Here is a 55,668-nt window from a genome sequence, read left to right as displayed (position 1 = left end):
TATCGGCATCTTCGATGCCCGACTGCACCTTGGTGTTGTTAACGACCTGAGAATCGGTCGCGGCCCCGATATTGGCGATCGTTTGCAGGTTACCGCCTAGCACGGCACGGGCGTTTACGGCGCTCTGCAAGACCCGATCGGCATCGCCGATCTGCCGTGTAAGATTATTGGTTAAATCGGCCTGCGAGTTCAACTTAAACGCGGCCACGAAATTCGCCGAGTTCACCGCGCCCGGACTCGGAACGTCCTTGATCTGAAACGCCCCGCCGGCCGAGGTGAGTGAAATGCGCTCGGCCTTGGGGTCGAAGGCGGCCGTTACTCCGGTTCCCGAACCATTGATTGCGGCGATCACCACCGCGATCGTTTGCCCGGGGGCGAACGTCAGCGTGACGCCGTTGGGAGCCGTCGTCGAAGCGATGTCGATCGAGATCTGACCGGTCGAATCCGCGCCGACGGCGGTCTGGAAATTCGCTGAGTTGAGCGATGCCGCCGGAAGAATCGCCGTGCCCGCTCGATTGATCGAGGACGTGCTCGCATCGACGATGGCGCCCTTGGCCAGCGTGTCGCGCAGCGTTATCAACGATTGAAAGACGTCCGGCGATCCGTCGGGGGCGGCGTAGTTAAAGGCTTGCTGGAGCGTGAGCGAGGTCGCGATCGTCTGTCCGTCGGGCAGCACCTGCGATTGCGCGCTCAGATTTCCGCTCGAAACGACAGCCGTGACCGGCTGCCCCGAGGCGACGACGGGCTGCTGCTGCGGATTTGCGGTTCCCGCAAAGACGTACTTGCCCGCGTACTGCGTGTTCGCCAAACCGATGGCCTCTTGCAGCAATCCATCGACTTGGCTCGCAATCGCCTGCTGCTGCGACGTACTGAGCGTACCGCTCGCACCTTCGACCGCGAGCGAACGCGCCTTCTGCATGACGTTCGAAAGGGAGGAAAGCGCCGAATCGACCGTCGTGAGTTCCGCCGATATACTTTGGACGTTCGTCGAGGTTTGGTTCTCCTGGGCAATAGCGCTGCGCACGCTCAAGTCTTGCGCGATGGCCGTCGGGTTGTCCGACGGTACGTTGACCTGCTTGCCGCTTGAAAGCGTCGCACCGTACTGCTGCTGCTGTGCGACGAGATTGTCAATCGAGGCCGTTTGGTCGTTGTAAATGGTCGAACTTGCAATGCGCATGGTGAGCCTCCTTGCCTACCTAGAACCCTTTTCCAAGGGTATTGATGACCGTGTTGAGCAGCGAATCGAGTACGTTGACGGTGCGCGCCGCAGCCTGGTACGCATTCTGATATTTGATCAGATTCTGCGTCTCTTCGTCGATGTTGATTCCGTCGATTCCCTGACGTACTTGATCGATATTCTTTGTAAGATTGGTCTGAGACGCCGTCCCGGTGATCGCCGTCTGCGCGTCGAGGCCGACTTGCGTCACCGTTTGTCCGTAGTATTGGCCGAGCGTTTGCGTCTGCGCCGACGCGATCGAAAAACCCGCGGCGTGCGGATTGGCAAAGGTCGCGGTGATCTGTTCGATCCCGGTTACGGGGTTGATGGCGATCGCCGAGACGACGACGTTTTCTTGACCCGGCGCGCCGGCGTCGACGGTCAGCACTTGGCCGGTTTGGATGTTCGCGATACCGGCCGGCAGGGTGACGACTTGGGAGCCGGCAGCCACCGCGGCGGCGCTGGTCGTCTGCAATGCGGGCACGCCGACGTTTGCATTGAAGATTTTAAGAATGGCGTTCGCGCCGCCGTTATCCTTAGCACCGAACGCGTTCGCCGAGTTTTGCGCCACGCCGTTAATCGCCGTCGCACTCAGGGCGGAGAGAATCCCGGCACCGGCGCCCGGCACATCGGTAATCGTAAACGCCGGCGTCGCGGGGTTCGCACCCTGCGCGGCTCGGTGGGCCAGATCGGCGTTTGCCGGGTCCCGCGCGAATACGATGCGCTGGGACGCGACGTCGAACGACGCCGTAACGCCGAGGTGACCGTTGTTAAAGTGCGCGATGAAGCCGTTGATCGTGGCGTCGGCCGGCGCCGAGGTATCGTACGCAAAATTCTGCGTGGCGCCGTCAACCGTCACGGAGAGCGTGCCGTTGGTTCCGGCTGCAGGCGGCGGGTTTGCGAGCGATTGGTTCGCGTTGATCGCCGCCGAAGTGTCGACGGTATTATTAGCCGAGTTTAGCGGAAGCACGAGCGATCCGGCGGCCGTCGACGCGAGGCCGGCCGGCAACTGCGAAGGATCGGAGATGCCGACCTGGATGTTCCCCGCCGTAATCGGCAGCGCCGTCACGATCGGCTGGAAGAGCGCCTGACCGGCGATGCCGTTTTGATCGTAACCGGCCTGCGTGACGCGATTGACCTCGTTCGCGAGCGACGATGCGAAATTATCGAGTTGCGTCCCATAGGTGGCGAGTTTGTTGTTATAGAGATCCGCAAACCCGGCGAGCTGCCCGCTGCCGAGCGGAATACCGGGTGCGTTGGCAGCCGGCGGCGGGTTACGCTGAAAGTCGATCTTAAAGGTCGGCGTTCCGTTGGCCGCCGTGCCGATCACCGGCTGCGCGAGGTGATAGACGGCCGCGTCGTTGACCAATGCCTGACCGTTGACGGTTACGAGCGTCGAACCGTCGGGTTGAATCGACGTCTGCGTCGAAACGTACTGCGAAAGCTGATCGATTAATTGGTCGCGCTGATCCTGGAACGTATTGGGATTGTCCCCGACCGCCGTCGACGCCCGGATCTGCTGGTTCAGCGCGCCGATCTGATCGAGGATTCCGTTGACCTTCGTCACGATGGCGCCGGCCTGTTGGACCACCTGCGTTTTTTGGGCCGTAATGGTGTTCGACGCATTGTTCAGCGCGCTCGCAAGCGCTTGCGCCGCCTGCAGGACGGACTTGCGCGCGCTCACGCTATTGCCGCTGCCCGCCTGCGCGACCAATTGATTGATCGCGGTCTGGAACGACGTGTACTGCGTGCTGATCCCGCCGTTGGGCTCGCCAAGCGACGCCTGCAGCGCGTTGAGTTGGTTCTGCTGAACGCTGAAATAATTCTGCGACGAAGACGCGCCGCGGAAAAGCGCGTCGTACGAGTCGGCGTGAATGCGCTGCACCTGCGAGACGACGACGCCGTCGCCGACCGTTCCACCGCCGTGGGCCGCGTAGAACGGCGAGCCGACGATGGGCGGAGCTTGCGTCAGGTCTACGATCTGCCGCGACGCGCCCGGCGTGTTCGCATTGGCGATATTGTCCGACGTAACGTTGGCGGCGTACTGGAAGGCCTCGAGGGTCTTGCCCATCAGGCCCATACCGTAGAAACTCATATCAGCACTTACTACTCACGAGCACGCTGCCGTCGGGCGGCGGGACGAAACCGCGCCGTTTGTAAACGCCGGGCCGATCGCTCGCAGACTCTTGCAGTTTGGAGGTAACGCTCATCAACCGCGCGAGCCCCGACATAATGAGCGCCTTGTTGTTGCTTATCGTAATTCCGAGTTGAATGGCACCGCAGGTAATCTCGCTCAGGCGCTGATTGAACTGTCCCGCCAGATTTGACGGCGCGTACTGACAGACTTGCTGCAGCGTCATCGTGCCGAAGCCGCGGGCCTGCATGCCGCGACGTTTGCCGGTCGCGCCGGAATGTTCCTGACGCGCCGCGTTGAGTTCGCGGTCGGCGCGCATGATCTCGCCCGGCTCGCCTTGGACGAGCACTTGAGTGAGGGCGAGCGCCGCGACGTTGAGCCGCGCGATACTCGCCGATTCGTCCTGCAGCGCGGCCGCAAAGGCTTCCCAGTTATCGCTCACGGTTCGATCGCTCCCGGCATTTGGATTTTGGCTTCATGACTCGCATCGGAAAGAACGCTCGCGCGCAACTGCGCTTCGAGCACGCGCGCGACGCCGAACGAACCGGACTGCGCCATCTGGTCGGCACGCTGGCTGTCGAGCATTTCCTGGAACGTGCTCTCGCCGGCGGACTGTTTGCCGAACACGGTCTCCTGCGGCACCGTATCGCGCATCGCCTTGAAGAGCATGTTAAGAAAAACGCCTTCGAGCTGCGTGGCGGCCTGATGTAGACGTTTGAGCGCCGACGTCTGATCGGGCGTTAGCTGCTGGGCATCGACCTTTTGCACGTCCACTACTGGATCTCCAGATCCGCTTGCAGCGCGCCGGCCTCGCGAAGTGCTTGAACGATCGCGATGAGATCGCGCGGCGAGACGCCCATCGTATTGAGCGCCCGCACCACCGACGAGAGCGTGGCCGCACCCGCGATGAACGTGAGTTGATGCGCCTTCTCCTGCACGTTGACTCGCGTGTTGGTCTGCAGGCCGCCGGGCGAGGTCGCCGCCGAGAACGGGCTGCCCGGAACGAATTTGTTGCTCTGCGAAATCGTGATCGAAAGGTTACCGTGGGCGATCGCACAAGGCGCGAGCTTGATGTTGCCGCCGAAGACGATCGTCCCCGTGCGCTCGTTCATGACGACTTTCGCGAGTTCATCTTGGGTGAACTCGAGATCGCTTGCGTCGGCCAGGAACTGCACCGGGTTGTTGCGGTAGCTCGGCGGCAGCGTGACGTGAATCGTCTCGGCATCGCGTGCGCCGGCCGTGCCGCCGCCGAAATGGTGGTTGAGGGTCGTCGCGAGATTCGCAGCCGTTTTGAAATCGGGGGTCGTCAGCACGTAATTGAACCCGTCGCCGCTCTGGATATTCGTAACCATGTCGCGCGCGATGACGGCGCCGTTGGGTATGCGGCCGGCGGTAGGATGATTCTTCGTGACGCTGTTCCCGGCGTCGAAACCGGCGGTAAAACCGCCGATCGAGAGCGGGCCCTGGGCGGTCGCGTAGACGAGATCGTTGGCACCCTTGAGCTCCGTGAGCACGAGCGTGCCGCCTTGGAGGCTCGTCGAATCGCCCATCGCCGAGACGGTCACGTCGGCGTTATCGCCCGAGTGAGCGAACGGCGGAAGCGTTGCGGTCACGATCACGGCCGCCACGTCGCGCGTTCGCACCTCGTTGCTGGTCGTCGATAGACCGAACGATTGCAGAACGTTCTGAAGCGTTTGACTCGTAAAAATGACCGAACTCGAATCGCCGGTGCCGTTGAGGCCGCTCACGAGGCCGTATCCGACGAGTTGATTGCCCGTCACTCCCTGTACGTGCGCGATGTCTTTAACTTTGACGTCCTGCGCGCCGGCCGGAACCGCGACGAACGTCGAGGCGAGGAACGCGGCGCCGAGCAGGCTCGCTGCAAATCGTTGTAATTTCATTAAAACAGCACGTCCAAAATGCGGCGAATGAGGCCCTTCTTATCGTCGAAATTTCCATTGAACGTCGCTTGGACGTTCGCGATGCGCGTGGAAAGCACCGAATCGGCTGTGTCGATGTCTTCGGGACGCACGAATCCGGTGACGTGCAGCACCTGATCCTGGCCGTTGATGAGCAGATGCTGATTGCCCTCGATCTGCAGCGCGCCGCTGGGCAGCACGCCCACGACCTGCGCCATCATCGCCGAGGCAAAGAGACTGCTGCCGTTCTTACTGTGATTGGTCTGCAGACCGGTCTGTCCGCCGATCGACGTCGGAAAGCGCAAAAAGCCGAGCGCCGCGTTTCCGGCTCCGGGCGCGAGTCCGACGTTGTACCCCTTCGTGTTATTGACGACATCCGTATTCTGGCTCGTAACCGCAAAATTGAACTGGACGGCGATGAGATCGCCGACCTGCGATGCGCGATGATCCGGCCCCAATCGCAGCGGATGTCCGAGCGCTACGCTCGGCGGCGGTGCCACGTACAGCGTATCGGCTGCGGCGGGCGCCGAAACGAACGCTAGCGCGAGAATGAGTGCAGCGATGCGTTTCACTGGGTGTCGCCTCCAGAGATGTCGAGTTCCACGGTACCCGGCGCCGTCACGGTGCCGGTAAGACCCTTGTTCGTCTGCGGGTTGTAGACCGAGACCGTGTCGCCGAGCCCGCCGCCGGTCCGCGCGATACAATCGGCGGTGACGGCAGCCCCATCGTCGCGTACGATCATCATGACGGTCGAGCCGGGTTTGACGATTTGGTTCTCTACCGTCACTTCGACCGGAATGGGCTCGCCCTTGAGGACGGTACCGTTAATCTTGCGGCCGACGAGCACGTCGACCCCATTGGCAGGCCGCCCCGCGTACGGAACGCGAGCCAGCACCAAATCGTCGAGGCCGAGCACGCTGCCCGGCGGCAGGTCGCGGGCGGCTACGGCGGTTTCAACGTACGATTGAACGCGGAAGCCGGCAAAGACCGTGCGGTCGACCTTTCCGTCGATCGAAATCGCCACCGGAACGTTGACGAAACTTGCCGTCACGATCGGCGTGCCTACTTGAAGTCCGACGCGCCCCGGCGCGACGACCTGGTCGGGCATATCCGAGGCGGCGACGTACGATCGCATCGCGTCGCTCGGTAAGGCATGCAGCGCGCGCAACGCAACCGCGGCGATCCGCGAGCCGGCCACGCGCTGCTCGCCGAATTGCCGCGCGAGCGCGGTAACCGGGGCGAGGGCAACGAGGCCGGCGAGGATCGCGACGGCGAGCGAGCGCGCGGCGTTCACTACGGACTCTTCGTCTGAACTGCGGTCTGCAGCATCTGGTCCGCGGTGCTGATCGCTTTGGAGTTGGCTTCGTACGCGCGCTGCGCGACGATCATGTTCACGATCTCTTGAACGACTTGGACGTTGGAGTTCTCCAAGTAGCCGCCCTGAATGTTGCCCGTGCCGTTAAGGCCCGCGTTCGAGACGATCGGCGCGCCCGAGGCCGCCGTTTGCGTGTACAGATTGTGACCGCCGATGGGCGAGAGTCCCGCGGCGTTAACGAAGCGTGCGAGCTGAATCTGTCCGAGCTGTTGCGGCAGGTTCGAGCCGGGCACCGTGGCCGTTACCGTGCCGTCTTGGCCGACTTGCAGCGCCTGCGCGTTCTGCGGAATCGTGATTTGCGGCTGCACGAAGTAGCCGTCGGCGGTAACGAGCGATCCGTTGGCATCGCGCTTGAACGAGCCGTCACGGGTGTACGACGTCGTGCCGTCCGGCATCGTGACTTGGAAGAACCCGTCGCCCTGCACGGCGAGATCGAGCGGATTGTCGGTCTGCTGCAGCGTGCCTTGCGTAAAGATCTTCTCCGACGAGCCGATCTTCACGCCCAAGCCGACGTCTTGGCCGACCGGCACGACGCTCGCGCCGACGGGCGAACCCGGGCCGCGCAGCTCCTGATAGACCAAGTCTTGAAAACGCGCTTCGTTGCGGCGAAAGCCCGTGGTGTTCACGTTCGCCAAGTTATTGGAGATCGTGTCCATTTGGTATTGTTGGGCTTCCATGCCGGTCGCCGAGGAGTAGAGTGCTCGCATCATGATCGGTGTGCTTCCTTATTGGCCCGTGCTGCGGCCGACGTTGGCAATGACCAGGCCGGTTGCTTGATCTTCGGTTTGGATGACTTTTTCGTTGGCTTCGAACCAGCGCTGCGCGGTGATCAGATCGACCATTGAGCGCACCACGTTCGCGTTGCTCTTCTCCAGGAAGCCCTGGTTAACGGTCGAGGTGGTCGCCAGCGCCGGGCGCGCGGCGCCCGTGTCGGCGAAATGATTGTCGCCTTCGGGGCGAAGTGCCGAAAGATTCGCGAACTGCACGACGCGCAGTTGGTCGACCTGCCGCGCCCCCGCAGCGATCGAACCGTCGGACCCAATGTGAATCTCACCCGGCGGCAAAACGATCGGGCCGTTGCGGCCGAGCACGCGGTTACCGTCCATCGTGACGAGATCGCCTTGGGGGCCGCGCGCGAACTGACCGTCGCGCGTGTAGCGAACGCCGGCGGGCGTCTGCACCGCGAAGAATGCGTCGCCTTGAATCGCGAGGTCGAGATCGTTGCCCGTCTGCTCGAGCGCGCCCTGACCGAACTGCGCCGGCGTATCGTAGACCTGCGAGCCCGTGCCGAGCGCGCCGACGTATTGCTGCGTCGGAATTCCGGGCGTGCGTTTGCCGGAGTCCTGGCCGGGCTCGGTTTGAAAGCGGTAGACGCCCATCTCCGGCGCCGAGGCAACTTGCAAGAGCGTCTGCTTGAAGCCGCTCGTGTTCACGTTCGCGAGATTATTCGCGATCACGTCCGCTTGCGACTGCGCCACGAGTGCCCCGGCCGCTGCCGTGTAGAGCCCACGTACCAAAATAAAAACCTCCGCACGGTGTGGTTGTACTTTGACGTACGTGTGGAACCGTCAATCGGTCAGGTTCCACCGCGGCCCCCACCCCGTGCGAAGGGCAGTCCGGCCGCGTTCTCTTCTACTATCGGCAGACTCTGCCGGGAGTTTTAGGGGATGCCTATTACATCTGCATCCGGGAAATTTCCGTGTACGCATCGAGCAGCTTGTTGCGGATCGCGAGCGTGAACTGCATCGACAGATTCGCCTCTTCTACCGAGGTCACGACCTTATTGACGTCGTTGGTCTTGCCGGTCGCCAGATCCGCGCTGAGCTGATCCGAGGTGGCCATCTTGTCGTTGACGTCGGCGAGCATCGATTTCACGGTGTCTTTGAACGAGACTCCCGTCGCCCCGGCCACGCCGCCGTCGAGCGGCTGCGTCAACGGAGCGTTCGAACCCGCGATATCGGGCGCGAAGGTGCCGGGCACGATGCTGCTCATCGCGGCGCGATAGTCGGTATCGATATTCACGATCGTTTAACTCCGCAGCAATCCGAGGGTGGCCGAGTCGGCGGTACGCGCTTCTTGAATCGCGGTGACGTTTGCTTGATAGGCGCGCGAGGCCGCCATCATGTCGACCATCTCTTTGACGACCGAGATGTTGGGATAGTGCACGTAGCCGCGACCGTCCGCATCGGGGTTGCTCGGATCGAAAACCAATCGATCGGGGCTTTGGTCCTGCACGATACCGACCGCTTCAACTCCGGATTGACCGGCCGATCCGTCGCCGCTCGGCGCGCCCGGATCCGCTCCGGCGCCCGTTCCCGGCGTCGCGCCCGGCTTCTCGGCGAAAACCACGAGCTGGCGTTTGAAGGCGCCGCCCTGCGGCGTGTGCGTCGTGTTCGCGTTCGCGATGTTGTTCGCGATCACGTCCATGGCGAGCCGTTCGGCGGAGAGACCCGACGAGCTGATCTCGATCGAATCGTAAAAACCCATTATTTCGGTTGCTCCGTAATCGCCTCGCGCAGGCGCATGAATTGCACCTGCAGCAGCTGCGCCATCGTTTGGGAATACCCGGAATTTTGCGAGAGTTCGGCCATCTCTTGATCGATATCGACGTTGTTGCCGTCGGTGCGCATCGCGCGGGTCGTATCGGTTTGCGTTTGCGGATCGAAGGCTTGGCTGGACTGCGCGCCGCCGATATCGAATTGGCGAGCGTCGTCGGTCGCTAGCGTCAGCGTGCCCGAATCGGCCGAGGGCGCCTGCGTCGCCGCGAGCGCTTCGCGAAACGAAACGTTCTGCCGCTTATAATTCGGCGTGTCGACGTTTGCGATGTTCTGGGCGATCGCGTCGTGCTCCATGCCGGCGCCGTTCATGGCGTTGGAAAGCAGATCGATCGACGAGCCGAAACTCAAAGCACTGATGTCGCTCATCACTTAACCGTATCGGCCGGGCTCGGGCGATTATTGAGCCCCCGCAAATTGGCGCGCGTGGAGGGCGGCGTAGGCCCCGCCGGCCGCGAGCAGTGCGTCGTGCGTGCCCATTTCGAGGACGCGCCCTTGCTCGATATAGAGGATCTTGTGGGCCCGCCGGATCGTGGATAGCCGGTGGGCGATGATCAGCGTCGTTCGGCCGGGCAGCAGCCGATCGAGGGCCTGCTCGATGAGCGCCTCGGAGTGGCTGTCCAGGGCGCTCGTCGCTTCGTCTAGGATCAGGATGCGCGGATCCCGCAGGATCGCCCGCGCGATCGAGATGCGCTGGCGTTGTCCGCCGGAGAGGCGGGCTCCCCGCTCGCCGACCTCGGTCGCATACCCCTCGGGAAATTCGAGGACGAATTCCTCGGCGTTGGCCTCGCGGGCGGCTCGCCGAACTTCCTCGTCGGTGGCCTCCAGGCGGCCGTACCGGATGTTCTCCGCGATCGAGCCGCGGAAGAGCTGCGCTTCCTGCGGAACGATGCCGATCGCCGCGCGCAGATCGTTCAGACGGATATCCGAGAGATCGACGTCGTCGAGCAATATCCGTCCCGATTGCGGCTCGTAAAACCGCGGAACCATATTCACGATCGTCGTCTTGCCGGCGCCCGACGGCCCGACCAGGGCGACGACCTCGCCGGCCTCGATCACGGCGCTGACGTCTTCGAGCGCCGAGCGTTCGCCGAGGCCGTACGAGAAATGCACGCGATCGAACGCGATACGTCCGCGAGCCGCACCGAGCGATCGCGCACCCGGTTTGTCCGCGCGCTCGACTGGAAGATCGAGCACCTCGTAGATGCGTCCCGCTCCAACGAGCGCTTTCGCGATGTCGCCGACGAACGCGGCGAAGCGGTTCATCGGATTGATGAGATTGACCAGCAACGCCCAATACTCGAAGATCTGGCCCACGTTTAAGCGGTGCGAGACGATCACTTCGTGCACCGAGAGATAGATGATGAAGACGATCGCCGAGATCATCAAGACCGAGAGCACCAGCGGCTGCGTTTGGATGAACTGCGTGAGTTTCATGTACGTGCCGAAATAATCGTCGTTGCGCCGCGAGAAGCGCTGCGTTTCGTACGTTTCCCGGTTGAAAGACTTAATGATGCGTTCGCCGCCGAGCGCTTCGGCGAGGTTTGCGTTCAGGTCGGCGATCCGCATCTGCGCGCCGGTCGTGCTGCTCGAGATGAGTTTTTGAAAGCGCGAGACGGCGAACGACACGAGCGGAGCGATAACGATGAGTGAGAGCGTCAGCAGCCAGTCGATGTAGATCATGAAGATGAAAGACGAGAGAAACGTCACCGTATTGACGACCAATTGCGGAACGCTGATGCTCACCGCATCGGTCATTAATTGCAGGTCCGTCGAAAATCTCGAGATCAGTTCGCCCGGCCGCCACTTGTCGAACTCGGCGAGCGGCAGATGCATGACGCGATCGAAGAGCGCGACGCGCATTCGCGCGATCAGATGCTGGCCGCTCCAAGCCGTTATATACGTTTGCCCGTACGTGGCGATCGCCCCGAGCATCATGGCGCCAAAGATCGCCGCGAGTACGATATAGAGTTCGCGAACGTTGGCGGGCTTCGACGCTCCGGCGCCGACCAGCACCTCGTTGATGAGGACTTTGAAGCCCCAGGGTGCGACCAGACTCGAGAGGCCGGCGAGGGTTCCCAACAGCATGGCAACGGCCAAGCGCGGATAGTACGGTCGTGCTTCGCCCGCCAGGCGCCGGAGGGTTTCGTTACGGGTCATCGAGACGAACGCTTGCCGCCGGGACGGCGTGAAACCTCTTGATGGGCCGCCGGTACGTGAGAGGTAAAGGGGGCCAGCAAAACATCGTGGATTGCTACTTTCATTCAAACGTCCCGTCCGTCGCGCCGTGCACGGATTGCCGCAAGCCGATTTGTGCGACGTGCCGCGACAGCCAAGGGGCCTGCCCGAGTTGTCGACTCGCCGCCAAGATCGATGCGGCCGCCGCAACGCGCCGGGGCATCGCAGGCGAAGTTCCGCCGCGCGAACGCCAGCCTTGGAACCAGCAGTGGCAGCAACAGGCCACACAAGCGCCGGCACCGCCGCGGGTAACCGTCACCGAGGCGGCCGACCCGGTCGAATCGCGCGCGCTGGTAGCGCTTGGTTTTCCGCTCGCGCCTCTCGCGTTGATCTCGCTCTTCGATCGCAAGCACAGTAAATGGCTGCGCAAGCAAGCGTATCAGGCCGTCGGATTCAACCTCGGAATGGCCGGGTTGTATGCGATTCTTTTGTTCCTGATCAACATTCCGCTCATCAACATCAGCGCGACGATCCTGCTCGCTTTCATGCTGCCCGTCTACCTGGTGCTCTCGGTCTACTTCGGTATCAAGGTCTGGCACGGCGACGACGTCAACGTACCGATCGTCGGCGATTGGCTCGAAGAGAAATTGCCCGCTTGATCTAACGCGCTCGCACGTGCGTTCGGTAGCGCGTTAGAAATTCGCGCGCGGCATGTTCGTGATCGACGACCGGCTGCGGGTAGGCGTCGGCGGCGAAAAATGCGAGACTCAGTTGCGACGAGGGCGTGCGGGTACCGCCCGGCAACGCTCCCGCAGGCGCGTGCGCGAGTTCGCTCACCCACGTGCGCGCGTACGTTCCGCGCGGATCGAACCGGCGGGCCTGCTTGCGCGGGTTATAAATGCGCGGATACTGCGCCATGTCCGCGCCCACGCCCGCGATCCACTGCCAGTTGCCGGTCGCAATCGCCGGATCGTCCTCGACGAGCAGTTCGTCCCAAGCGGCGCGTCCGACGCGCCAGTCGACGCCGAGATCGAAGCAGAGAAACGACGCGGCGATCGCCCGTACCCGCGGATGCATCCACCCCGTCGCGCGGAGTTGTCGCACTCCCGCGTCAACGAGCGGGTAGCCCGTCTCGCCGTTGCGCCACGCTTCGAGCGCCGGATGCGACGATGCGAATGCGAAATCGTGCATCTTCTCCTGCAGCGGCAGATCGTCCGTACGCGGATGGTACCAGCCGAGCTGCAGGAAGAAATCGCGCAACGCGAGCGAGCGCAGAAATAACCGCAGCGAGCTGCGTTCCTCGGCAAGCAAGAACGGATCGTCCGCGCGCCGCAGCGTTTCGCGCACCACCGTTCGTGCCGCTATCGTGCCGAACGACAGAGGAGCCGCCAAGTGCGACGTGCGATCTTCGGCCGGAACGTTTGCCGCGACCGCATACTGCAAGCCCGGACCGTCGAGGAACGTTTGCAGCGCCGCGGCGGGCGCAGCGGTCTCCGGTTCGAGCGTCACCGCCGAACCGAATTCGCCCGGCGTCGGAAGCGGCTCGCTTTGCAGATCGCGTCGGGCGAAATGCAGGAGCAGAGGCGCCTCGTATGACGCGACGTTGCGATCGCGCCAAACGTCGAAGTAGGGCACGAACGCGCGGTAACCGTCGCCTTCCGACGGCCGCGCGGCGGCCGTTTCTTCCGGCGGAACGGCCGGCGCGTCGTGGACCGCGAGCCCAAGCAACCCCGCCTCTTCGAGTTCGGACTGCAGCCGCTCGTCCGCGCGCATGCCGGTCCGGTCGTAACTCGCGCTCCAAACGGCCCCGACCGCGCCGGTCGCCCGCGCTATCGCGCGCAGTGCCGCCCCCGGCTTGCCGCGACGTACGATCAAACCCACACCTCGTTCGCGCAGCAGCGCATCGAGCGCGGCGACCGCCCGGCAGAAAAACGCCGCCCGCCGCGGCGAACGCGCGAGGCGTTCTTCGAGCGCTCGATCGATCACCAGAACCGGCAGAATCTCGCCCTGGGCGGCTGCCGCCGCCAATCCCGCATGATCGTCTAAGCGCAAATCGCGAACGAAGCGATAGACGATCGCCGGCATCACAGCGATTCCACGTAGGCGGAGACGTCGACGACGTCGGCCTGCGTCATTTGTCCCGGAAAGAGTCTCGGCATCGGCGGATCGGGATTCCTCACGATGGCGATAACCTCGTCGAGCGAATGCTTCTTGCGCTCGGCGTGCAGCGCCGGCCCGATCGCGGCGCCCACCCCGGCGACGCCGTGACACGCCTGACATCTTGCCGCGAAGACGAGTTTTCCGTGGGAGCGATCGAACGAGCCGCTCGGAGCGGCGCTCGACGGGCTCGTCGGACCGCGGTGGCGAGCGCATCCCGCTGCACTAAGGAGTACGACGACGAGCAGAACGAGGAAGCGCAACGGCATGGGGGCGCGAGTTTGCCAAAAGGTGGGCTTCTCCCCACTTGCGTAGTTTAAAGACCGTGGTCGCCCGAAAGATTTTTATTCGTTTCGCGCAGTCGCGCGATATCACGCGACTGCTCGCCGAAGGCGTGATCACCGGCCCGAACCCTCCGCGAGAGACGTGGTCGCAACGCATCGTCAAGTGGCTCTCCGAACAGCAAGCCGGCCGGCGCGCGATCTTTATTGCCGAGGACGCCAGCGGTTTGCTCGGCATGGTTCAGCTCGTCTTCGCGTTTCCGCTCGGCTATTCGGATCCGGAGGCCGCGAACGGCTCGGACATCGCCATGATGGACGGCCTACGCCTGAGCGCCGCCGCGCCGCCCGAAGTCGGAACGCAACTCGTCGAAGAGGTGCAGAAACTCGCGCAGAAACGCCAGGTTCACACGCTGACGTTCCTCCTGCCGATGAACCAAAACAAAGCGCTGCGTCAAGCCAAGAGCTGGGGCTTCGAGGAGTTCCGCATCATGGCCGAGCCGAACAAAATGCTCGCCTTCTTCCGCAAATCAATCGACTAAACCCAAACGTTTTGTCATCCTGAGCTTGTCGAAGGACATGGTTCGACAAGCTCACCATGACAACGCCGCCCGCTCCCTGTCATCCTGAGCCTGTCGAAGGACGCGAGTCGCCGCGCACATCGCTCTCGAAAGTCCCATGCTTCGACAAGCTCAGCATGACAACGCGAATGGCAACGCCTCTTTTTATCATGGGGTGGCCCCGCTCTTTGTCATAGGTGTCCCGCTCTTTGCCATAGGGTGACCCCGCTCTTTGTCATCCTGAGCCTGTCGAAGGGCGCGAGTTGTCGCGCACGTTCGCTTCGAAAGGCTCATGCTTCGACAAGCTCAGCATGACAACGCGAAGGGTAACGGCGCTTTTTATCATAGGGTTGCCCCGCTCTTTGTCATCCTGAGCTTGTCGAAGGACGCGAGTCGGCGCGCACATCGCCTCGAAAGGCTCGTGCTTCGATGAGTCCAGAGAACTAGTTGGAGAGGCCTTCGGTGCCGTTGTCGTTGCGGAACGTGAAGGCGTCGGTGTACACGCCTGGGACGGCTTTGCCGTTCACGGTTTTGGGCGTGTAATGCGCTTTCATCGCCGCGCTGCAGACGGTCGTATCGAGTACCGGGTAGTTCGACGATTTCGTGATCGTGCATTTTGTCGGAACGCCGCGTTCGTCAATGGAGACCGCAAAGACCGCGGTCCCTTGCGCGCCCTCGTCGGTAGCGATCATCGGCGGCTGCGGGTTGATTGCCGTATCGCCGCCGATGGGCGCGGCGTCTCGCGTGGTGTAGGTAGCCGCGATTTGAATCGACTCCAGGCGTCCGTTCATGACCTGAGGGGCGCTCTCCGTAAACGCGGTCGTCGTGGTCTTCGCGATCGTATGCCAGGTATCGGCGCCGGCGCCGCGGCGCCAGATCGGCACGTTGCTCTGCGCGCCCGTGGGATCGGCCGTTTGCGGATCGGGATGCACGATGGCCGCGGCGATCTGCCGCGGCGCGGAGGTCGGCTCGGCTTTGCTTCCGCGATCGGTCGCTGGCGCCACATTCGCAACCGGCGCGCGCGAGAGTTGCACGACGTTATGCACGACGACCATTCGGCGTTGCGCGACCGGCGGCGGCGATTTCGGCACCGGTCCCCGGCGTTCGAGCGCGATACGCATGCCGCCGTAATTCAAGACCAGCGGATCGGCGAGCGTCGGCGTCAAATGTGCGAGGCCGCTCGCAATCGCGACGTGCAAGACGAATGAAACCGCAAGACAGATTCCGAGAACGCTCAATCCAAAGCGCCAGACGCGTTTACGCGCCTGCATCTTCGATGCGACGGCGTCGCTCAGATCGGGCTGCCACACTTCGCACTCGCGTGCGGCTCCCACGATCGCCGCGGTACGTTCGAGTTCGTGCTCGCCTCCCAGCGCCTGCAAACAAGTCGAGCAGCCGGCAAGATGTTGCCGATACTCGCGTCGTTCGCCGTCGGTCGCCTCGCCCAGAGCGATTGCGCCCGCGAGCATCTCCGCTCGATCGTGAAGTCTATCGGTCATTCACGCTCCGACATCACGGTTCGCAGCGTCTTCATCGCGCGACAGACGCGTTGACGAACGGCATCGGCGGAGGTACCTAAGATCGCCGCGGCTTCTTGCGACGAGTAGCCGGCGTAGCTCGTGAGCATGATGGCCGACGCCTGATCGCCCGGCAAGCGGGACATCGCCATCTGCAAATCGATCGACGCCGCGCTGCGCTCGTCGATGCGCAAACCGCGCACTTCCTGATCGCGTTCCAGCGGCGTGAATCGTAGAATCTTCTTTCTCCTCAAATACGAGATGGCCGAGTTGGTAGCGGTCCGATACAGCCAGCCGGCCGTGAGCAGCCGATCGGGATCGGCCTGCAGCGTGCGGTAGGCCGCAAAAAATACGTCTTGGGCGATATCGAGCGCCACGTCGGGGTCGCCGACCATCCGGCGCAGATAGCGCGCGAGTTTCATTTGATGCTCGCGAACGAGCGCATCGACTCGGGCGTGAGCGACCGGAGCCTCGGTGGCGGTGAGGTAGACCTGTTCCATCATGGGCCCCCTTTATCTCGTAACGCTACCATTCGGCCCCCTGTGACCTTCGTCTTTCAGCCGCCGATTTCGCTGAACGCCCGCATTCGCGATGAGGGCTCCCCCAAGCGTAGGTGGTGGCGTTCGGGCTTGATGAGCATGGCGGAGCGTAAAATGGCGGCGATCTCGTCCCGGCTCGCACCGGCGCGCAGGGGCGTTCGCAGGTCTACTTCGTAGTCCCCGAAGAGGCAGAGCCGCAGCTTTCCGTCGGCCGTGAGGCGGACGCGATTGCAGGTTTCGCAATAGTCGTGCGAGAGCGGACTGATCACGCCGACCGCCCCCGGGGCGTCCGCGAAGGCGAAGTACCGCGCCGGGCCGTTCCCGCCGGGGCCGGCGCTCGGCGCGATCTTGCCCAGCCCCCGCACGCGCTCCAGAATCTCGTCGGCGCTTACATAGGTGTCGCGCTGTAAGCCGGCGTTTTCTTCAACGGGCATCACTTCGATGAAGCGCACGAAGATCGGGCGCGTGCGCGTGAGTTCGGCGAAATCGGCGATCTCGTCGTCGTTCTGACCGCGCATAACGACGCAGTTAAGTTTGAGCGGCGCGAGCCCGTGGGCGATAGCCGCGTCGATTCCGGCGAGCGTTCGGTCGAGGCCGGGGCGTCGCGCGATTGCTTCGAAGCGGTCCGCACGCAGGGTGTCGAGTGAAATGTTGACGCGCGTCAGTCCGGCCTCAACCAGCGATTCGACCTGCTCCTCGAGCAGCAGCGCGTTGGTGGAGAGCGCGATATCCTCGACTCCATCGATGGCGGCTAGCTCGCGAACGAGATGGTGCAGATCGCGGCGGACCAGTGGCTCGCCGCCGGTTAGTCGAACGCTGCGCACCCCGACCGAAGCGGCGGCGCCTACGAGCGCCACGATCTCCTCGTACGTCAGAATCCCAGCTTTCGGCAGCCAGGGCAGGCCCGCTTCGGGCATGCAGTAGACGCAACGTAAGTTGCACTTATCGGTGACCGAAACGCGCAGGTACGTGATCGGCCGGCTGAACTGATCGGCCAGGAGTTCGCGCGTGAGATCGATCGTACGCAGCGCCATCGCGCCTGCTTCTAGCTATCTTCCTTGAATACCGCGTCCGAAATCGGAATGTTGAGTTTAAAGTTGCTGAAGGTCGATTTCACGTCCGCCGTATAGTGGGGGGTATCGACGTGGCCGGTCTGGCGCGATACCAGATAGTTGCCGCCGACCCGGCTATAGGTCTGGTCTAGCAGTGCGTACCCGCCATCGGTGTAGGTCCAACGCATTTCGTCGATGGTGGCGCGCTTGTCGTCGATTTTCACGTCGATATGGTCGACGCGGCTCTGCTTGCGCGGCACGAGCTTCAAGGTCGTCGTCGTGCCGTTGTCGCCTTCGGGCGTGATCGCATACACGGTGCCCCATTCCGACGGGTTGTCGATATGGGGATAGACCTTGCTGAATTGTTTGGCGATCGTGGGCAGGCCGCTCGTAAAGACGAGCTTGTCTTTGTCCGGCTCCTTGTGATAGTACGTTCCGTCGAGCGTCGGACTCAGCGAGAGAAACGCGTGGAGATCGACATCGGCGTGAATCGAGGCCGTGTACGTTTTTAGGTGCGGATTGAGCTGGCCCATTCGCTGGAGCAGCGCGTTTGAATCGACCGCCGCTCTACTCGGTGAAAACGTTGAGAGGGCGAGGGCGGAAACGGCGAGGGCGCTCGCGACAAATCGTCCGGTGCGGGTCATGTTGTTCCTAACGCCCGGGGCGCTCGTAGGGTTCCAGCGCCGACTCGATCTCCTCGCGAACGTCGGGCGCCGGCTCGATTCGAGCCCGCCGGCGCAGCGCGTCGAGGGCCGGCGGCGAGCCGATACGGCCGAGCGCCCAGGCCGCATGCCCGCGAACCAACGGGTGCGGATCGCTATCCAATGCCCGTGCGAGTGCGGTGACGGTCGAACGATCGAGCGCGTTCCCGAGCGCGACCGCGGCATTGCGGCGCAACACGGCAGCCCCCCGCCAGCCCATCGCCGTCGGGGCGTAGGTTCGCTTGAACGTACTGCTGCGCAAGCGCAGCAGCTCGAGAAGTTGGGGCGTCGCGCTGGCCGGCGAGTGCGGGCGGTTCGCAGCGTCCGGGGATGCCGCCGCCCGCTGCGTCGGCGGACATGCGAGTTGACAGAGATCGCAGCCCCACACCCAACCGCCGACGAGCGGGCGCATCGCTCGCGGAATCGCGTCGGTGCGTTGGTTGAGGTCCGCAATGCAGCGCGTCGCATCGATCGTGTAGTCGCCGCGCAACGCTCCGGTCGGGCACGCGCTCACACATCGCGCGCAGCTTCCGCACGACTTGCGAAGTGGCGAATCCACCGGCAGATCGAGCGTCGTTACGACCTCGCCAAGAAAAACGAACGAACCGGATTCCGGCGAGATGAGGTTCGTGTGTTTGCCGACCCATCCCAATCCGGAACGCGCGGCAAACGCACGCTCGGCGAGCGGTTTGGTATCGCACGCGATCGCCGTGACCGGTCGGCCGGCGAGTTCGTCGACAAGTTCCGCAACCGCTCCGAGCAGCGACCGTAGGCGATAGTGGTAATCCGCCGACCACGCGTAGTTCGAAACCCGGCCCTGCAGCGGTTCGCGATCCGGCGGCGGCGTCGCGTAGGGCATCGCAACGCAGATGACGGCACGCGCTCCGGGCAACACGTGTTCCGGAGCGCTGGCGCGTTGCGCGTACGACTCGTCGTAGCTCCACGTGGCTAAATCATCACGTGCGAAAGCCGCGCGCATGGCGTCGCGCGTCTGCACGTCGGGCGATGCCGCGGCGACGCGCACGGCAGCGGCGCCCAGCTCGCGCGCGAGCGCGATCGCGCGATCCTTGACGAGCGCGAGGTCAAATGGTTGCGAGCGGTCCATCGTGGGCCGGAAAGGCCGCCTCGATCTGCGCGATGTCGTCCTCGTCGAGCGCCCACCCTGCCGCGCCGGCGTTTTCTTCAACGTGTTGCGCGCTGGAAGCTTTCGGAATCGCGAACACGTTTGCTTCGCGCGTGAGAAAGTTTAGAATGACCTGACGCGGCGTACGTCCGTGCTTGGCGGCGATTCGACCGAGCGCGCCCTCGGGTTTGACGGCATCGCGAGGAAAGGCGCCGCGGCCAAACGGCGTGTAGGCCACGACGGCGATGCCGGCTCGCGCGCAATACGGAAGCAGGCGAAACTCGATCCCACGCTCGCGCAGGTGATAGAGCACTTGATTGCAGGCGAGTTTTTCGCGCCGCAAAAACGACTGCGCCGCGCGCATGTCGTCCACGTCGAAGTTACTGACTCCGATAAACCGCGTCTTGCCCGCCTGCACCAGTGCCTCGAGCGCGCGCATCGTTTCCTCCAGCGGCTCGCTGCTCGGCCAGTGTAAGAGGTAGAGATCGAGCATTTCGATCCCGAGTCGCCGGAGCGTTCGATCGCAGGCATCGATCGTGCCCCGGTAGCTGGCATTGCTCGGCAGCACTTTACTCGTGACGAACACGCGCTCGCGCGGTATGCCGGCAATCGCGGTACCGAGCAGTTCCTCGACCCGGCCGCCGCCGTACATCTCGGCCGTGTCGAGGTGCGTCAAGCCGAGTTCGATGCCGCGACGAATCGCGCGTTGGGCTTCGCCCGCGCGTGCTCCCGACTCCGGCAGATCCCACGTTCCTTGCCCGATGACCGCCACGCCGACGCCCGTCGCGCCAAATGGTTTGTGCGTCATAACGCGGCATCTTTGGGCGACAGGATCGGCTCGCCGTCGAGCGGCCAGGTCACGCCGATGCGCCCGTCGCGCCAGCCGATCGCGCGCTCGTACGCCGGATCGTAGGTCGCGCTCTGCTTGTACAGGACGACGGCCTCGTCGGAGAGCGTGTAAAAGCCGTGTGCGAAGCCGGGCGGCAGATAGACTTGCAGATGATTCTCCCCCGTGAGTTCGATGCTATCCCACCGGTAGCGGGTTGGCGAACCCTCACGCATGTCGACAAATACGTCGAAGATCCGTCCGCTCAGACATTGCACGAGCTTCCCCATGCGCAAGTCGTAGTGCAGCCCGCGCAGCACGCCCTTGCGCGAAAGCGAGACGTTGTCTTGCACGAAGGCCGACGCGATCCCGATGCGCGCGTATTCGCCTCGCGAAAATACTTCCTTGAACAATCCGCGCGCGTCGGCGAAGACGACGGGCGCGACGATCGTGACGTCGGGGAACTTCGTTGGGCGCGTTTCAAGCATTCCGGCTCACTTAGAAGAAAGCGAAGGCCGGGTCCTGGGCCGCGTACGCGAGCAGGCCGCCCTCGAGGTGGGCGAGCCGGCCAAACCCCGCCTCGCGCAGGCGCCGCACGGCCCAGAGCGATTTCGCACCAACGCGGCACGCGACGATGTAGCGTCGTGCCGAATCCAACTCGTGCATGCGCGCCTCGAGCTCCGACGCGGGGATGTGGACCGCGCCCGGGAGCACGCCGAGCACCGCCTCGTGCGGCTCGCGAACGTCCAGCAGCGTCGCTCCTTCGAGTTCGCGATCGAGCGCGCCGATCGCGATCTCGACGACACCGGAGGGCTCGTCGGGCACTTCGTTGAGCCGCACCCCCGCGATCGTGGGATGTTCTCCGCAAAGCGGACACGCCGGATCGCGATCGATATGCAGTTCCCGGGTGCGCCCGCCGAGCGCGTCGACGAGCAGCAACCGCCCGATCAACGGCTCGCCGATTCCCAACACGAGTTTGAGTACTTCGTTCGCTTGCATCGTGCCGACGATTCCGGCCAGCACTCCGAGAACGCCGCCTTCGGCGCACGTCGGAACGGTGCCCGGCGGAGGCGACTCCGGAAAGAGGCAGCGGTAACAGGCTCCGCGGCCGCGCCAAAACACGCTCACTTGTCCGTCGAATCGAAAGATCGAACCGTACACGTCGGGCTTATCTTCGAGCGCGCACGCGTCGTTGACGAGATAGCGTGTCTCGAAGCGATCCGTGCAATCGACGATCACGTCGTACAGCCGGACGAGGTCGCGTGCGTTCTCGCCGGTAAAGCGCAGCGGGATCGCATCGATCGCGATTTGCGGGTTGCTCGCGAGCAGGCGTTCCGCCGCCACGCGCGCTTTGGACGCGCCGATATCCGCGGTTGCGAAAAGCGTTTGACGCTGCAGGTTCGTTTCGTCGACCACGTCGTCATCCATCACGCCGATGCGGCCGACCCCGGCCGCCGCCAGATACTGCAGCACCGGCGAACCGAGGCCGCCCGCGCCGATGCAGAGCACGCGCGCAGACGCGAGTTTTTCCTGACCCGCCAACCCCACTTCAGGAATGAGCAGGTGGCGGCTATAGCGCCGCAACGCGCGGCTGCCCGCTAATGACGAGGATGAAGGTCGTTCAGCCATTGCAACACGCTGCTCCGGGCATGCTCCCCCGCGTAGGTATGATCGCTCGAAACGGTCACGAAACGCTTTGGTTCGCGAGCGCGGTCGTAGAGTGCTTCAACGCTTGCTCGGCTCACCATCGCGTCGCGATCGGCGGCTACGTAGAGTTGCGGGCGGCCCTCCAAACGCGGCAAGGCGTCGGCAAATCGCGCGTCGATGCCCTCGATCAGTTCGGGCAGCGAGACTCCCGTCACATACGAAGAGCGGAAGTCGGTCGCACCCGCAGCCTTGAGGGATTCTAAAGCGCTCGGGCGCCCGTAGCCGGTCGCAATCGCGATCGCACCCGCGATCGAGCGGTCCAGGCCGGCGGTAAAGAGCGCCGTCATCGCGCCCATGCTGTGGCCCATCGTGTAGACGGGCGCGACGTGGCGCTCCCCGACGTACTCGACGACGGCCGACATCGCGTCGATCAGATCGTCGACGCCGCGCAGCGTGCCGCCGCTCGCGCCCAGTTTGTGGCCCGGAAAATCGAGGCTGGCGACGCCGAAGCCGTGGCTTGCCAGAAAACCGCAGAGAAAATCGAGATTGTGTTTGGAACTGGAGTAGCCGTGGCCGGCGACGAGCCACACGTTGCGCGGTCGCCGCGGTGCGTAAACGAGCGTCGCAATCTCGTTGTTTTGCGCGCGTACGCGGACAAGGTCGACGCTCAGCTGCGACTCTCCGTGCGAACGGTATTTTCTTTCCAAGTGGAATCGCCGTCTGCGTACCGTTCGTGTTTCCAGATCGGCGCGCGCGCTTTGAGTTCGTCGATCGCGTACTCGCAGGCATCGAATGCGGCCCCGCGATGCGGCGCCGCAACGACCACCACGACGGCCGCCTCGCCTATCCGCACGTCGCCGGCGCGATGCGCGATAGTCATCTCGCACGGTCCGAACCGCGCGCGCGCCTCCGCGGCGATCGTTTCGAATTCGGCGACGGCCAGCGCGTCGTACGCTTCGTACGCGAGCCCCGTCACGAGCCGGCCGTCGTCGGAACGATCGCGCACGACGCCCGCAAAGGTTACGATCGCGCCGCAGCCGTCAGTTTTTAGCGATTCGGCCAGCGCGGCCGCGTCGAGCGGCTCCCGAACGATAACGAACACGACTTACCCGCCGCCCGCCGGCGGTAAGAGCGCTAGTTCGTCACCTTCGCGCACCGATTCGAGCGTGTCGCCGACGACGCGGCCGTTACGCGCGATGCGCGTCGACGACGCAAGCGAAGCGATCGCGGCGTTGCGATCGACGGCCGCTTGCCAGACATCTCCGATCGTCGCCCCGTCGGGCAGCTCGAACGTCAACTCGCCCGATCCGAGCAATTCGCGAATGCGCGCGAACGCGAGTACGCGCACGTTCACTAATACCCGCCCAAATCGGCGGTGTAGCCGTTGGCAGCCAGCCACGCGCGGGAGCTTTCGTGCAACCCGAGCGTATCGAGGCGGTTGCAGATGAGCTTGTGCATCAGCGTCTCCCAGAAGTGCCGGTCTTTCCCGTAGATGTCGTCGGGAATCTGATTCTCCGCGCGCGAGAATTCGCGCAGCGCTTCCCAATCCTGGGTCAGTAAAATGCCGCGCAGCCGCGCGTCGTATTCCGGGGTCGGGGTGCTCTGCATGGTTATGCGGAGCGCTTCTCGCTGCGCGGCCCGTCGGCAAGCGCGAAGCGCTCGAGCGCGATCGCGACGCCGTCTTCGTCGTTCGTGCCCGTCACGTAGCGAACCGCCTCGCGTACTTCGGGCAGCGCGTTGCCCATCGCAACGCCCAGACCCGCCCAGCGCAGCATCGGAATGTCGTTACGCGAATCGCCCACGGCCAGGACCCGGTCGGGCGTAATTTGGAAGTCCGCGCACAGCCGTGCGAGCGCCCGCGCCTTGGTTGCGTCGCGACTGGTTACCGCGCACTCCACGAAGTCGTGCCACGTCTCGTACTTAAAGTGCAACGGCAAATCGCCGAACTCGCGCCGCATCGCCGCGACCGATTCCTCACCCAAGAAGCGCAGGAACGTCGGCGCGGAATGCATCACGTCGCCAAACGTTTTGACCTGCTGCCAGGTTGGCCCCGTCATGTCGTCCATGAACAGCTTGCTTCCTTCGAGGCGGTAGAATTTCTCTTCCGCATAGATGGCAATCGAGAGGCCGTGACCCTCTGCGTACTCGACCATCGCCTTCGCGTATTGAATCGGAACCGGTATATGCCCGAGCGTACGATTCGCACCGAAGTCCTTCGTGAGCGCGCCGTGAGCGCAGATCACCGGCAGATTTAGTCCCAACTCTTTGCTGATGCGAATCGGCGTGTCCACGCCCCGGCCCGTGACTAGCACGATGCGAATACCGGCGTCCAGCGCGGCCCGAATAGCTTGGCGGTTACGGGGCGAGACTTGCTCTTTGGAATCGAGGAGCGTGCCGTCGAGATCGAGGGCGATAAGGTCGAAGCGCATCGTTCCTATGGTATACCCGCTGTCAACGAAGCGCCTCCAGGCGGAGTCGCAGTCCCGGGCATGCAACCTTTCGATGGACCCCTTCGTTGATTGCTTAGGAGCATCACACATGCAGCGACTACTCGTAACGGCGATTCTCTTCTTCAGCCTGGGAACCGCCGCGATCGCCCAGCCCGCCGGCCACTGCACGCGCGAGACGCTCACGGTGCGCGGCACCCCGGTCACGGCCTCGTACTGCGTGGACTCGAGCGCCCCGGGCCAATCCGGCCACGAGACGGCGGTCGCGGTCACCGAGACCTACGCCGCGCCGCACGGGTCGTTTACGGGAAATTCCACGCTCCACTTTATCGCCGGCCTCGACCCCTCGCGCGTCATCGAAGACGTCGCCTTGGACCGTCTCGGCCTCACCGGGACGCTGCACCTCACCCTGGTTCTACGCAACGGTCTCATCCACATCGAGTCCGCTATGCTAACCCCCGGCGCGATCACCATTAAGTAACGACCGCTCCCCGGGTGCAACCCAACCGGCCCCGCAGGGATTTTACAAGTCGATGCTTCGCCGTCGCTATATCGCGTTTAACAATTCCAAGATCCCCGACGGTTGTCGGTACGGAGTCTGATTTTCACCATGGCCTGTACGGCGTTTTCGCCTAATCTCACGGCTCGCGAGCAAGCCCACTTCCTATACGAAACGATTCCGCCGGGACTCTTTAAAGTAGAGAACGCGGAAGATCGGATCGCTTGGAGGCTCAGCCCCGAGCCGTTTGCATTATCCCCCCAATCGTTCGAGCGTCTCGGGACGATCGGCGGCGATCTGCTGGCGTTCTACCGGGCCCTCAATGCGCTCTATAACCGCAGCGCGCGCGGAACGGCTCCGGCGTTTATCTCGGAGTATTTAGATCAAGGGAAGCCCGAGCACATCGTGCGACTGGCGCGGCAGAATCGGTTCAAGCAAGAGATTCCGGGGGTTATTCGGCCGGATCTGATTCTGACCGATGACGGGTTCGCGGCCGCAGAACTCGACAGCGTGCCGGGAGGCATGGGCTTCACGGGGGCGATGGGCGAGGCATATTGCAAGCTCGGAATGGAGAGCGTCGGCGGCGCGCACGGCATGCCGCACGCCTTTGGCGCGATGATCGCGGCGGCGAGCGGCAAAGAGAAACCGATGGTGGCGATCGTCGTCTCCGAGGAGTCGGCGGACTATCGGCCGGAGATGACGTGGCTTGCCGAGGCCGTCACCCGCGAAGGGCTCGCGAGCGCGCACGTCTGCGCGCCGCAGGACATCGTTTTTACCGAAGAGGCGCTCTTCGTGCGGCTGCCCGATGGACGCGAAGAAAAAATCGACACGCTGTATCGCAATTTCGAACTATTCGATCTGCTCAACGTCCCGAAACAAGAGCTGATGCTGTACGCGGCGCGGCACAATCGCGTGAAGATGACGCCTCCGCCCAAGGCGCACATGGAAGAGAAACTCTCGTTCGCGCTGCTCCACCATCCGTTGCTCGGTCAACTGTGGCAAAACGAACTCGGCAAGCAGGGCCGCGATATTTACGCGCGTCTCAAAACGCTCTTCCCGCAGACGTGGGTGATCGATCCGCATCCGTTGGCGCCGCAGGGCGTCATTTACGGCCTCGAGGCAGGCGGCGCGCCGATTAGCGATTGGATGTCGCTCGTGCAACTCGGCAAGAGCGAACGCGACTTCGTCGTGAAGCCATCGGGTTTCTCGGAGCTCGCATGGGGGTCGCGCGGCGTCAAAGTCGCCAACGATCTTTCGAAGGACGATTGGACGGCCGTGCTCTCGGAGTCGATACGCGATTTTGCGAAGACGCCGCGCATCTTGCAGCGTTTCCGCAAGGGTAAGCGCGTGCGTCAGCAATTTCTCGATCGCGAAAAAGACGAGATCCGCACGTTCGACGGGCGCGTGCGGCTCTGTCCGTACTATTTCGTAACCGGCGAGACCGTGCAGCTCGGCGGCATTCTCGCAACGGTCGCCCCCGCCGACAAGCGCCTCATCCACGGAATGACCGATGCCGTGATGGCTCCCTGCATGGTTAAAGAGGACGGGAACTAGAGCGTGCGCAGCACGCTCGATCGTTGCGACGGGACGTCCACTTCATCGACGACCATCGTTTTGGGATCGTACCACACGTTAAACGGCTGCTGACCGGCTACGGCGAGAACGCTGTCGGCCGCCGGCACGCCGTGCGGTCGATCCGGCTTGAACGCGGCACCGGCGCTAATCGGAAGGCTCACGCCGAACGACGGAACGACGCCGAGCAGCGGCGCGCCGTGCGCGATCGCCTCTTGCGCGGGCAGAAACATCGTGCCGGACATGAAGCCGCCGTCGACGACCGCAAAGCCCTTCACACCGGTCGCTAAACTAAAACTCTTGGGGCCGACGAGATCGTTGCTTTCGCTCGCCGACGATCCGCTCACGTTGAGCCGCGCGTGGACCGTGCGAGCGCTATCGATCGCGTACGTTGCGTCGTAGGTCGCCGGCGCGAGCGTCGACGCGCCCAGCGTAAGCGTGTTGGTACCCGCGATCGCATGGCCCATCGCCGAAATCGACGCGCTCTCGCTGGCCGTGATACTCGAGGCATCGCGCTTGACCGTGACGGTCGTCTTGCCGGCCGGCTGGCCCTGAAACGTTTCGGTGTACGAGTAGGTGCCGTCGGGCGGTCCCGGTGCGAACGTCGTGTCGAGCGCGAGCGTAAAGATTATCGGGAGCACAGATCTTCTTTCTTACAAGCCGCGACCGCCTCGACGAGCCGGTCGATCTCCGCTTCGGTGTTATACCCGTGCGGTGCAACGCGCACGCCATTCGCGCGATAGGTGGTGATAATTCCCTCGCGCTGGAGCGCTTGGCCGAGGGCGATCGAATCGCTTCCATCGGCGGAAAAGGTCACGATTCCCGAGGAGCAGTTCTCACCGCGCATCGATTGCACGGAACAACCGATACGCAGCAGCCCTTCGACCAGCCGATCGGTCAACGATAGAACGTGGCTCGCGATGCGATCGGTTCCCGCCGACTCGAAGACGTCGATCGAGGAAGCGAGCGAGAGCGCTCCGATGAAGTTCGGCGTACCGCCTTCGAAGCGCGACGCGTCTTGCGCCAAAGGCTGATCGTAGGCGTAAAAGTCCCACATGTTCGCGGCGGACCGCCATCCCGGAGCGGCCACGCTCAGACGATCGAGCAGATTCGCGCGCACGTAGAGAAATCCGACGCCCTGGAGCGCCATCATCCATTTCGCTCCGGCGCAATAGAGCACGTCGATGCCGCTCGCGCGCACGTCGATCGGAAACGCGCCGAGCCCTTGAATCGCGTCGACGCACAACAACGAGCCGTTTGCGTGCGCGACCTCTGCGAGCCCCGCGAGATCGTAGCGATATCCGTCGGCGAATCCGACCCACGAGACGGTAACGACCTTCGTGCGCGGCGTAAGCATGCGCCGCAGCACGCCGGGCGTCATGCGCTCGCGCGCGCGCTCGACGAAACGCACGTTCACCCCGCGCGAGCGCAGCGCCACCCAGGGCCACGCGTTGGAGGGAAATTCGTCATCCGGCAAGATCACTTCGTCGCCCGGTTCCCAGGGAAATCCGCTCGCAATCGCGTTGGCGCCGTCGCCCGTATTGCGCAGCAGCGCGATCTCCGCTCCGGTCGCGCCGACGTACGCACCGATCCGCTCGCGATAGCGCGGCAGATCCAATTCGTAACCGAGCACGCCCATCAAACCGCCGGTCGCTTGGCCTTCGATAAATTCGTGAAGCGACGCGCGCGTCGGTTGGGGAAGTACGCCGACGGCGGCGTGATTGAGATACGTGTAGCGTTCGGTGACGGCGAAAAGGTCGCGCGCGAGGGGCGGTTGCCTCAAATCGCGCCGATCATGCCTTTGGTGTGCCAGGAGATGTTATTCGCTCGGTCGCCGACGCGCTCCAACGCGGCGAGCACGAACAGCATGCGCGTTCCGGCTTTTACCATCTCGGGGTCGGCCTGCATCTCTTCCTGCAGTGCTTTGACGCCGCGCTTGTAGAGGCGATCCACTTCATCGTCGGATTCGATCACGCGTTCGGCAAGTTCGGCGTCGCGTTCGGTATACGCACGCATTGCGTCGACCAGCGTCGTGTGGGCGACGCTGGCGATGCGATCGATTTCCACGCGCGCCGGCCGCAGCGGAACGTCGGCGAGTTTGATCGCGTGTTTCGAGATATCGACGGCGTAATCGCCGACGCGTTCGAGGTCGGTAGCGATTTCGAGCATCGCCGCAATTTCGCGCAATTCCCCGGCTACCGGTTGCTGGCGCCAGATCAGCTCGATGCACGACGCTTCGATTTTGCGGCGGAGGTCGTCGACGATATCGTCGCCGGCAATGACGCGGGCGGCCGCGGCGGTATCGCGACGCTCGAGTGCCTCGACGGAGACGCGGATCGCGTCGCCGGTCAGGGCCCCAAGCCGAACGACGTCCAGCCGTGTGGACTCCAGCGCCTCGTGATAAGCCGTCCGCACGCTCTACACCCCTCCCAACACAAAAAAGCAACAGCCGAAGCCGCAATGTTCCCTTTAGTATAGCCGCAAAGGTTCCGGCGACGCAATTGCATAACCCCGACCCGCCCCAGCGATGTTGGGGCGGCCATACGTTTTAGGAGATGTTGTGGAGATTCGCAAGGTCGGGGTCTGCGGTGCCGGGCTCATGGGCAACGGCATCGCGCAGACCGCCGCGAGCGCCGGATTCGACGTCGTTTTAATGGAGGTTGCCGACGCGCCGCTGCAGCGCGGCTTGGCTGCCATCGGAAAATCGCTCGATAAATTCGTCGAGAAGCAAAAACTCGGCCAAGCGGAGCGCGACGCCGCGTTCGCACGCATCAAAGCAACGACCGACGTTCGGGACCTTAAGGACTGCGATCTGGTCATCGAAGCCATCGTCGAGAACGTCGCGATTAAAGTCGATCTCTTCAAAACGCTCGACGAGTTGCTCGCTCCCGACGCGATCGTCTGCACGAACACCTCGAGCCTGTGCGTTATCGAACTCGGGGCCAAGACCAAGCGCCCCAATCGGGTCGCCGGCCTGCACTTCTTCAATCCGGTTCCGCTGATGAAACTCGTCGAAGTCGTCAAGACGATCGCCACCACGCAGGACGTGGTGGACTCGCTGTTCGTTTTCGCGCGCAAGCTCGGCAAAGAGCCTATCCTCGCGAAAGACACGCCCGGTTTCGTGGTGAATCGCCTCCTCGTCCCGTATCTGCTCTACGCGATCCGCGTCTACGAAGAGGGCCTGGCGAGCAAAGAAGACATCGATAAGGGCATGAAGCTCGGCTGCGGATATCCGATGGGCCCGCTCGAACTGCTCGACTTCGTGGGGCTCGATACGACCTACTATATCGCGCAGATCATGTTTGACGAGTTCAAAGACCCGATGATGGCACCGCCGACGCTGCTCAAACGCATGGTTTTGGCCGGCCAGTTCGGTCGCAAGAGCGGGAAGGGCTTCTACGACTATGCCTAACGCGCCGTTCGAGAACATCCTGGTCGAAAGCGACGGATTCGTCGCGACGATTACGCTCAATCGGCCGGCCGTGCTCAACGCCCTCAACGCCCGCGTGCTCGGCGAGTTGTCGTTGGCGTTGCTCGAGCTCGAACGCAACCTCGACGTGCGCGCGATCGTGATCACCGGCTCGGGCGAAAAAGCCTTCGCCGCCGGTGCCGATATCGGGGAACTCAACGCGCTGCCGAATGCGGTCGAAGGCGCCGAGAAAGCGCGCGTCGGTCAAGCCGTCACGCTGCAGATCGAGCGATTGCGCAAACCAGTGATTATGGCGATCAACGGCTTCGCGCTCGGCGGCGGCTGCGAACTTGCGATGGCCGCCGACATTCGGATCGCGAGCGAAAACGCGCGCTTCGGTCAGCCCGAAGTCAACCTGGGCCTCATTCCCGGCTACGGCGGCTCGCAGCGCACGACGCGCCTCGTGGGGCGCGGCATGGCGATGTATCTCTGTCTGACCGGCGAGATGATCGACGCGCAGGAAGCGCTGCGTATCGGCTTGGTGCAGAAAGTCGTTCCGCTCGCCGAGCTTCTCGAAACCGCGCGCAAGATCGCGCACACGATCGCCGCGAAGGCGCCGCTCGCGATCGAGGCCTGCAAGCGCGCGATCAACGGCGGCGCGCATCTCGCGTTGCCCGACGCCCTCGAACTCGAGGCGCTGGAATTCGGCACGCTGGTCAATACCGACGACTTCAAAGAAGGCACGAGCGCCTTCCTCGAAAAGCGCAAGCCCAACTGGAAATCGAAATAGCCTGCGATATTCGCAAGGAAACATCCCGATAACAAGCGGATGCTACGGTAACGCTATGCGTAAGGACGTCACCAAGACCCAGCTCCTCGAGGCCATCCTCGATACCCATAAAGCGATGCTCGAGGGCTTCGGTCAGATCGAGACCCGATTCGGCCAGATCGATGCGAGATTCGGCGGCATCGACGATCGATTCGGCCGCATCGAGGAGCGGCTCGACGGGGTCGAGCGCAAGGTCGAGCGGTTAGAGGATCAAATGAATCGCCGGTTCGACTCGGTCGATTTGCGATTCGATGCGTTCGACCGCCGCGTTTCCTCGATCGAGGCAAGACCACCTCAGCGGTAGCTCTGCCAGGTGGTCACAGGGGAGGCGGCCGAAGCGTCGGCGGGTTATGCGGGCGTTACTGGCGATCGTTCTCGTCCTCTTCTGCTTCGGCACGGCGCGCGCCGATGACGTAGGAGCGCAACGCGACGTCACGGCAATTCGCAGTGCGGTTCCCGTGCTGCTTCACCGCTTGTACTACGAACGCAACTACGATCCGTCGCAGATCGTCGTCTCCGACATCGTCGTCGTGGGCGATGCGGCGCTCGCGAACTGGCACATCGGTTCGCATGACGGCATCGTCGCCATGGATCGCATCGCCGGAACGTGGTGGGATCTGCTCGAAGGCTACAGCGATCGAACCTCGGCGACTCCGGAGCACCCCTCGTGGTGGTTTGAGGGTGCGCCGCCGTGGCGCGCCCTTTCGTATAACGGGTCGTATTTCGGGCCCACGAGCGCGCGATTGCTCTCGCTCGGACTACCGATGCATCTCGTCGCCACGGCCGCGGCGCACAATCCGCTCATCGCTTCGGCCGACGATGCCGAGCACCGCTACGAGTCGACCGCGCGCCGCACGCATAGCGGCGGTATCGTCGAGCCGAACGTGGATCGCGAAGTCATCTATCTGCCCGCGAACGTTACCCAAAACGGTAGCTCGCACGGCGGCAATCGATCCGAAACGGGCGGGTACGAAATCGTTCTCGTGCTGGCACCCAACGATGCGCCGGCAGGAACTCGCGTCGCGATCGATGGCAGCCGGCCGCGTGCCCCGGCTGCGTCGCTCTACAATCTCACGTTTTCGTTTACCGGATCGGGAACCGTCACGTTCGGTGCGGGCAGCCGCGTCAACGTGTGGTTTCCATACATTCTCGACACGCGCAAGCGCTACACGCTCTCGCTCGCGGGTCACGGTTCGCTCGATGCAGACCTGCACGACAACACGCTGACCTTCGCCCTGCCCGACTTCTCGGCGCGCCCTAACGAGACGTTCAAAGGATCGATCGACGCGCGATGAGAGCGATTGCGTTCGCGGCGCTTGCCACTGCGGTGCTGTTGCTGCAGGCCTGCCCGAACGCGCGTGCCGATGATTTTGGGCCGCCGCGCGAGATCGCGGCGCTGCGATCCGACGCGAAGACGCTGCTCGCGAGTTCGGCGCGTAACGCACGCGCCACACCCGATGCGATCGTGGTCACCGACGTCGTCGTCGTTTCCGGCGACGCGCTCTACAGCTGGCGTGTCGGAGCGGCAAGCGGCCTAAGCGTCTTAAAGCGCATCCGTAACCAGTGGTGGGAAAGGCTGCGTGTGATTCCGCGTCCTCTAGAAGACTGCGCCCTGCGTTCCGCATCGCTGCGCGCACGGGACGTCGCCGACGCGCTTCTTCGAGCGGCCTCACTTCACAACGCAATGGTGCGACTCGCCGATCGGCCTAAACCGGTCGAGTTCGATCCGCTGGGCGGTCGCGGGATCGTCTGCGTCGAGCCAAGCGATGCCGCGACCGTCGATCGAATCGCCGCGGCCGGCGGGTCGCTTGCGGTCTCACCGCGGCAGACCGACGGATACGTAACGACGTTGACCTACGCGAAGAACTCCTCAACGGGCAACGCGCGTTTCATCGCGCCGATCGGCAGGATGCCGACGGACGCCGAAAGCACGCAGGCGCCGCGCGGCGACAGCTTTTACTATTTCGACATCTCGCTTGCCGCGAATGGTCCGCTAGCATTCGAACGCGGGGGACGGCTCGACGTGTGGTTCCCGCACGTGCTCGCAACGACGCTGCGCTACAGCTTAACGATCGGTTTCGCCGACAAACCGATCGGCCCGATCGACGGTGCGCTGCACGACAACACGCTGACCTTCGATCTGCCGGCGTTCACGGCGACGCCCGGCATTACGCTGATGGCCGAGATCGACGGCGACTAGTCCGGCACTACATCGAACTGCATGACCGGAAGCGTTCGTCCGGGAACCAGGCTCGAGCGGTGTTCGCCTACCCGCTTGGCGCCGAGTTGCAGATAGAATCCTTCCGCGTAGGGGTCGCTTTCCAATAGCATCCTCGTAGCCGCGCGATCGCGCGCGTACTGCAGCGCGGCCATGCAGAGCAATCGCCCGATGCCGCGACGCAAGCAATCGGGTTCGACGAACAAGTCGTGCAGCGTCGCCACTTCGCCTTCGATCGTTACCCGTGCGAACCCGACCGCGCGAGAACCCTCTTCCGCTACGATCACCTCGCTGCGCGCGATCATCACCGGAGTCAGGATCAACTCCGATCGGATGGCCTCGATAAAGACGTCGTCGTAGCCCCACGAGCGCTTGCTGCGCAGTTCCAGTTCCGTCAGCGCGCCGGCCTCGTTGGGTCGCGCGTTACGAAGACGCGCCTGCAAGCGTCTGCGCCGCATGGGCCATGTTGAGTTCGACGGCCGGATTGAAACCGGTCCACGATGCGCGGATGCGGCCTTGCGGATCGATCACCACGATCGTCGGAAAACCGTCGATTGCGAAGAAGCCCGACGAAAGCGCGCCGGGATCGATCGCGACGCTGCGCAAATGATTCGTTCGCGTGTATGCAGCCGCAACGCCCCGCGGCTCGCCGACGTCGACCGGCACGACCTCGACATTGGGATGCTTGCGAGCGTAGGATTCCACCAGCGGCAGCGACGCCTTACACGGTTCGCACCACGACGCAAAAAAATCCAGAAAGACGACGCGCCCGCGCTGATGCGTCAGTACGAACGGCGGCCCGGCCAGCGTTTGATACGTCACGTGCGGAGCCGGCAACGCGTCGGCGCCGTGCAGCAGCCGCGGCGCGATCAGCAGCTTGTACGCAACCACAACGATGACGGCGAGGGCGACGATATCGAGCGCGCGCCCCCGCGTCAACCACGCCTTTTTCGGCGGCTTAATCGGTGGTGAAGACTGCTGCAATGCCTTGGCCGCCGCCGATGCACGCCGACGCCACGCCGTAGCCGCCCGCGTTCGCGCGCAGATCGCGTAACGTCGTGAGCGCGATCCGCGCGCCCGACGCACCGAGCGGATGACCGAGCGCAATCGCTCCGCCGTGCGGGTTGAAACGCATGCCGTTACCGGCCACGCGCAGATCCATCTCGCGCAGACAGGCGAGCACCTGCGGTGCGAAAGCTTCGTTGATCTCCATGACGGCAAGATCTTTCGTTCCGAGCCCCGCGAGGGCGAGAGCCTTCGGAATAGCGACCGCCGGCCCGATGCCCATAATATCGGGATCGACGCCGACGACGCTCGAGCTGACCAGTCGCCCCAGCCACGTCAACCCGTCGGCCTTGGCTTGTTTGACGGTCGTCAACACGACCGCGGCCGCGCCATCGGTGATGCCGCTCGCATTGCCCGGCGAAACGACGCCGCCTTTCTTAAAGCGCGCCGGCAATTTCGCGAGCTTCTCCATCGAGAGTCCGGCGCGCGGGCCCTCATCGGTCTCGACGACGGTTTGCGACCCCTTCGGACCTGGCACCGTAACCGGCGCGATCTCGTCGGCGAAATAACCGTTGCTTTGCGATTCGAGCGATTCGCTCTGGCTGCGCAGTGCGAACTCGTCGCACTCCTCGCGCGAAACGCGATACTTCTCGGCAAGATTCTCGGCGGTGATCGCCATCGGCAGCCCGTTGTACGAATCGGTCAGCGCTTCCCAGAGCGTGTCTTCGAACTTCACGTTCGCCCCGAGCGGCAATCCTTTGCGCGCCCCGCGTACGACGTGCGGCGCCTGGCTCATCGATTCGCTTCCGCCCGCGAGCGCGTAAGTGGTTTGCCCCAGCATCAGCGAGTTGGCGGCGGTGAGAATCGCTTGGAGGCCGCTGCCGCACAGGCGATTGAGCGTGAGCGCGGGGACGCCCACCGGAATACCGGCGCGCAGCCCAACGTGCCGCGCCAAGTAGATCGCGTCGGCGCTGGTCTGCATCACATTGCCGAAGACGATGTCGTCGATGCGCTCTTTAGGCACGCCGCTGCGAGCGATGGCCGCCTCAGAGGCCGCCACGGCCAGGTCGGTCGCGGAGAGCTCCGCGAGGACCCCGCCGAAATTTCCGAACGGCGTGCGCGCGCCCGCGACGATCACGATGTCGGTCTCACGAATGTCAGTAGCCAAAATGGTCCCCGTCTAGAGAGTGGTGCTCCGGGCTACTTCCGCGAGTGCCCTGGCAAGCGCCTTTGAGACCGGATTTGGAGGCTTTGCGCCGACGTTTGCAGGCGACTTTGGCGGCCGCCTGGTACAACAGGGGCGATGCCTATGAATCGTCCCGCGGCCATCACGCTCGATGCCCGCTCGCTCGCCCCTGCGACCAAGACCGAACAGATCTTGGAAGCCTTCGATAAACTCACGCTCGGTGCGATTCTCGAAATCAACGAAGAGAGCGATCCTCGCTCGCTTCGCAACGAGACGGCTCAGCTGCGGCCCGGGAAGTTCTCTTGGGACGCCCGCAACCTGGGTTCGAACCGCTGGACCGTGCGCATGGAGCGGATCGATGAAACCGCCGAGGGCGAAGCCTTTCTGCAGCACGTCCCGCCGTTCTCGAGCGCGAAGGCTTCGACGCTGAAGGATCTGGCCTCGCAGATGAGCGAGCGCACCTTCAAAGCCGGCGAAACGATCTTCGACGAAGGCGAAATGTGGCCGTACCTGGGCATCGTGAAAGTCGGCAAGGTCATCCTGACCCTGCTCTCCCCCGACGGGAAAACGCACACGCTCGGCGAGCGGCTCACGCACGACACGCTCAACGATAGCGGCACCTTCGACGGCGGCGGCTCCACGACGCGCGCCGAAGCGTTGACCGACGCGACGATCGTGACCGTTCCGAGCGAAGCCGTCATGCACGCCTGCCGCAACGACAGCGAACTCGCACTCGGTTTCTTACTCGCCGCCTCGCAGGGTCGCCGCCGCTCGATCGACACGATCGCGGATCTTGCGTTCGCGCACGTTTTGCAGCGCGTCGCGAAATTTCTGCTCGGCTATTCGAGAGCCTCGGTCGGCATGACCCGCGGTCTCCCCGGCGTCGAGAATCTTTCGCAGGCGCAGATCGCCGCCGCCGGCACCGTCCGCGACATGGCAGCCCGCGCGCTGCTTCGCCTCAAGAACGCAAGCGCCGTCGAACTCGATCGCGGCCGCGTTAAAGCGATCGATCGCGCGCGGCTCGAAGCCTTCGCGCACAACGTTCAAGCGCCGCCCGTTTAGAGATCGCGTATCTCGGGATGGTCGGCGGCATAGCGTTCGTACGCGTCCGCGTCGTCGATCATTTCGCGCGCCGCGGCCGCTAGCGCGCCGTAGCGGAAAAGTCCGGAAAGAATTGCGGTATCTCCGATCGCATTTCGCAGCACGAACGTTGGTACGACCTCCACCGGCAGCGCGTAAAACTCCGCCGTGGATTTGCGCAAGAGCGGCTCCGTTTCGCGCATCGCGGCGCCCAATCGCTGCTCGTCGAAGCCGCTAAGCCGCGCCGCCAGCGCGCACGCGAGATCGAAGGTGCCCACACGTTCGCCGTCGCGCAGCGCCGCGCGCGAGAGTTTGCGCCGCACGCTTTCCACGTCGCCGCCCAACGAACGTACCGCTTCTACGGCGCAGTTCGCGTAAAGCGACGAATCGCCGGGGTGCAGCCATGCAGCGGTCGTTTCGATGCCGGCAATCGCTTTCGATCGGCGGTAATACGCGGCCAGCTGCTCGGGTGTGTAGGCGATCGGCTTGCCGTCGTTGAGGAGCCGGATCTTCAGCTCCACCGCAATGCGGTCGCCGAAGTCGCGCCGCAGTCGATCGAGCGACTTATCGGCGAAGTGGCACCACTGTGAGAGCACGTCGAAATAGTAGGTTAGCTGCAGAGGCGCAGTCATGGCGTCTGTTTCGCCGCGCCGACGCCGGTTCCGCCGCGCGCAACGCGCTGATGCCACGGGATGCGATACGTGATCGTCCATTGGCGCGGCGGCAGCGGCGTGCTGGAAAACGCGAACGAGCCGCCGCCGACGACCGGCATCGGATAGACGCGGTCGTACCGCGTAAATAAACCGGCGTCGGTCCCAAACATATTCGACTCCGTCAACGTGATCGTTCCAACCTCGGGGCGAAACACGAGTCCGGCATTGTACGTCGTGAACGCCGGCAGATTGCCGGCATTGTTGATGCTCGTAAACTCGGCGTTGAGCAAGAGCTCCAGGTGTCGACGCGGGAGGATGCTGTCGATCGTCAGGCCCGCTTTTCGCAGCGGTTTGTGCGGGAGCTGCAGACCGATCCCGTAGTAGCTGCCGGGGAACTGCAAGCGCGGATCGATGGTGGTCAAGAACGTGCTGCCAACCGTATAGGTCGGCAGGGCGAACAGATTGCGTCCGAGCGGCACGCGCGCCGTGATATCGAATCCGCGGTTGATCTCATCGAGTCCGCTGAGACTTTGCGTCATGTAGACGTGACCGGCGTTAAACGGAATCGATCCGCAGACCGTTGGCAGGCTCCATGCGCCGGCCAACCCGGCAAGATAGGCGGCGAGGCCGTTGGGAAACGTACCCGGAGGTTCCGCCGCGATTGGAACCGATGCGCGCACCGGTTGTCCTCCGTCGTTTTCGCGATACGCGCTAACCTTCACGTTGCCGCCTCGAAACGAGTGCTGCCAGGAGAACGTGTAGTTGAGATACGACTGCTTGCGCGCCGGATCGGAGGATCCGTCGACGTACGCGGACTGATTCGCGCAATCGAAGTCGGCGCTCAGCGGATCTTCGAGCGCCAGACGACCTTCATATACGGGTTGTGCGCTGCCCGCCTCGACGCTTGCCTCGTAGACGTCGGCCTTCGCAGGCTGCCAATCGGCAGTCTCGGAGAGAACCAGCGCCGTACCGGCGCCCGTCCCCGAATCCAGGCTCACGGAGTGCGTCAACGCCAGCTTATCGTTGGATTTGACGTGATCGCTGAAGCCGAACCACGACGTTCGGGCGATGGGCTGGTCGACCTGGCTCGGCACGCCGTTGTACGTTTGGGTGGATGTCCCGCGGAACGCGCTCTCGTACGCGTCGAGGCTGTCCGTGTGCCGCCGGGCCGTCAGGCTGCCGTCGAAGCCGAAGTTGAAGCCGTTGTAGGTGTTGTGCGAGGAATATGGCGTCATCGCAACGCCGCCCACAACGCGAACGCCCTGACCGGTCTCGAATTCTCCGAAAGGCACGCCAAAAGAAAGATTCGTCTGGACGTTTCCAACGAGCGAATTCAGACGAATCGATGCAAAGCCGTTACGATTGACGGTCATTGGAATCGAGCCGTACCCGCAGGGAAGCAGCGTCGTGAAATCGCTGCAGATATGGGCGTACGACGCGTTCGTCAGCATGCCGGAGAACGCCGCCGACGTTCGTTTGTCGAAGGTATAATTCAGTCGCAGCAGATCGCCGCGCGATTGATTGGAGCCGAGGTGCTCGTACGCGATGCCGCTCTGGTCGGCATAGCGCAGTCCGCTCAGGAAACTGTCGCGCGCATCGAACGCGTGCTGAAACGCAACCTCGAGCCGCGACGAGAGCGCGCCCGAAACCGCAAACGAATAGGTCCCGGCCCCGTAGTTGCCCATCGTCCCCAGCGCGTCGTACGTCCACTGTTTGGTTGGGCGAAGCGTTTGGTAGTTGATCGTTCCGCCGAGGTATCCGGCAGTCGGCGTAAAGCTGACGCTCGCGCCGGTGAACAAACTCTGCGCCGAACCCAGCAACTGCTGCTGCGGGCCGCCGATGCGAATGCCGTCGATCGCGTACCCGGTCTGCGACGCGTCGTGATTGTGGAGCGACACGTTGAACGCCGAGTTCGGGCCGTAGGTCGTATCGTCGACACTCACGCCGGCGAGCTTGTCCAAAGCACCTTTGAGGGACTGCGAGACTTTTCGCTCCGCACTCTCGGCGCCGATCTCGGTCGAGCTGATCGTAACGCCCGGGCGGGATTTTACGTTCGCGATCACTTTTAGGGCCGGTTCGAGCGCGACGTCAACGCGCACGCGAGCGTTCTCGAGAACGTCGAATTCGGGCGAATCGCTCCGGTCGTAATCACCGCGCTGCACTTCGACCCGGTAGCTGCCGGGAGTGATTTCTCGAAGATCGAGCTCGCCTTGCGCGTTGGTCAGCGACGTTTGCGGCGTGTCACCGCCGAGCAAGAAGACTTCGGCGTTATCGATCGGGCGATGAGTGGCGGCATCGGTCACCCAAATGACGACTTCGCCGTTCGCGCGTTGCTGCGCGAAAGCCGCCCCGGAACAAAACGGGAACGCCAGCAGCAATAAAGCGATGGCAACGCGAACGCGCGCGCCGGCAATTGCACCCATGCGCTCCTACTTTCCGCCTCTCGTTTCGGACTCCTTATGGACGCGACGGAACGAGCACCAAACGCTCCCGCGTTGCGGCGCGCACGGCTCGCTCCGAAAACGGCAACGCTGCCAGACGGCCGCTAATCCACTGCGGGCTCAAGTCGCGATAGTGCGCCGAACCCGGCTCGCCCGACTCGCCGCTGGGGATCACGATGCCGCCGGCGTCCCAGTTGCCGATATCCCAGACGGCACGGAAACTTTGTGAGAAGCCCGGCGCCTGAACGTGCACGGTGTATTCGTCGCCATCCCCCGGCAGCGTCGCGCCGTCCAAAAACGCAAATCCCAACGGTCCGAATTGGTGCTCGATTCGAACGGCGCCCTCTTCTCCCCACGGTCCGGTCAGGTCGCGCGGCGGCTCCCATTGGGCGGCGCGCAGATCCATTTCGAAATCGCTCGGCGCCCGCCCGGCGCGAAACCGGTTCATGAGCGCGACGAGGCCGGGGGCATCGTTCTCGGCTTCGATTCGCAGGCGCCGCTCCAGCGTCGCGGCGTCGGAATTTGGCGTGAAGCGTCCGTCCCAGCGCGCGAGCGCGTCGACCAGCGGTGTCGAGAGCGCGCCCGGATGGGAGCGGGCATACGCGACGACGTCGCGCGCGAACTCGAGATCGGCCGGCGAGAACGTGTCGAGCTGCATGCGCGCGAAATAGGCTACGTCGTAGGTGGTTCGAGCGCGAAGCAGCCGCGCGATCCGGTACGCGCGGTACGGCAGTGCGAACCCGGCGCTTAGCCGATAGGGGTAACGATCCCCGTACATTTTATTGTTGGCGCTGAGCACGACGGCGTCGCGCGACGGTGCGACCCTCGGCAGGCGCGCGAAAGCAATCGCGGGGTACGTCGCGCGCAGATCGCGCGCCGGGTGAACGTAGCGTCCCCACGCGGCGTCGTCGGCGATCCGGCCGGCGAGATGGTAGCCCGCAAAACCGTGCGTATCGGCGATCACGAAATTTTGCGCGGGTCCCGGGAACGTTGCGAGCGCACGAACGGCGTCCCGCGCGCTCGCCGCGCGATTTAGCGCGAGGATCGCCGCAAGCGCCGAAGCGCCGGCGTCGTATTGGCTCCAGCGCACGAGTACCAGCCGCGTGCGGTCATAATCATCGGGGACTGCAAATTCGTGCGGCGTGCGGTAGTAGAGTCGCGTCACGTCGGGCCCAAATCGCACGTGGAACCGTTCGCGCTTCCAATGCCCGCCGTGCAGACGGCCGGCATAGAACAGGCTCATCGACGTGACGGCGCCGTTGGTAGCGCCCCACGCAACGCGCTCGTTGTGCCCCAAAATAATTCCGGGCGCACCGGGAATCGCCGCGCCGGCGACGTGCAGTCCCGGCGCGCGCAAATCGATCAGATACCAAATGCCGGGAATATTCAAATCCAAGTGCGGATCGTTGGCAAGCAGCGCGCGTCCCGTCGCCGTTCGCCGCGCTCCCGCCGCCCACGCGTTGCTGCCGATCGGGCGCGAGGCCACGTGCGCGATGCGAAGCACGTTCGCGGAGGGCGCCGGCCGCGCCGGGGGCCCGTCAACGTTTCCGCGGATCGAGACGTCGTATTTCGAATCGCTGAGCGGAAAAGCCGCGTCGAAATCGCGCGGACCGTCCCGTCTCCAAACGTCGTTTCGCGCGAGAATCGAATGCCACGAGTCCGTGAGATCGAGCGAAATAGCGACGCCGACGGCGAGACAATCGCGCGGCTTCCAGGCTGCCGGCCGGTACAGCAACAGGCGAAATTCGATCGGAAGCGGCTGCGAGCGCATCGCCGCGTTGACGCCGTCGCTGAATGCGTCGAGCGCGGCGCGATCGCCGGGACGCAGGTGCCGCCACTGGCGCTCGACGATGTCGCGGGCGTCGATCGTGCGAACTTGCTCGTCGATCGGCAGCTCGTTGGAACCGAGCACCTCGGCCAGTTGCCCGTAGACGAACCGGCGCATCAGCTCCATTTGAAAGAGCCGGTCCGACCCTTCGACAAAGCCTTGCGCGAAATAGAGATCGTGTCCGTTGCGCGCGCGAATGTGCGGGATACCGCGATCGTCGCGTAAGATCTCCACCGGCGCCCGAATCGCAAGGCCGGTCACGGAACCGTGCGAAACCGCCGCCGCGCGCAACCCGAGCGTGGCGTTTAGAACGTAGGCGGCCCCAATGAGGCCGCCCACGATTGCGAACGCTTTAAGGTGCCGGAGCAAAAGCTCCATTACCGCGGTCATGCGCCTTTGCGGCCTGCCTTTCCCAAGCTACAACGCTCGGTGCCGGCGCTTAGTGATGTAGCGCGTTAGTGAACGCGATAGACGTCGGCCGTCTGGTCGGGATCGAAGTTCCCCACGTAGGGGCCCTCGCACGCGGGCGGCCGTTTATCGTCGGATACGACGATCTTCACGCGGTGCACTTCGCCGCCGTTCACGTTACGCACGACGCAGCTCGAACTGCGCCCCGCAACGTTAGCGGTAACGATGTAAGCGCCGCCCTCCAGACCCAGATCGGCAAAAAAGCCGCGCCGATTGGTTAGCGAGGAGCGAAGGCGCACCGCCTCTTGATGCTTGGGTACCGGGAGCTGGTAGATCGACACGGCGGCGTTCGCTACGGGTTTGCCGGTGGTTCGATCCATCACGGTGCCGGAGATTCCGCCGGTCGCGTCCGCCGATGCGACCAGCGGCGCGAGCGACGCGGCCAGCACGAACGGAGTTACTAAAGCAAGCAGTTTCATGGATACTTCGTACCCTCGCCCGCCGCGCCCAAACGAAAAAAAAGGAGTTGCAGCCGACGGCTCAGTTGCTATCGGCCGAACCGCGCTCCACCAAGCTTTTGGTGAGGTAGACGATCCCCAGCGTCTGCACCCACTCCGAGACGATGTTTCCGCTGACTTGACCCCACTTGCCGTTGGTCTGCATGTGCGCGAATAGAACGACCCACCCGACGCCGGTGATGAGCAGAAAGATCGTAAGTGAGTGCTCCCAGAGCAGCCGCCGAATGCCGCGCAGGCGATCGGCCGGCTGCCGGCTCTGTTGCGATCCGCGCTCGATCAGGTACTTCGTCCCTACGATGACGACGACCGATCCGCACCAATCCGCAATCGCGTTGCCGAAAAAGGCCCCCCAATGGGTACTCGGATCGCTGAAGCAATACATCACGAACCACAGCGCGAGAATCGCGACCGTCACGATGCTCAAGCCATGCGGCCGTAGTGCGGCCACGATTCGGCTAACGGCCGATTGCCGCGACGGCTTGTCGGAAGTTCGCGATCGGGACGACTTTGATACCGGAGGTCGTTTTGATTTCGGCATAGTTCTCCCGCGGCACGAGAAAGAGTGAAGCGCCCGCGCGACGCGCGGCGACGATCTTCTGCGCGGCGCCCTCGATCGGCCCGACGCTGCCGTCGTACGAGATGGTACCCGTGCCCGCAACGGCTCGTTCGGGCAGTCGTCCCTTCCCGGCTAGCGTCGCGTAGATCTGGAGCGCGAACATAAGACCGCCCGAACTGCCCGACACGTCGGGGAGATGATACGTCACCGCGACCGGTAGCCGCGGCCGTTCGATCACCGCGGTGAGATAGACGCCCAGAGCGGTCGCGCCGTGATAGAGGATCGTCGGAACGTTCGCTTGCAGCAGGCGGCCTTTCCGCAGAATCGCGACGCGCACGCTGGCGCCCGGCGTAACGCGAGCCAGAGCGCGCGCGACATCGGGGCTCGCCGTCGCCGCGGCGCCATCGACCGAAACGATGAGATCCCCGGGACGCAACGCTCGTCCCGCGCGCGAGAGCGCCGAAATGGAAAGCACGAGCACGTGCGAACGCGGAATCGGGACTCGCAAGTGCGCGGCCCGCTCGGCGACGACCGCGGCGATCGCTTGACTCTCGTTCATCGACTCGCGCATGACGCCTTCGTATTCACGCGAGCTGATGCCCTGCGGCACGACGTCGGTCGTTCGCACGATGCGGCCGCCCGGCCCCAACCCGTCGAGCAGCACGAGCGGCGTGGCATGCGCGACGAATGCCACGTCGGTCAAATAAAAGTGCACGGCCGGCGGCGCGTGCCGCGCGACGCTCACGACCTTTCGCAAGTCGACCGCGTGGCCCGGCAAGATCAGCGAATATGGCGTGGGGATCGAAGCGAGCGCGGCCGCCACAAGGGCGGCCGCGACGTAGATTGGCGCACGACGCTGCGCCAGCGAAAGGCGCACGCGGTTTAGCGCACGACTTCGACCGACTCGAGAGCCGCGGTCTCGTCGGCGGCCTGCGCGTCGAAAGCCGCCCGTTTGCTCTTCGCGGCCGCATCGGCGAGCGGCTGTCCGTCGGTCGCAGCCGGCGATGGTCGCGGCGTCAGCGCTTCGCGCCCTTTGCGCACCGAGCCGAGAGCGGTTGAAAGCCGCGTCTCGAGTTCGCCGAGCATCTGAGCGGCATAGTGATCGGCGCCTTCGCGAATCTTGCGCGCCCGTTCCTCCGCCTCGCGCAGCACCACGTCGGCCGTCGTACGAGCGCGCGCCACGATCTCGTTTTGGTCGACGAGTTCTTCGTGTTTGCTCGTCGCTTCGGTGACGATCGCGTGCGCCTTTTCGTGCGCGGCACGGATCATGCGATCCTGATCCTTGGCGATAATCTTCGCGCGCCCGACCTCTTCGGGCAACGACGAACGAACCTTCTCGATCATCTCCACCAGCCGCTCCTCGCTCAGGACGCGATAACCGGCGGGGAGCCAAGTCCCTTCGTGTACGTAGGCTTCGAGTTTATCCAGAACGCGATAGACCGACATGAATACCTCCGTTACGATAAGCTGCGCAGCGTGTCGCGTTTGGCGGCCATCAACCGTTCTACCGGTTCCGGAACCAACGCTCCAACGTCACCGCCTAAGAAGAACACCTCTTTGACAATGCTCGAACTGACAAACGAATACTTTTGATCGGACATGAGAAACATCGTGTCGACGTCTGAGAGCGCCCGATTCATCAACGCGGTAGACATCTCATTCTCGAAATCCGAGACGACGCGCAACCCTTTGACGATGACGTCGGCTTGATTGGCTTTGACGTAGTCGGCGAGCAAGCCGCGAAAATGCTCGACCCGCACGTTTGGCAGGTGAGCGACGCATTCGCGAATCATCGATTCGCGCTCCTCGAGCGTAAACATCGGCTCGCGCTTTTGCGGATTCACGACGACGGCCACGATGAGCTCTGCAAAACACGTCGCCGCACGATCGATAACATCGAGATGCCCGTTCGTCGGCGGATCGAACGACCCCGGGTAGATGGCCCGGGGGTGGCGAGCGGAGCGGTTATTCAACCGATGTCATCCCGCGCCGCACCGGCGAGGGTAAAAAAGGCCAATGCGACATCGCCGTAGACTTCCTCGCGGACTCCGCGGTACCCCGGTATTGGCGGAAGAATGCTGCGCGCCGCGTGTTCGAAGATCACGAGCGCGTCGGGCGCGAGGAGGTTACGTTCGAGAAGCAGCCGGAACATTTGCAGCGGCAGTTCGTCGGCGTACGGCGGGTCGGCATACACGATATCGAACGGCCCATCGACGCGATAGAGCGCCCGGTCGACCGGCGCCGAGACGACCGTAACGAGCTTGCCGACACCCAGATTTTGCGCGGCCTCACGGATCGCATCGGCCGTCTCGCGATGGCCCTCCACCGAAACGACGCGTTTCGCGCCCCGCGAGGCCGCCTCGAAACCGATGGCGCCCGTTCCCGCAAAAAGATCGAGAAAACGCGCGCCTTCGATGCGGGGCATCAAGATCGAAAAGAGCGACTCCTTGACCCGGCCCGGAGTCGGCCGAACGTTGTTTCCTTTGGGTGAGGCGAGTTTACGGCTACGCAGGGTTCCTCCCGTGATCTTCGGCACGCTCGTTTTCTACGGGCGAACGAGCGCGAGCACCTCGTGGAGACTGTGGATAACTCGCGAAGGCCCTGGAACAGTCGAAGGATAGCTTGCCCCCTCGGCGTCGAGCCAAATGCCCTGCATGCCGGCCGCGAGCGCGCCGGCGACGTCGACGACCGGGTTGTCGCCGATGTATCCGATCCCATCGGCCGCGCATCCGAGCGTGCCGGCCAGCGCCGCGAACGCGGCCGCATCGGGCTTCTGCGATCCAATCTCGCTGCTGGCAAGCACCGCGCCGCCGAATCCGATGCGGGCGGCCTTGCGCTGCTGTAACGGCGCCCAGCCGTTCGTAAGGATCGCATGCGGCACCGCCCGAGCCCGGAGGTGCTCGAAGCAGTCGCGCGCGCCCGGCAAGGGCACGACGAAGGCATCGACGCTCGCGAGTGCGATGCGCCGGTATTCGTCGGCATAGCCGGTCGGCGCCACGCCGCGATCGCGCACGAATCGCTCGACTGCGTCGTCGATCGTGCACGCCCCCGCCCGCTGGTGCGCGAGCAGTTCGTCGATTCGAACGATCTCGGCATCGAGCGCGCCGAGCGGTGCTCCGCCGTCCCGTTCGATGAACTCGATCAAGTGGAGAAACGCCACACGCTCGAGCTTGTTATCGAGCCCGAGCGTGTGATCGAAGTCGAAACCCAGCGCGCGAATGCGCGCTGGGCCGGCGCTTGAGGCTATGTGGGTCCGGGTCCGGTTACGATTCGCACGAAGCCATTGGGTCGCACCCACTTACTCATGGCCGCGCGAATCTGTGCCGAGGTGACGTCGAGTTCGCGCCGCGCGTCGACCGAGTATTGATCGAGCGGCAAGCCGAGACCGGCATACCGCAAGAACAGTGAGCCGACGCCGTCGTAACTATCCTGCGCGATCGGAATATCGCCCATCAACTGCGCTTTGGCTCGCAGCAGCCGGTCGGCGGCAACGGGCCGGCGCTGCATCGATCGCAGATCGTTGACGACCAGTCCCTCGGCCGGAACGACGTTTTTCGGATCCGATCCGTAGGAAACGCTAAACGTCGAACGGACTTTCCCGGCCTGCAGGCGACTGCCGACGTAGTAGACGTAGCCGTGGACTTCCCGTAGATCGTGATAGAGCAGCGATGAGTAGAAGCCGCCCGACAAGATCGTGTTAGCGACTTGCACCGGTGCGAAATCGGGATCTTTACGCAACAAGCCCGTCGTTTCGACGAGTTGTACCGAGGACTGAACGCGCCCCGTTGCCGGGACCGTCGCCGTCGAAGCCGCATTGTTGGGCACCGGCGAGGGATAGACGTTCGGCTTCGGACCGACGGCGCTCCACGCGCCGAAGTACTTCGTCAGGGCTGCCTTCGCTTGATCCGGCGTCACGTCGCCGATCACGACGATGGTTGTGAGATCCGGACGATACGCCGAGGCGAACCACGCCTTAACGTCGGCGAGTGTGAGCGACCCGACGCTTGCGGGCGTGGCGAAGCGCTGCTCTGGATCGCCCGCCGGATAGAGCGCCTTGCTGAGCGCGACCGCCGCCAGGTGATCGGGCGCGGTGATCACGCCGGTCAGCGAACCGACCGTCTGCTGCTTGACGACATCGAAATCTTTCGCATCGAAACGCGGATGCAGTTCTTCATCGGCGAGCAGGGCGACGCCGCGATCGAAATCACTCGAGAGCGCCTGCAGGCCGAAGGTGGTTCCGGCTTGCGTGGTGGCCGCGATCTTATCGAGTTCCGCCTGGAACGCGAGGCGATCGTAGGTGGCCGTTCCGTAGGGGAGTAACGACGCGGTGAGGTCGGCCACGCCATCTTGTCCGGCGGGCTCTTGCACTTGCGGATTGTTGCGTATCTCGCCCGCCACCGTCACGGTGCGGGTCGAGTGATCGGGCTGCACGATCACTTTGATGCCGTTGGCGAGCGTCAAGGCCGTGGGATGCAGTGTCTCGGCGGGAACGTGCAAGTGCGCGAGCACGCTCCGCGCGAACGCCGGCAGCGCAACGTGCTTGCTGGGCGCTATCGTATTGACTTCTTTTGCGAGCGCGCCGGCGCCCGAACTGGTCTTGCCGAGGTTCTTCGGAACCGCGTAAGCGGTAATCGCGCGCGCGTCGACGACGTAGGTGCGCAGCACCCGGTTGACGTCGTCCGTCGTGACTTTGTTAAACGCCGAAATCATGTCGTCGGGGGATGCGAGGCCCTGAACCGCGACCGCTTGACTCCATTCGAAGGCGAGGCCTTCGATCGAATTGGCGTTGTACTCGAGTTGGGCGACTTCGCGCCGCTTGGCCGCTTCGACGAGATCGGCCGGAACGCCGGTCTTGCGATAGTTCGTTAAAACGTCTCGCACGAGTTTGTCGGCCGCCTCGGGTTTGGTCGTTACCGGCACGATCGCAACCGCGTAGCCGATCGACGCTTTCGCGAACGATTGTTGCTGAAACCCTGCGTAGAGCGCTTGGCCCGAGGCCGCGAGTCCGTAGAGATCGCCGCGCTGGCTCGAGAGAACGTCGCCGAGAATTTGCGCCGCGGCATAATCTGAGCTCGCGAAGCCGGGAAGCCGATACCCGATAAGCACCGCCGTATACGGCTGGTCGCTCGTGTCTCGATACGTGTGCGGAACGATCGGACGAAGATTGACCGGATCGCGCGAGGGAAGCGCCGCCGATGGAATGTCGCCGAAGAGCGCTTTGACGCGAGCGACCGTCTTGGGTCCGTCGACGTCGCCGACGATGACGTACACCGCGTTATTCGGATGGTACCATTTGTCGTAAAAATGTATCAGTTGCGGGTGATTGATCGTATGCGCGAAATCGCGCACGGTTCCAAGGCCGTTCTTGGCATAGGGCGTCCCGCCCAGCAGCGCTTGCGTCATCTTCTCGTTGAGTCGATAGAAAGCGTTGCTGTTATCTTGCGTCACCTCTTGCGTGATCGCGCCGCGCTCCTGATTCCATTGCGACTGCGCCATCGTCAATCCCGTCGCGCGGGAACGTTCGAGGTTCAGCGCGATCCCGAGATACTGCGAGGGAACGGTAAAGAAGTATTGCGTGATGTCGCTCTCGGTGTCGGCATCGAAGCTTCCGCCGGTGATGTCGATCGAATCCATCAATTGCGAAGACGAGATCGTCTTGCTGCCGCGGAACATCATGTGTTCGGTCGCGTGCGCGAGACCGGGAATAGATTGGTCGTTGGAGCCGATCCGATAATTCAGCATGGTCGTCACCACCGGCGCGAGAGCGTCGTGCACGACGACGATCCGCAGTCCGTTGTGAAGGGTCGCACGCGTGACCTGAAGGGAGGCGGCATCGGTGGGGCGCGGAGCGAGCGCGAGAAGCCCGACACCCAACGCCAAAGCACCGGCCGCAAGAAACCGAAGCGCTTTAATCATGGCGGGTAGTTAGCTACCACCGCGACGGCGCCCTCGGAGAACGCCTCAACTGCTAAGCATCATGGCCCGGGCACTGGGGGTGGCCTCGATTAACGCGCGCAGGCCGGCATGGCCGGGACTCGATAGCGTGGGGTCGGCGTCGACGATCGCTTCGGCCGCGAGCTTGGCGCTACGATAGATCTCGATGTCGCGAACGAGATCCGCGACGCGGAATTCGACGAGCCCGGATTGTGCGGTTCCCGCGAACTCGCCCGGACCTCGCAACCGCAGATCTTCTTCCGCGATCCGGAAACCGTCGGTCGTCTCGGTCAGGATTCCTAACCGTTCGACCTCGCCGGCATCGTCGGGGGCGATCAGCAAGCAAAACGATTTCGCCGCGCCGCGTCCGACGCGCCCGCGCAGTTGGTGTAATTGCGAAAGTCCGTAACGATTGGCGTCGAGCACCACCATCACGCTCGCGTTGGGAACGTCGACGCCGACCTCGACGACGGTGGTCGCCACCAAGACCTGGATTTCGTTGCGCGCGAACCGGCCCATTACCGCGTCCTTCTCACGCGCAGAGAGCCGTCCGTGGAGCAAACCCAGCCGCAGATCGGGGAAAACGTCCTTCTGCAAGCGTTCCGCCTCGACCACGACGCTCGTTAGTTCGCTCTCGGATTCGTCGATCGCCGGCGCAACGATGTAGGCTTGGTGCCCGGCCTCGACGTTCATCCGTACGAATGTATAGGCCTTATCGAGACGGCTGTTTCGCAGCGCGAAGGTCTCGATCGGCGTGCGGCCGGGCGGTAGTTCGTCGATAATCGAAAGATCGAGATCGGCGTAGATCGACTGCGCCAGCGTGCGCGGAATCGGCGTCGCGGTCATGTGCAGCGTGTGCGGTGCGACGCCTTTGGAACGCAACCGCGCGCGTTGCTCGACGCCGAAGCGATGCTGTTCGTCGATTACGACGAGGCCGAGCCGCGCGAAGTCGACACCCTCGGTAAGTAATGCATGCGTTCCGACGGCGAGCATCGCGGCCCCGCTCTTGAGCTTCTCAACGGCGTTCGCACGCGCGCGGGCGCCTTGGCTGCCGAAGACCGCCTCGACCGCGATGCCGAAGGGCAGCAGCGTCGGTGCCAATTTGGCGGCATGCTGGGCGGCGAGAATCTCCGTCGGCGCCATCAGCGCGGATTGAACGCCGTTGCGCGCGGCCAAAACCACGGCCGCAGCCGCCACCAGCGTCTTGCCGCTGCCGACGTCGCCTTGCAACAGGCGGTTCATCGGCGACGTGCGCGTCATGTCGTGCCAAATCTCCGCGATCGATCGCCGCTGCGCACCGGTCGGCGCAAACGGCAGTTCCCGCTCGAACCCGGCGAGCAGATCGCCGGGGATCGCGAGCGCGTCCGCGCCGCTCTCGGCGGCTCGCGCGCCGCGCTTTAGCTGCGCCGCGAGTGCCAGCGCCAGAAACTCCGTGAAGATAAACCGCTCGCGCGCCTTCGCGGCAGCTTCCGGCGACTGCGGCACGTGCATTTCGCGATACGCTTCTTCAAGCGCCGGAAAGTGCCGTTCGTTCGCAAGCCGGATGGGGATGGGATCCTCACTCGCGAGCGACAACAGCTTCGGAAGGTTGCGACGGACGACTTGATGGATCTTCCGCGACGTCAGGGTTTTGCTCGCCGCGTAGATCGGCACGATCTCTCCTTCGTAGGATTCGTCGTCCGCCAGCGTCTTGTGCAGCGTCACGTTCATAGCGGCACCCGCCGGCGTACGCTGCACGCGGCCGCGCACGAAAAGCCGCATCCCCTTTTTGAACGCCCCGATCAGGTAACTGCGGCCGAACCATTTCGCAACGAACGTGCCGCTATCGTCCTGCAATTCGGCTTCCACAATCGTGAGATTGCGCGCCCGGCGTTCGCGCACCCAGATCACGGTTCCGACGGCGTTGACTTCGCCGTCGCCGCTCACCAGCTTCGAGGCGGGCGTGGGGAAGCGCTGATCTTCATAGCGATACGGGAAATCGTTGAGCAGATCTTCGGCGCGCGCGATTCCAAGCTCCGCGAATTTCGCCGCACTCTCCTTGCCCACGCCCGCCAACTCCCCAATCAGCATCGAGCAAAAGCCATAGCTACCCCCCGTCCTTCGACAAGCTCAGGATGACAGGGGGGCTTTGTAGTGGTGAGCCTATCGATGCATGAATCTGTCGATGCATGAGCTTGTCGTTCTTCGACAGGCTCAGGATGACAAGCAGCGTTGTCGATGCGTGCGCTTGTCGTCCTTCGACAAGCTCAGGATGACAGGGGGGCCTTGTCATGCTGAGCTTGTCGAAGCATGCGATTGGGCGTTGAGGCGGTTGGTTAGGGCGTAGACGGTTTCAATGTGGGTTGCGGCGACGCCGTATTCGCGGGCGAGTTCCACGACCGCGCCGACGATTGGGTCGAGTTCGAGCGTGCGTCCGGCTTCGAGATCCTGCAGCATCGAGGTCTTAACGTTGCCGAGCCGCGACGCAAAGCCGATGCGTTCTTCGGCATCGATCTGCGGATCGCACCCCACGGCCGAGGCGACCGCGATCGTTTCTTCCATCAAAGCTCGCAAGAGCGCGCGAGTCTGCGGGTCGTCGATCATCGCGGCGACGCTCGAGCGCGTGAGCGCGCTGACCGGATTGAGCGAGACGTTGCCCAAGAGTTTGCGCCAAAGCGCGCGGCGAATCGCCGGCTCGATCGGCGCTTCGAGCCCCGCGGCGATCAACAGAGCGGAGAACCGCTCGACGCGATCGCTGCACCGGCCGTCGATTTCCCCGATCGGATAGAGTTTGCCGCCCATCTGCGCGACGACGCCCGGTTCGGGGATATTGCCCGACGCGTGAACGACCGCGCCCAAGACTCGGTCGTCCGAAAACATGTGCCGCAGCCGGCCGCCCGGATCCACGCTGTGCAGCGAACGATCCGGAAAATACCAAAACGGAATGCCGTTTTGCATCGGAACGATCGTGGCTTCCGTGTGTAGAAACGGTTCGAACTGCGGCAGAACCGCATCCCACTGATGCGCTTTCAGCGTCACTAAAATAAAGTCGAAGGAGCCGAGTTCGCGCAGATCCGACGAGGCCGGCACGTCCACCGTGAAATCGCCGAGTTCGCCACGTACGCGCAGGCCGTTGCGCTTGATGGCTTCCAGGTGCGCGCCGCGCGCGACGACCGCGACGTCGACGCCCGCGCGGGCCAGAGCTCCAGCGATGAATCCGCCGATCGCGCCGGCACCTACTACTGCTACTCGCACGCTTCTCTCACAAAATTTTAGGCGACGGGCAGATTCGAACTGCCGAATGGAGCTTTTGCAGAGCTCTGCCTTACCACTTGGCTACGTCGCCGCACACGCGGATCCACGACTTGGAGCGGGTAGCGGGAATCGAACCCGCGCATCAACCTTGGGAAGGTCGCAGGCTGCCATTACATCATACCCGCGTACCAAGCGCCGCCCTCCGTTCTCCCCGACGTCGGCCGCGTCCTACACAACCCAGGATGCGTTCGTATCGTTTCGGGCGAAGCGAGCCCGCGTGACCTGGATCTACGCCGTTCCGTCCTGGGTCCTTGCGCCCGTTGCGATCGCCGCCTTCTGCGCGATCGCCGCGATCGGCCTCTCGCTCGCGCGCCGTCACCTGGTTCGCAACGAAACCATCACGCACAACGACGTCGCCGGGCCCATACTCGCGACGATCGGCACGGTGCTCGCGGTGATGCTCTCGTTCATGGTCGTCTCGGTTTGGCAGCAATACGAAACCTCGGCCAATACCGTCGAACGCGAAGCTAGCGCGGCATCGGACATCCATCATCTGGCCGACCTGTTGACGGCACCCACGCGCAACCGCCTCAAGGCCGAAGTCGATCGATACATCCTGCTCGTCATCAACGACGAGTTCCCCGCCATGCGCCACGGCCGCTCCAGTACCGATGCCTCGTACGCCGCCTATCGCATCTATGGCATCGTGGCGGCGTTTTCACCCGCGTCTTCCGCGCAGACGCAACTGCAAGCGCAGGCGCTCGAACTGGCGCACACGCTGACCGACGCACGGCGCAGCCGTCTCCACGACAACGCGACCGGCATCCCGCCGATTCTCTGGGCGGCGATGCTTTTTATGGGCGCGTTGACCGTCGGCTTCTGCTACTTCTTTCGCATCGACAGCGCGCGGGCACATCTCTGGATGGTCGTTGCCATGACCTCGGTGATCGCGGTCACCTTCGTGCTAATCGCGGAGCTCGATTATCCGTATCGCGGAGATACGGGGATCGGCCCGCAAGCGTTCGTTGCGGCCTACGCGCGAATTCATAATCTCGAACGCTAGCCCGCGCCTCTAACTCAGAATGTTGATCGCACGGGATGCGATGACCGCGAGCGTCACGAGCGACGTGAGCGATTCGCCCATCATGAGTACTTTGGCCATCGGCGTTAGGGGAAACGTGTCCGTCGGACTAAAGGCCGTAGCCGTATTAAACGCCAGATACACGTAATCGAGAAATTGCGGCCGGAACCCGTATTGGCGCTGAACGTCGGTGCCGAGCGCCATCTGCGGAAACAAGAAATCCGCGCGGCGATGCACCTGCTCGAACGACGCGTGCGCGCGCACGTCGGGGCCGTGCCCGTCGGTCTCCCAAAACCACAGCGAGTACACGATGATATTCGTAAACCAGATCTGCACCGCTGCTAAGAGCAGTTGGGCGCCGACGACGCTCTTCCCGTGCTCGAACAACTCGAAGAGCAAGAGCACGATCGTCACGATGTTAAAGGCGTTGAGCGCGGCGATGACCCAAATCGAGGCCGCGCGCTGCCAGCCCGTTTCGTCGTGACGCCGCGGCTTGAAAACGATGAGCGGGACCAACGGCACCAACACGAGCAGCGGCAGCAACCAATACGGCCCGAACGTCAGTTTCGGCGGCAGGGTGAGATACAGAACGAGCGCGACGACCGTCGCGATCGCCGCGTGCCAACGGGGTTCCTCGTAGAGCGTGCGCTTGATCGACATGCAGGCGCTCATTCGCAGAGCTCGCTGCAATTGCATCCCGCCGGCCGCGCGTGCGGTTATCACCAGCATGGCTACAGATTTTCGCGACGGCAAAACCTTTCCGCGTCGGGGACGCCAGCCGATCGGCGAGTTCCTCTGGCTCGCTCGCGTATTCGACAAGGCGCGCGCCGGCGCGAACGGCACGATCCACGACTACATCTATCCCTGCCCGATGGACCAAGGCGTCTTCGAGCGCTGGGGGCTGACCTCGTCCGATTTCGATCGAGCGATCGCCGGCGCCCCGACCGACGAGGCAATCTATCAGTGGGTCAAGGCTCGCGTCGCGCCCGACCGGGCGCAGGCCGCCAACGATTGGCTGATGGTCGAGAAGATCGAGAACCTCGACCGGCAAGATTCCGAGGAAGGCGTTCCCGCGAACGCCTGACCCTCAAGCGGACCCGCTACTGGAAGAGCGTGCCGGCGTTGACGGGAGCCGAACGCATCGCGCCCTGCTGCAGTCCCCACTTCTTGAGCAGTCGATCGTAGCTACCGTCGCGGATCGTCGCCTGCAGCGCACGCTGCAGATGGTCGCGCATGGAAGACCGGCCTTTGGCGACCGCGATGCCGTAGGGAACCACGCCGAATTGGCGTCCGGCAACCTCATAGCTCGTGCCGTTCCCGAGCGTTTTGGCGAGATACGCGACCACCGGGTAGTCGGAGACGTGCGCGTCGGATTTGCCGGCGAGCAGCGCCTTAAGTGCGTCGGCGTCGGTGCCAAACGCCGCAACGCGAACGGCACCTAAATGAACGCCGGTACAGGATTTCGATTGGTTTTCGAGCGCGCTCTGTTGTGAGGTGCCCTTCTGCAAATCGACTCGTAATCCGCATAACCCGGCGAGGTTAAACACGTCGCGCGGATTGCCGCGAACCACCAGGATTCCGCTGCCCGCCAAAAAGTAATCGATGAAATCGACCTGCTTCTCTCGCGCGCGCGTGTCCGACATCGCGGAGAGCACGGCGTCGAACGTACCCGCGTCGAGCGCCTTCACGAGCGTGTTGAAATCGTGATTGGCGAAGGTCACGCGCATGCCCATGTGCCGGCCCAGTTCTTGGGCGAGATCGTAGTCGAAACCGTCGACCCGCTTCGCACTGCCCGCATAGAATTCCAGCGGAGCGTAGGAAATATCGGATCCGATTCGCAGCGTCCCGGTCGCCGCCGTAACGGCTCCCGGCATCAAAGAGAGCGCCAAGGCCGCGGCTGTGAGGCGGCCCAGCCACCCGGCTCTGGGAGGGAACTTCTGGTCAGCGATTCTCATATGGTTCCAGATATCGGCAAATCGCCTGCCGCTCGCCAGCAATGCGGCAAAGTGGGTATGAACTTCTCGGGGACCGATTTCGTTACCTGAGAACCCACCCGAAGGAGAACCACGTGCGTCCTATCTTTATCGCGGCCACCATGGCCGTCGCACTCATCTCGACCAGCCTAACGGCGCTTGCCGCGCCGACGGCCGGAACAACTCTTAATGGTACGATGACTCAGTCGATCGACACCAAATCGGCCTACGTCGGCCAAAGCGTCGAGCTTACGAACGTCTCGTCGTCCGATGGCAGCGGCGCCATTCGCGGAGGAAAGATCTACGGGCACGTTACCCGGGTCGTCCACGCCGGTCAAGGGCGTAAGGCTCAGCTCCAAATCACCTTCGATCGTCTCGTATTGCCGAGCGGTTCGACCTACGCGGTCGACGGTATCGTAACCGGCATGCAGGCGAACACCAAAAACAACACCGTGAAGGAAGCTGCCGGCGCCGTCGGCGGTATGATCCTCGGCAACATCGTCGGTAAGACGGTCTTCCACACCGGCGTAGGCGGTCTGCTCGGCGCGGCCGGCGGATACATCATCGCGCGCAACAACCGCGAGAACATGTCGGTACCGCAGGGCTCGGTCGTCAAGGTCAAGCTGCTCGCCGCTCGCCGTCAGGCCCACCACTAACAAACTACAACTCGCTCGTGTAGCGAGCAGCACACGCGCAGAAGCGTGACGCTAAAAAAACCGCCGGGAAGTGATTCCCGGCGGTTTCAATTATGGTGCCAAGACCGAGAGTCGAACTCGGGACACCGCACTTTTCAGGCGCGTGCTCTACCAGCTGAGCTATCTTGGCGAAAGCGCCCATTCGGGCGACCGCGTTGGGTTCTACGCAGGCAGTATGCGTCCTGCGCAGGCTTCCGCCCCTTGTCGCTCCAACCCGGATTTTCATGAGCGAACCGAATGCACTCGAAGCATTTGCTATTCTCGATGTCCGGGTCGGGACAATTGTCGCAGCCGAGCCGTTCCCGCAAGCGCGCAAACCCGCGTA

62 protein-coding genes and 3 tRNA genes are annotated in these 55,668 nt (G+C 63.6%); 13 read left to right on the top strand and 52 right to left on the bottom strand.

All coding sequences use genetic code 11. The features are described from left to right. From flgL to VIG32_03205, 13 genes are all read right to left on the bottom strand, one after another. On the bottom strand, positions 1 to 1,177 hold a 1,177-nt coding region (gene flgL / locus VIG32_03265), incomplete at its 3' end, for a flagellar hook-associated protein FlgL (protein HEY8297024.1). Between the two features lie 19 nt (positions 1,178 to 1,196). Continuing rightward, a complete protein-coding gene (gene flgK, locus VIG32_03260; GenBank protein HEY8297023.1) occupies positions 1,197 to 3,311 on the bottom strand; it encodes a flagellar hook-associated protein FlgK in 2,115 nt (704 codons plus the stop codon). A gap of 1 nt (position 3,312) precedes the next feature. After that, positions 3,313 to 3,792, bottom strand: a complete 480-nt coding sequence (locus tag VIG32_03255; GenBank protein HEY8297022.1) for a hypothetical protein — start codon at positions 3,790 to 3,792, stop codon at positions 3,313 to 3,315. After that, complete coding sequence (locus VIG32_03250; GenBank protein HEY8297021.1) at positions 3,789 to 4,124, bottom strand: rod-binding protein; 336 nt, start codon at positions 4,122 to 4,124, stop codon at positions 3,789 to 3,791. Before VIG32_03250 ends, VIG32_03255 begins: the two co-directional genes overlap by 4 nt. Next, complete coding sequence (locus VIG32_03245) at positions 4,124 to 5,251, bottom strand: flagellar basal body P-ring protein FlgI (protein HEY8297020.1); 1,128 nt, start codon at positions 5,249 to 5,251, stop codon at positions 4,124 to 4,126. Before VIG32_03245 ends, VIG32_03250 begins: the two co-directional genes overlap by 1 nt. Further along, positions 5,251 to 5,841, bottom strand: a complete 591-nt coding sequence (locus VIG32_03240) for a flagellar basal body L-ring protein FlgH (GenBank protein HEY8297019.1) — start codon at positions 5,839 to 5,841, stop codon at positions 5,251 to 5,253. Before VIG32_03240 ends, VIG32_03245 begins: the two co-directional genes overlap by 1 nt. Continuing rightward, positions 5,838 to 6,563 carry a flagellar basal body P-ring formation chaperone FlgA gene (flgA, locus tag VIG32_03235; GenBank protein ID HEY8297018.1) on the bottom strand — a complete coding sequence of 242 codons (726 nt, stop codon included), beginning with the start codon at positions 6,561 to 6,563 and terminating at the stop codon, positions 5,838 to 5,840. Before flgA ends, VIG32_03240 begins: the two co-directional genes overlap by 4 nt. After that, a complete protein-coding gene (gene flgG, locus VIG32_03230) occupies positions 6,563 to 7,354 on the bottom strand; it encodes a flagellar basal-body rod protein FlgG (protein HEY8297017.1) in 792 nt (263 codons plus the stop codon). The genes flgA and flgG overlap by 1 nt, the downstream gene beginning before the upstream one ends. A gap of 15 nt (positions 7,355 to 7,369) precedes the next feature. After that, positions 7,370 to 8,161 (bottom strand): flagellar basal-body rod protein FlgF, encoded by a 792-nt coding sequence (flgF, locus tag VIG32_03225; protein HEY8297016.1) that lies wholly within the window; start codon positions 8,159 to 8,161, stop codon positions 7,370 to 7,372. 157 nt (positions 8,162 to 8,318) lie between these two features. Next, complete coding sequence (gene fliE / locus VIG32_03220; protein HEY8297015.1) at positions 8,319 to 8,666, bottom strand: flagellar hook-basal body complex protein FliE; 348 nt, start codon at positions 8,664 to 8,666, stop codon at positions 8,319 to 8,321. A gap of 6 nt (positions 8,667 to 8,672) precedes the next feature. Continuing rightward, on the bottom strand, positions 8,673 to 9,131 hold the full coding sequence (gene flgC, locus VIG32_03215; GenBank protein ID HEY8297014.1) for a flagellar basal body rod protein FlgC: 459 nt from the start codon (positions 9,129 to 9,131) through the stop codon (positions 8,673 to 8,675). Further along, on the bottom strand, positions 9,131 to 9,568 hold the full coding sequence (gene flgB, locus VIG32_03210) for a flagellar basal body rod protein FlgB (protein HEY8297013.1): 438 nt from the start codon (positions 9,566 to 9,568) through the stop codon (positions 9,131 to 9,133). The genes flgC and flgB overlap by 1 nt, the downstream gene beginning before the upstream one ends. A gap of 30 nt (positions 9,569 to 9,598) precedes the next feature. After that, positions 9,599 to 11,359, bottom strand: coding sequence for an ABC transporter ATP-binding protein (locus VIG32_03205; GenBank protein ID HEY8297012.1), 1,761 nt, complete (start codon positions 11,357 to 11,359; stop codon positions 9,599 to 9,601). A 56-nt stretch (positions 11,360 to 11,415) separates the two neighbouring features. Between VIG32_03205 and VIG32_03200 the strand changes: the two genes are divergently transcribed. Further along, a complete protein-coding gene (locus tag VIG32_03200) occupies positions 11,416 to 12,036 on the top strand; it encodes a DUF4870 domain-containing protein (protein ID HEY8297011.1) in 621 nt (206 codons plus the stop codon). 1 nt (position 12,037) lies between these two features. On the opposite strand, the gene VIG32_03195 is transcribed toward VIG32_03200, so the two are convergent. Next, positions 12,038 to 13,462 (bottom strand): deoxyribodipyrimidine photo-lyase, encoded by a 1,425-nt coding sequence (locus VIG32_03195; protein ID HEY8297010.1) that lies wholly within the window; start codon positions 13,460 to 13,462, stop codon positions 12,038 to 12,040. After that, a complete protein-coding gene (locus VIG32_03190; GenBank protein ID HEY8297009.1) occupies positions 13,462 to 13,803 on the bottom strand; it encodes a cytochrome c in 342 nt (113 codons plus the stop codon). Before VIG32_03190 ends, VIG32_03195 begins: the two co-directional genes overlap by 1 nt. A gap of 38 nt (positions 13,804 to 13,841) precedes the next feature. Between VIG32_03190 and VIG32_03185 the strand changes: the two genes are divergently transcribed. Beyond that, positions 13,842 to 14,354, top strand: coding sequence for a hypothetical protein (locus VIG32_03185; GenBank protein HEY8297008.1), 513 nt, complete (start codon positions 13,842 to 13,844; stop codon positions 14,352 to 14,354). Positions 14,355 to 14,815: 461 nt separating this feature from the next. On the opposite strand, the gene VIG32_03180 is transcribed toward VIG32_03185, so the two are convergent. The 13 genes from VIG32_03180 to VIG32_03120 are packed head-to-tail and all read right to left on the bottom strand — an operon-like array spanning position 14,816 to position 24,206. Beyond that, the gene (locus tag VIG32_03180) at positions 14,816 to 15,871 is read right to left on the bottom strand and encodes a TonB family protein (GenBank protein HEY8297007.1); all 1,056 of its coding nucleotides are present in this window, start codon (positions 15,869 to 15,871) and stop codon (positions 14,816 to 14,818) included. After that, positions 15,868 to 16,389, bottom strand: coding sequence for an RNA polymerase sigma factor (locus VIG32_03175; protein HEY8297006.1), 522 nt, complete (start codon positions 16,387 to 16,389; stop codon positions 15,868 to 15,870). Before VIG32_03175 ends, VIG32_03180 begins: the two co-directional genes overlap by 4 nt. 56 nt (positions 16,390 to 16,445) lie before the next feature. Then, positions 16,446 to 17,462 (bottom strand): GTP 3',8-cyclase MoaA, encoded by a 1,017-nt coding sequence (gene moaA, locus VIG32_03170; GenBank protein HEY8297005.1) that lies wholly within the window; start codon positions 17,460 to 17,462, stop codon positions 16,446 to 16,448. A gap of 11 nt (positions 17,463 to 17,473) precedes the next feature. Further along, complete coding sequence (locus VIG32_03165; protein HEY8297004.1) at positions 17,474 to 18,124, bottom strand: hypothetical protein; 651 nt, start codon at positions 18,122 to 18,124, stop codon at positions 17,474 to 17,476. 7 nt (positions 18,125 to 18,131) lie between these two features. Then, the gene (gene queG, locus VIG32_03160) at positions 18,132 to 19,286 is read right to left on the bottom strand and encodes a tRNA epoxyqueuosine(34) reductase QueG (GenBank protein HEY8297003.1); all 1,155 of its coding nucleotides are present in this window, start codon (positions 19,284 to 19,286) and stop codon (positions 18,132 to 18,134) included. After that, positions 19,264 to 20,112: an aldo/keto reductase gene (locus tag VIG32_03155; GenBank protein ID HEY8297002.1), complete on the bottom strand. Its 849-nt coding sequence runs from the start codon at positions 20,110 to 20,112 to the stop codon at positions 19,264 to 19,266. The genes queG and VIG32_03155 overlap by 23 nt, the downstream gene beginning before the upstream one ends. Further along, positions 20,109 to 20,618 carry a dTDP-4-dehydrorhamnose 3,5-epimerase gene (gene rfbC, locus VIG32_03150; protein ID HEY8297001.1) on the bottom strand — a complete coding sequence of 170 codons (510 nt, stop codon included), beginning with the start codon at positions 20,616 to 20,618 and terminating at the stop codon, positions 20,109 to 20,111. The genes VIG32_03155 and rfbC overlap by 4 nt, the downstream gene beginning before the upstream one ends. Before the next feature lie 10 nt (positions 20,619 to 20,628). Then, complete coding sequence (gene moeB, locus VIG32_03145; GenBank protein HEY8297000.1) at positions 20,629 to 21,759, bottom strand: molybdopterin-synthase adenylyltransferase MoeB; 1,131 nt, start codon at positions 21,757 to 21,759, stop codon at positions 20,629 to 20,631. Beyond that, a complete protein-coding gene (locus VIG32_03140) occupies positions 21,729 to 22,484 on the bottom strand; it encodes an alpha/beta fold hydrolase (GenBank protein HEY8296999.1) in 756 nt (251 codons plus the stop codon). Before VIG32_03140 ends, moeB begins: the two co-directional genes overlap by 31 nt. Further along, entirely contained in the window at positions 22,445 to 22,879 is a 435-nt protein-coding gene (locus VIG32_03135; protein ID HEY8296998.1) for a molybdenum cofactor biosynthesis protein MoaE, read from the bottom strand. Before VIG32_03135 ends, VIG32_03140 begins: the two co-directional genes overlap by 40 nt. Before the next feature lie 3 nt (positions 22,880 to 22,882). Next, positions 22,883 to 23,131, bottom strand: a complete 249-nt coding sequence (locus VIG32_03130) for a MoaD/ThiS family protein (protein ID HEY8296997.1) — start codon at positions 23,129 to 23,131, stop codon at positions 22,883 to 22,885. After that, positions 23,131 to 23,385, bottom strand: coding sequence for a hypothetical protein (locus tag VIG32_03125; GenBank protein HEY8296996.1), 255 nt, complete (start codon positions 23,383 to 23,385; stop codon positions 23,131 to 23,133). Before VIG32_03125 ends, VIG32_03130 begins: the two co-directional genes overlap by 1 nt. Before the next feature lie 2 nt (positions 23,386 to 23,387). Beyond that, positions 23,388 to 24,206, bottom strand: coding sequence for a Cof-type HAD-IIB family hydrolase (locus VIG32_03120; protein HEY8296995.1), 819 nt, complete (start codon positions 24,204 to 24,206; stop codon positions 23,388 to 23,390). Positions 24,207 to 24,315: 109 nt separating this feature from the next. Here VIG32_03120 and VIG32_03115 point away from each other — a divergent pair, with 109 nt between their 5' ends. After that, positions 24,316 to 24,705: a hypothetical protein gene (locus tag VIG32_03115; GenBank protein HEY8296994.1), complete on the top strand. Its 390-nt coding sequence runs from the start codon at positions 24,316 to 24,318 to the stop codon at positions 24,703 to 24,705. A 129-nt stretch (positions 24,706 to 24,834) separates the two neighbouring features. Then, positions 24,835 to 26,277, top strand: coding sequence for a hypothetical protein (locus tag VIG32_03110; GenBank protein ID HEY8296993.1), 1,443 nt, complete (start codon positions 24,835 to 24,837; stop codon positions 26,275 to 26,277). Here VIG32_03110 and VIG32_03105 read toward each other — a convergent pair. From VIG32_03105 to phoU, 3 genes are read right to left on the bottom strand one after another with little or no spacing between them, the layout of a single operon-like run. Beyond that, positions 26,274 to 26,936: a hypothetical protein gene (locus VIG32_03105; GenBank protein ID HEY8296992.1), complete on the bottom strand. Its 663-nt coding sequence runs from the start codon at positions 26,934 to 26,936 to the stop codon at positions 26,274 to 26,276. The two genes, VIG32_03110 and VIG32_03105, sit on opposite strands and share 4 nt — an antisense overlap. Then, positions 26,924 to 28,078 (bottom strand): aminotransferase class V-fold PLP-dependent enzyme, encoded by a 1,155-nt coding sequence (locus tag VIG32_03100; GenBank protein HEY8296991.1) that lies wholly within the window; start codon positions 28,076 to 28,078, stop codon positions 26,924 to 26,926. Before VIG32_03100 ends, VIG32_03105 begins: the two co-directional genes overlap by 13 nt. Continuing rightward, complete coding sequence (gene phoU, locus VIG32_03095; protein HEY8296990.1) at positions 28,075 to 28,710, bottom strand: phosphate signaling complex protein PhoU; 636 nt, start codon at positions 28,708 to 28,710, stop codon at positions 28,075 to 28,077. Before phoU ends, VIG32_03100 begins: the two co-directional genes overlap by 4 nt. Before the next feature lie 145 nt (positions 28,711 to 28,855). Between phoU and VIG32_03090 the strand changes: the two genes are divergently transcribed. The 5 genes from VIG32_03090 to VIG32_03070 are packed head-to-tail and all read left to right on the top strand — an operon-like array spanning position 28,856 to position 32,733. After that, the gene (locus VIG32_03090; protein ID HEY8296989.1) at positions 28,856 to 29,707 is read left to right on the top strand and encodes a 3-hydroxybutyryl-CoA dehydrogenase; all 852 of its coding nucleotides are present in this window, start codon (positions 28,856 to 28,858) and stop codon (positions 29,705 to 29,707) included. Next, positions 29,700 to 30,494, top strand: coding sequence for an enoyl-CoA hydratase-related protein (locus VIG32_03085; protein ID HEY8296988.1), 795 nt, complete (start codon positions 29,700 to 29,702; stop codon positions 30,492 to 30,494). Before VIG32_03090 ends, VIG32_03085 begins: the two co-directional genes overlap by 8 nt. A gap of 55 nt (positions 30,495 to 30,549) precedes the next feature. Further along, positions 30,550 to 30,837, top strand: coding sequence for a hypothetical protein (locus VIG32_03080; GenBank protein HEY8296987.1), 288 nt, complete (start codon positions 30,550 to 30,552; stop codon positions 30,835 to 30,837). Positions 30,838 to 30,883: 46 nt separating this feature from the next. Then, the gene (locus VIG32_03075; GenBank protein HEY8296986.1) at positions 30,884 to 31,828 is read left to right on the top strand and encodes a hypothetical protein; all 945 of its coding nucleotides are present in this window, start codon (positions 30,884 to 30,886) and stop codon (positions 31,826 to 31,828) included. Beyond that, positions 31,825 to 32,733 carry a hypothetical protein gene (locus VIG32_03070; protein ID HEY8296985.1) on the top strand — a complete coding sequence of 303 codons (909 nt, stop codon included), beginning with the start codon at positions 31,825 to 31,827 and terminating at the stop codon, positions 32,731 to 32,733. Before VIG32_03075 ends, VIG32_03070 begins: the two co-directional genes overlap by 4 nt. Here the strand turns inward: VIG32_03070 and VIG32_03065 are convergent. From VIG32_03065 to VIG32_03055, 3 genes are read right to left on the bottom strand one after another with little or no spacing between them, the layout of a single operon-like run. Then, positions 32,730 to 33,209, bottom strand: coding sequence for a GNAT family N-acetyltransferase (locus VIG32_03065; protein ID HEY8296984.1), 480 nt, complete (start codon positions 33,207 to 33,209; stop codon positions 32,730 to 32,732). The two genes, VIG32_03070 and VIG32_03065, sit on opposite strands and share 4 nt — an antisense overlap. Further along, entirely contained in the window at positions 33,175 to 33,690 is a 516-nt protein-coding gene (locus tag VIG32_03060; GenBank protein HEY8296983.1) for a TlpA disulfide reductase family protein, read from the bottom strand. Before VIG32_03060 ends, VIG32_03065 begins: the two co-directional genes overlap by 35 nt. A 19-nt stretch (positions 33,691 to 33,709) precedes the next feature. Continuing rightward, the gene (locus VIG32_03055) at positions 33,710 to 34,924 is read right to left on the bottom strand and encodes a thiolase family protein (GenBank protein HEY8296982.1); all 1,215 of its coding nucleotides are present in this window, start codon (positions 34,922 to 34,924) and stop codon (positions 33,710 to 33,712) included. 141 nt (positions 34,925 to 35,065) lie between these two features. On the opposite strand from VIG32_03055, the gene VIG32_03050 reads away from it, so the two are divergent. After that, entirely contained in the window at positions 35,066 to 36,004 is a 939-nt protein-coding gene (locus VIG32_03050; protein ID HEY8296981.1) for a DUF2249 domain-containing protein, read from the top strand. Here VIG32_03050 and VIG32_03045 read toward each other — a convergent pair. The 15 genes from VIG32_03045 to VIG32_02975 form a co-directional block, all read right to left on the bottom strand. Beyond that, entirely contained in the window at positions 36,001 to 36,654 is a 654-nt protein-coding gene (locus VIG32_03045) for a DsbA family protein (protein HEY8296980.1), read from the bottom strand. The genes VIG32_03050 and VIG32_03045 overlap by 4 nt on opposite strands. After that, complete coding sequence (locus VIG32_03040; GenBank protein ID HEY8296979.1) at positions 36,651 to 39,098, bottom strand: TonB-dependent receptor; 2,448 nt, start codon at positions 39,096 to 39,098, stop codon at positions 36,651 to 36,653. Before VIG32_03040 ends, VIG32_03045 begins: the two co-directional genes overlap by 4 nt. Before the next feature lie 34 nt (positions 39,099 to 39,132). After that, complete coding sequence (locus tag VIG32_03035) at positions 39,133 to 41,334, bottom strand: penicillin acylase family protein (GenBank protein ID HEY8296978.1); 2,202 nt, start codon at positions 41,332 to 41,334, stop codon at positions 39,133 to 39,135. Between the two features lie 65 nt (positions 41,335 to 41,399). Then, complete coding sequence (locus tag VIG32_03030) at positions 41,400 to 41,831, bottom strand: carboxypeptidase-like regulatory domain-containing protein (protein ID HEY8296977.1); 432 nt, start codon at positions 41,829 to 41,831, stop codon at positions 41,400 to 41,402. A 61-nt stretch (positions 41,832 to 41,892) separates the two neighbouring features. Beyond that, a complete protein-coding gene (locus VIG32_03025; protein HEY8296976.1) occupies positions 41,893 to 42,318 on the bottom strand; it encodes a hypothetical protein in 426 nt (141 codons plus the stop codon). Between the two features lie 7 nt (positions 42,319 to 42,325). Then, a complete protein-coding gene (locus VIG32_03020) occupies positions 42,326 to 43,303 on the bottom strand; it encodes a PDZ domain-containing protein (protein HEY8296975.1) in 978 nt (325 codons plus the stop codon). A gap of 5 nt (positions 43,304 to 43,308) precedes the next feature. Further along, positions 43,309 to 43,872 (bottom strand): hypothetical protein, encoded by a 564-nt coding sequence (locus VIG32_03015; protein HEY8296974.1) that lies wholly within the window; start codon positions 43,870 to 43,872, stop codon positions 43,309 to 43,311. An 11-nt stretch (positions 43,873 to 43,883) separates the two neighbouring features. Then, on the bottom strand, positions 43,884 to 44,399 hold the full coding sequence (coaD, locus tag VIG32_03010) for a pantetheine-phosphate adenylyltransferase (GenBank protein HEY8296973.1): 516 nt from the start codon (positions 44,397 to 44,399) through the stop codon (positions 43,884 to 43,886). Continuing rightward, positions 44,396 to 44,962: a 16S rRNA (guanine(966)-N(2))-methyltransferase RsmD gene (gene rsmD / locus VIG32_03005; protein HEY8296972.1), complete on the bottom strand. Its 567-nt coding sequence runs from the start codon at positions 44,960 to 44,962 to the stop codon at positions 44,396 to 44,398. The genes coaD and rsmD overlap by 4 nt, the downstream gene beginning before the upstream one ends. A gap of 9 nt (positions 44,963 to 44,971) precedes the next feature. Beyond that, entirely contained in the window at positions 44,972 to 45,724 is a 753-nt protein-coding gene (locus VIG32_03000) for an HAD family hydrolase (GenBank protein HEY8296971.1), read from the bottom strand. Continuing rightward, on the bottom strand, positions 45,670 to 48,342 hold the full coding sequence (locus VIG32_02995) for a pitrilysin family protein (GenBank protein HEY8296970.1): 2,673 nt from the start codon (positions 48,340 to 48,342) through the stop codon (positions 45,670 to 45,672). Before VIG32_02995 ends, VIG32_03000 begins: the two co-directional genes overlap by 55 nt. Before the next feature lie 45 nt (positions 48,343 to 48,387). Further along, a complete protein-coding gene (gene recG, locus VIG32_02990; protein ID HEY8296969.1) occupies positions 48,388 to 50,430 on the bottom strand; it encodes an ATP-dependent DNA helicase RecG in 2,043 nt (680 codons plus the stop codon). A gap of 198 nt (positions 50,431 to 50,628) precedes the next feature. Continuing rightward, on the bottom strand, positions 50,629 to 51,642 hold the full coding sequence (locus VIG32_02985) for a 2-dehydropantoate 2-reductase (protein ID HEY8296968.1): 1,014 nt from the start codon (positions 51,640 to 51,642) through the stop codon (positions 50,629 to 50,631). Then, a tRNA-Cys gene (locus VIG32_02980) sits at positions 51,614 to 51,685 on the bottom strand. Before VIG32_02980 ends, VIG32_02985 begins: the two co-directional genes overlap by 29 nt. A gap of 20 nt (positions 51,686 to 51,705) precedes the next feature. Then, positions 51,706 to 51,779 (bottom strand) — tRNA-Gly (locus VIG32_02975). Between the two features lie 92 nt (positions 51,780 to 51,871). Between VIG32_02975 and VIG32_02970 the strand changes: the two genes are divergently transcribed. Continuing rightward, the gene (locus tag VIG32_02970; protein ID HEY8296967.1) at positions 51,872 to 52,657 is read left to right on the top strand and encodes a DUF4239 domain-containing protein; all 786 of its coding nucleotides are present in this window, start codon (positions 51,872 to 51,874) and stop codon (positions 52,655 to 52,657) included. Positions 52,658 to 52,666: 9 nt separating this feature from the next. On the opposite strand, the gene VIG32_02965 is transcribed toward VIG32_02970, so the two are convergent. Then, entirely contained in the window at positions 52,667 to 53,404 is a 738-nt protein-coding gene (locus VIG32_02965) for a hypothetical protein (GenBank protein ID HEY8296966.1), read from the bottom strand. Between VIG32_02965 and VIG32_02960 the strand changes: the two genes are divergently transcribed. Further along, entirely contained in the window at positions 53,403 to 53,759 is a 357-nt protein-coding gene (locus tag VIG32_02960) for a DUF5069 domain-containing protein (protein HEY8296965.1), read from the top strand. The genes VIG32_02965 and VIG32_02960 overlap by 2 nt on opposite strands. A gap of 16 nt (positions 53,760 to 53,775) precedes the next feature. Here the strand turns inward: VIG32_02960 and VIG32_02955 are convergent, their stop codons facing one another. Beyond that, positions 53,776 to 54,630, bottom strand: coding sequence for an ABC transporter substrate-binding protein (locus VIG32_02955; protein HEY8296964.1), 855 nt, complete (start codon positions 54,628 to 54,630; stop codon positions 53,776 to 53,778). Positions 54,631 to 54,743: 113 nt separating this feature from the next. On the opposite strand from VIG32_02955, the gene VIG32_02950 reads away from it, so the two are divergent. After that, positions 54,744 to 55,304, top strand: a complete 561-nt coding sequence (locus VIG32_02950; GenBank protein HEY8296963.1) for a glycine zipper domain-containing protein — start codon at positions 54,744 to 54,746, stop codon at positions 55,302 to 55,304. Between the two features lie 93 nt (positions 55,305 to 55,397). On the opposite strand, the gene VIG32_02945 is transcribed toward VIG32_02950, so the two are convergent. Then, positions 55,398 to 55,473: transfer RNA gene (locus VIG32_02945), tRNA-Phe, on the bottom strand. Between the last annotated feature and the right edge of the window lie 195 nt (positions 55,474 to 55,668).

Source organism: Candidatus Baltobacteraceae bacterium (assembly GCA_036559195.1).
Lineage (GTDB): Bacteria > Vulcanimicrobiota > Vulcanimicrobiia > Vulcanimicrobiales > Vulcanimicrobiaceae > JALYTZ01.
The sequence above is the reverse complement of the archived record's forward strand: the minus strand, read 5'-3'. Positions and strand labels throughout refer to the sequence as shown.

Excerpts from the sequence above, each read along its gene's own strand:
- flgK (HEY8297023.1), bottom strand. The coding sequence starts at position 3,311 with ATGAGTTTCTACGGTATGGGCCTGATGGGCAAGACCCTCGAGGCCTTC.
- VIG32_03245 (HEY8297020.1), bottom strand. The coding sequence starts at position 5,251 with ATGAAATTACAACGATTTGCAGCGAGCCTGCTCGGCGCCGCGTTCCTC.
- flgG (HEY8297017.1), bottom strand. The coding sequence starts at position 7,354 with ATGATGCGAGCACTCTACTCCTCGGCGACCGGCATGGAAGCCCAACAA.
- flgC (HEY8297014.1), bottom strand. The coding sequence starts at position 9,131 with ATGGGTTTTTACGATTCGATCGAGATCAGCTCGTCGGGTCTCTCCGCC.
- flgB (HEY8297013.1), bottom strand. The coding sequence starts at position 9,568 with ATGAGCGACATCAGTGCTTTGAGTTTCGGCTCGTCGATCGATCTGCTT.
- VIG32_03205 (HEY8297012.1), bottom strand. The coding sequence starts at position 11,359 with ATGACCCGTAACGAAACCCTCCGGCGCCTGGCGGGCGAAGCACGACCG.
- VIG32_03195 (HEY8297010.1), bottom strand. The coding sequence starts at position 13,462 with ATGCCGGCGATCGTCTATCGCTTCGTTCGCGATTTGCGCTTAGACGAT.
- VIG32_03190 (HEY8297009.1), bottom strand. The coding sequence starts at position 13,803 with ATGCCGTTGCGCTTCCTCGTTCTGCTCGTCGTCGTACTCCTTAGTGCA.
- VIG32_03180 (HEY8297007.1), bottom strand. The coding sequence starts at position 15,871 with ATGACCGATAGACTTCACGATCGAGCGGAGATGCTCGCGGGCGCAATC.
- VIG32_03175 (HEY8297006.1), bottom strand. The coding sequence starts at position 16,389 with ATGGAACAGGTCTACCTCACCGCCACCGAGGCTCCGGTCGCTCACGCC.
- moaA (HEY8297005.1), bottom strand. The coding sequence starts at position 17,462 with ATGGCGCTGCGTACGATCGATCTCACGCGCGAACTCCTGGCCGATCAG.
- VIG32_03165 (HEY8297004.1), bottom strand. The coding sequence starts at position 18,124 with ATGACCCGCACCGGACGATTTGTCGCGAGCGCCCTCGCCGTTTCCGCC.
- queG (HEY8297003.1), bottom strand. The coding sequence starts at position 19,286 with ATGGACCGCTCGCAACCATTTGACCTCGCGCTCGTCAAGGATCGCGCG.
- VIG32_03155 (HEY8297002.1), bottom strand. The coding sequence starts at position 20,112 with ATGACGCACAAACCATTTGGCGCGACGGGCGTCGGCGTGGCGGTCATC.
- rfbC (HEY8297001.1), bottom strand. The coding sequence starts at position 20,618 with ATGCTTGAAACGCGCCCAACGAAGTTCCCCGACGTCACGATCGTCGCG.
- moeB (HEY8297000.1), bottom strand. The coding sequence starts at position 21,759 with ATGGCTGAACGACCTTCATCCTCGTCATTAGCGGGCAGCCGCGCGTTG.
- VIG32_03125 (HEY8296996.1), bottom strand. The coding sequence starts at position 23,385 with ATGCAGAGCACCCCGACCCCGGAATACGACGCGCGGCTGCGCGGCATT.
- VIG32_03120 (HEY8296995.1), bottom strand. The coding sequence starts at position 24,206 with ATGCGCTTCGACCTTATCGCCCTCGATCTCGACGGCACGCTCCTCGAT.
- VIG32_03115 (HEY8296994.1), top strand. The coding sequence starts at position 24,316 with ATGCAGCGACTACTCGTAACGGCGATTCTCTTCTTCAGCCTGGGAACC.
- VIG32_03110 (HEY8296993.1), top strand. The coding sequence starts at position 24,835 with ATGGCCTGTACGGCGTTTTCGCCTAATCTCACGGCTCGCGAGCAAGCC.
- VIG32_03085 (HEY8296988.1), top strand. The coding sequence starts at position 29,700 with ATGCCTAACGCGCCGTTCGAGAACATCCTGGTCGAAAGCGACGGATTC.
- VIG32_03080 (HEY8296987.1), top strand. The coding sequence starts at position 30,550 with ATGCGTAAGGACGTCACCAAGACCCAGCTCCTCGAGGCCATCCTCGAT.
- VIG32_03075 (HEY8296986.1), top strand. The coding sequence starts at position 30,884 with ATGCGGGCGTTACTGGCGATCGTTCTCGTCCTCTTCTGCTTCGGCACG.
- VIG32_03070 (HEY8296985.1), top strand. The coding sequence starts at position 31,825 with ATGAGAGCGATTGCGTTCGCGGCGCTTGCCACTGCGGTGCTGTTGCTG.
- VIG32_03065 (HEY8296984.1), bottom strand. The coding sequence starts at position 33,209 with ATGCGGCGCAGACGCTTGCAGGCGCGTCTTCGTAACGCGCGACCCAAC.
- VIG32_03050 (HEY8296981.1), top strand. The coding sequence starts at position 35,066 with ATGAATCGTCCCGCGGCCATCACGCTCGATGCCCGCTCGCTCGCCCCT.
- VIG32_03045 (HEY8296980.1), bottom strand. The coding sequence starts at position 36,654 with ATGACTGCGCCTCTGCAGCTAACCTACTATTTCGACGTGCTCTCACAG.
- VIG32_03040 (HEY8296979.1), bottom strand. The coding sequence starts at position 39,098 with ATGGGTGCAATTGCCGGCGCGCGCGTTCGCGTTGCCATCGCTTTATTG.
- VIG32_03035 (HEY8296978.1), bottom strand. The coding sequence starts at position 41,334 with ATGACCGCGGTAATGGAGCTTTTGCTCCGGCACCTTAAAGCGTTCGCA.
- VIG32_03030 (HEY8296977.1), bottom strand. The coding sequence starts at position 41,831 with ATGAAACTGCTTGCTTTAGTAACTCCGTTCGTGCTGGCCGCGTCGCTC.
- VIG32_03015 (HEY8296974.1), bottom strand. The coding sequence starts at position 43,872 with ATGTCGGTCTATCGCGTTCTGGATAAACTCGAAGCCTACGTACACGAA.
- VIG32_02995 (HEY8296970.1), bottom strand. The coding sequence starts at position 48,342 with ATGATTAAAGCGCTTCGGTTTCTTGCGGCCGGTGCTTTGGCGTTGGGT.
- recG (HEY8296969.1), bottom strand. The coding sequence starts at position 50,430 with ATGCTGATTGGGGAGTTGGCGGGCGTGGGCAAGGAGAGTGCGGCGAAA.
- VIG32_02960 (HEY8296965.1), top strand. The coding sequence starts at position 53,403 with ATGGCTACAGATTTTCGCGACGGCAAAACCTTTCCGCGTCGGGGACGC.
- VIG32_02965 (HEY8296966.1), bottom strand. The coding sequence starts at position 53,404 with ATGCTGGTGATAACCGCACGCGCGGCCGGCGGGATGCAATTGCAGCGA.
- VIG32_02955 (HEY8296964.1), bottom strand. The coding sequence starts at position 54,630 with ATGAGAATCGCTGACCAGAAGTTCCCTCCCAGAGCCGGGTGGCTGGGC.